We start from the raw sequence: 57,671 nt of genomic DNA, 5'->3' as shown, positions 1-57,671 counted from the left end.
TGATCAAACTCATGTATAAAAAAAGGCGCTTAATGCGCCTTTTTTTATACATGATTTTTATGATTAAGCATTGTGTTCAATATAACGCTGTAGCCCGCATAAGAGTAAATCTGCTTCTATAATTGGGTTATATTCTGCTAAAAATTTAGCAAAAAGCGGTGCATCGCCCCCCGTTAAAATCAGTTTTCTTGGGCTTTGCTCAAGCACATTTTTAATAATACTGACCAATCCTAATAAAATACCATGATGAACAGCATCTATGGTGTTTCTTCCAGGACTAAGCTCATCAAAAGCTCCATCTGGAATTTTAATGCCTTTGGTGTTTTGAATCAGTGAGTCACGTTGTAAATATAAGTTTGGCAGAATATAACCACCTAAATGATTTAATCCATCTGCTAAATCTATGGTTAATGCTGTGCCACAACTAATTACACAGTATTTTTCATTGGTGTTATTTGCAACGGCAAGAACTTGTAACCATCGGTCAATACCTAACTGGGTTGTATCATCATAACCACAACTTAAGCCTGCATATTCAGCATGAACTTTGGCACAAATGATAGGAACATTTAGTTGTTTTAAAATTTTACGAATACGTTCATTGCTTTGTTGATCTTGAACAGAAGATACACCGACTTGATGAATACCTAAGTTTTTAAAATGTTGAATAAGCCCTAATAGTAAATCGGCAGGAGATTGCAAATGCAATTCAGCTGCATGTTCAATGATTTGATTATTTTTAGTGACCCAGTATTTAAGGCGAGTATTACCAATATCTAACCATAAACTTTTCATTGTATTTACTCTTCACTTGACTGACTGAGGCGTAAGCGACCTTGATAAAAAACTTCTAAACCAGTTTTAGTTTGTATTTGAATAGAGCCATCGTCTTGAATACCCAAGAATAAACCCTTAATTTGCCCATTTTGATGTTCAAGAATAACCTGTTGGTTCATAAAAGCAGCATGATGATTAAAACGTGCGCCTAAATTATAACAATGATGATCGAACCATTGTCCTGCTTGTTGAATGGCGACATACAATTCCGCAATTAAAGAAATACGATCAATATGATGTAAGCCAATTTCTTCTAAAGATGTGGTGTTATGTTTAATTGCATCATCTTGTATTGGCGCAAGATTAATACCGATACCAACAACAGCTTGGGTCGCAGAAATGGGTTCTATTAGAATTCCACCTAATTTTTTATGATTAAAATATAAGTCATTTGGCCATTTTACGTTAAGATTCAACCTTTCTAAACTTGGCATTTGAGTAATATTCAGTGCAACTTCCAAAGCCAAACGTCCATCTATTGGTGTTTGAACATTAAGTAGTGTGCTTAGGTAGATATTACCTTCGGGCGAAACCCATGATCGTTGGTTTTGTCCACGACCTTGAGTTTGTTTTCGACTGCAAATTAAAATACTGCTAATTCCTTTTAAAGCAACCTCTCGAACATCATCATTGGTCGATGCTGTAATTGGTTTTAGGACTAAAACTTCAGGAAGTTGATTTACTTCTGTGAGTTTTTGTTGCAGTAGGCGAGTATCTAAATCCATCAGAATTTTTAAATATGGGAAAGTAAGACATGGAGTTAATCATATATTTGTTGATTGGTGCAATTGCAGGATTTACCGCAGGCTTGTTTGGCGTGGGTGGTGGATTAATTATTGTACCTATTCTCTATGTCGTATTTACGCATTTAAATTATGATCTGAATGTTGTGATGCATATGGCTGTAGGAACTTCACTTGCTACCATTATTGTGACTTCAATTAGTTCTGTATCTGCACATCATAAAAAAGGTGCAGTATTGTGGAATGTTGTTCGTAATTTGGCACCTGGTTTAGTTGTTGGAGCTTTTTTAGGTGCAGGAATTGCAGACTTACTTTCAGGGCAAGGGTTACAACTTTTGATTGGTTTTTTTGCACTTTGGGTTGCATTTAAAATGTTTAGAGGCGCCAATGCGGTGATTGATCCTTCTAAACAGTTACCATCGACAGGTATGCAGGTTTTAGCAGGCGGTGGTATTGGTGTTGCATCTGCAATATTTGGTATTGGGGGAGGAAGTTTAACTGTTCCATTTTTAAATAAATGTGGTGTGGTGATGCAAAAATCTGTTGCGACTTCCGCAGCATGTGGTTTACCTATCGCATTTGCTGGTGCTTTAGGATTTATGTGGTTTGGTCATGAAGCAGAAGTAGATGTGCCAAACACTATTGGCTATATCCATATTTATGCCTTTATTGGTATTAGTGTAATGAGTTTTATGACTGCAAAAATTGGGGCAAAAGTTGCACATTTACTTTCGCCAGCGATGCTAAAAAAATGCTTCGCAGGTTTGCTTACAACAGTTGGGCTATATTTTGTTGTGAAAGGCTTAACAAGTTTCTTTTGAGGAAAGTTTAAATTGGCTGTATAGACAAGAAATTGTCTAACAATGTCATAGTTAAAAGTTGTTTTTATCTTTAAATATAAATGAAGGGTAAATTAAAACGAGCGTTTGTATCCATATAAAAAATAGGAACAATATGCAACAACATGACACAGATAGCCTGTCGGAGCAGATTGCTCAGCATATTGCTGAGCAAATTATTAATGGTGAATTGGTTGAAGGTGAGCGTATTCAAGAAATCCGCTTTGCACAAGAACTAGATGTAAGCCGTGGTTCTATACGTGAAGCTTTACTTATATTGGAACGCACACATTTAATTGTAATTTATCCACGTCGTGGTGCTGTTGTGTCGGAAATGTCGGCGCAACAAGTCGCAGCTTTATTTGATATTACTGGATTACTGTTGGGGCAGGTTGTTCAGCGAATTACAGATGTATTTTTTACTCATGATGCTGAACATTTAAAATGTTTATTAGAACAATTAAGTGAAGAATGCCGTTTGGGGCATACAGAAAAATTTTACGATTTAATTTTTCAAGGTTTATGGAAGCATCAAGACAAGGTGAATAATCCGTATTTAATGAAATATTATAAAGAGCTGTTACCATCGTTACGTAGAAGTTATTTTTTAACTTTAAATACTTCAAAAAGAGAGCTACAAGAGTCGCTAGAATTGTTTAAACTTGTGGTAGCTGCAATAGTGAGTAGAAATTCGCAACAAGCAGCAATAAATATGGAAGATTTTTGTCGACACTTACGTGATTTAGTGTTGGAATCTCTAACACGAATGAAACAAATAGAACTTGCGTGGGCAAGACGCTCGCGCCGTTAATTAGGACATTATGCGTTTAAGCAGCTTAAAACTTTCCGGCTTTAAATCATTTGCCGATAGCACAACACTAAACTTTAAAGCGAATCGTACTGCAGTTGTGGGGCCTAATGGCTGTGGTAAATCGAATGTAATTGATGCCATTCGTTGGGTAATGGGAGAGTCTAGCGCTCGTCAATTACGTGGCGGTAGTATGCAAGACGTTATTTTTACAGGAACGGCAAAGCGTAAACCTGTTGGGGTGGCAAGTGTAGAGCTTCGTTTTGATAACACTTATGGAAAATTAGGTGGAACGTATAACGCATATAATGAACTTGCTGTGCGCCGTCAGGTGAACCGAGATGGTAAGTCTGAATATTTTATAAATGGCACAAAGTGTCGTCGTCGGGATATTACCGATATTTTCTTGGGAACAGGTTTAGGACCTCGTTCTTATGCAGTCATTGAACAGGGTATGATTAACCGTTTAATTGATGCAAAACCCGAAGAAATGCGGGTGTTTATTGAAGAAGCTGCTGGTGTTTCACGTTATCAAGCACGTCGTCGTGAAACGATGTTGCACTTAGAGCATACTACGCAAAATTTATCTCGTTTAGATGATATTGCTTCTGAACTTCGCTCACAATTAAAAACTTTAAAGCGTCAGTCTGAAGCAGCGGTTCAGTACAAAGAATTAGAAACGCAAATTCGGACCATTAAAATTGAGGTTTTATCTTTCCAATGCGAACACAGTACACGTTTGCAGGAAGAATATACGGTTCATTTAAATGGTTTGGGTGATACCTTTAAATTGGTGCGTTCTGAGTTAAATACGCTTGAACATGATTTAACAGCTACAAGTGAATTGTTCCAACGTCTTATTCAGCAATCGACACCATTACAAAATGAATGGCAACAGGCAGAAAAAAAACTGGCTGAGTTGAAAATGACTTTGGAGCAAAAGCAAAGTTTATTGCAACAAAATACATCGACTTTATCTCAATTAGAAGAACAAAAAGTTCAGACCAAAGAGCGCTTGCAGCTAATTGAATTGCAATTGGAAACATTGCAGGAGCAACAAGAAAGCCAAACTGAGCAATTGCAAGTACAAGAAGGTCAAAGTCAAAATCAATCGCAAGGTTTTAATGATTTAAAAGTACAGCAACAACAGGCTGTACAACAATTTGAGCAAGTGAAAGCGCAAGTCGAAAAGCAACAACAGCAAAAAATGCAGATGATTGCGCAAAGTGAACAGCTGACGAAAAATATTGCTCGAATTGAACAGCAAAAAGAGATATTGCAACAACAAGCTCAGCAAATTCAAAATCAATATCAGCAAGATGATGTTGATCAATTAGAAAAGGACAAAGCGCAATTTAGCCAAGAAATAGACGTTTTAGAGTTGGCGTTACAAAGCCAAAAAACTGAATTAGACACAGTACAAGAACTGTATTCACAGCAAAAAAATGCGGTTAATCAGTTGAAGTCTGAAGTTCAAGTTTTACAGTCAGAGCAAAAAAATTTAAATCAGCTCATGATTAAAAATAGCCCTAAGACAAATGTGCAGGGCGAGCAACTCATGCAGCGTTTAAAGCTGAATGAAGATGGTAAAGCGCAAGCCAATTTAGTTGAAAAATTCTTATCTAAATGGTTGTCTGCACAGGTTTTGGAAACATCAACGTCGTTCCAAGAAAGCATTGCACGTCAGTTAAAACCATCTTCTATACAAGGAAAAATTCAGTTAGATGATTTACCTTGTTTAGCGGATTGGATTGAAACACCTCAGAATTCATTGTGGCAACAGGTTGCTGTTTCAGAAAATTTAGAACAAGCCTTGAAGCTTCAATCTCAACTTTTAAATGGTCAAAGTATTTTGACTTTAGATGGTTATCATGTTGGTTTAGATTGGGTAATTGGTCTGTTTTATGATGATGCGTCTCAGGCAGGACAAGGCGCATTAAGTCATCGTATCCGTTTAGATGAAATTGAACAGATTTTGACTGAAAAAATAAATTTGCTTCAACAAGCAGAAGCTGCATTGCCTGAAATTTTACAGCAAGCTCAAGTTTTGCAAAAAAGTATTCAAGATCAGCAAGAACAGCTTAAGCAAGTACAAAAATCATTGCAAAATGCCGATTTGAGTTTGGTGAAAGTGCAAAGTGCTGCACAGGCATTTAGTATTCAAAAACAACAATTGCAAAGTCAGCTACAACAGCTCGATGAGCAGTTGGAAGAAGATGCAATGCAAAAAGATGATTTGGAAATCGATTTGCATTCATTGAATTTAAAGCTTGAACAGGTTTTACCAAATTATAAAACCATGCAGTTTCAAGTGGATGAATTAAGTGAAAGAGTTGAAAATTCGCAACAAAATTTACAACAATCTCAGCAAGAATTAGAGCTTGTACGCCGTCAATCTGTGCAAACGACACAACAAGTTGAGCTGTTAGAAAAAGATGCATCATTCTTAAAAGCTCAATATCAGCAAATTTTGGCGCAAATGGAACAAGCGAAAAAGTTTGTAGATCCTGTGCAGTTAGAACTTCCTGCGTTGCAAGATCAGTATGCAGAACAGCTCGAACAAACGGAGAAACTGCAAAAAACTTGGGGGGAGTGGCAGGTTGAACTCAATAATGTACAAGAAAAACAACAAAGTTTGACTGAGCAACGTCATCAGCATCAACAGCAAGATGAAAAGTTACGCACAGAATTAGAAGCAAAGCGCTTGGCTTGGCAATCTGCAAAATCTGATTTACAGCATTATTCAGATCAGTTAAAAGAGTTGAATAGTGAAGTAATAACAGGCTTAAATATCGACTTGGTTTCACATCAGCAGAAGCTTGAAAAAGCCCAACAGCAATTTGAAAAAATTGGTGCGGTGAATTTAGCTGCTTCTGAAGAATATGAAGAAGTTTCAGCGCGTTATGCAGAACTGAGTCATCAAATTGATGATTTGAATAAAACGGTCGATCAGTTACAAGCAGCAATGAAAAGTATTGATCAAGAAACGCGTAAATTATTTATGACCACTTTTGATCAAGTGAATGTGGAGCTTCAAAGTTTATTTCCAAAAGTATTTGATGGTGGGGAAGCGAGTTTAAGTTTAGAAGATGACTGGCAATCGGGTGTTAAATTGATGGCGCGCCCACCAGGTAAAAAGAACAGTTCGCTTGCCTTGCTTTCAGGTGGTGAAAAGGCGTTAACAGCACTTGCATTAGTTTTTGCAATTTTTAGATTAAATCCTGCGCCATTTTGCGTGCTAGATGAAGTAGATGCACCTTTAGATGATGCAAATGTAGGACGTTTTTGTAATCTTGTAAAAGAACTATCCGAACAGGTTCAGTTCATTTACATTACACATAATAAACTGGCAATGACCATGGCAACAGATTTACTCGGGGTAACCATGCCAGAGCCAGGAACATCAAAATTAGTGACCGTAAATTTAGAAGAAGCAGCTGAATACGGCTTAGTCGCGGAGGCATAGAATGGAAATTACAACACTTGTCGGAATTGCAATTGCCGTTGTTATTATGGCGTTCGGCTTAAAACTTATTTTTAAAAAACCAAGAGATACAGCGCCATCTTTAGAAAGTGAATTGCAATTTAACGAAGATTGTCAAAAGCCAATTATTCCAAGACATGTTCGCGATCAATTACAAACAATAGATTCAGAAGAAAAAGTTCGTGTTGAACCAACTTTAGATACTCAACAAGTTCAGGCAGAGTTCGAGTTCGATAAAGAAGAACCGAAACTCAATGAAGAACTGAGAAAAACACCTGAAACTATTGCTGATGAAATTACAACAGAAGCAAAAACAGTGGTTGACGTAGATGAAGAGTCATCTAAAAAAACTGAAAATAATGCAGATGTGACCATTACTGAAAATGCTCCTACAACGGAAGATGCCGTAAGTAACAATGCAAAATTAGAGCCTACATTTAGCTTAAATACCAATATTGAGAAAGCTGAAATTTCTGAATTTTCAGAAGAAAGTAGTATTTTAGATGCACATTTATATGAACAAAAAATGGTAGATGATGAATGTGCTTTAGTTACGGCAGAATCATTTATTGCATTAAATATTTTGGCAAAAGGTCGAGCTCTTTCGGGTGAAAAAACTTTAAAAGTATTGCTTAAATATGGTTTACGTTTTGGTGAAATGAAATGTTTCCACCGTTACAATGAAGATGGCACTAAGTTATTATTTTCTGCATTGAAAATTGTAGATTCTGACGCAAGTACAGAAGGTTTTGACTTGGAAACACTTTCTACAGAAGAAGTAAAAGGTTTAGCATTATTCCTTGCACTTCCGCATAGTGATGTACAAAATGCATTTGATACGATGGTGAGTACTGCAGGACTAATTGCTCGTGAAATTGAAGGTGTTGTTTGCGATCAAGACAATTTTGAACTCACACCTCAACTGAGAGAATACTGGCGTCATCAAGCTATTGATTACCGTTCAGGGCAGTCTGCAAAAGCTTAATTAAATTGAGTGAAGCAAATTCTTTGAAGTGAATTGAAAGCTAGATTTTAGCTTTCTATAATATGCATTATGCAAAAAATTTTAGGGCGGAATACCGCCCTTTTTTATGGTGAATATATGACACAAAATTCGGCTGTCGTTGCGCAAATGCGTCAATTGATTCAATTACTGGCTCAACACAATCATGCCTATTATGTAATGGATCAACCAAATATTGAAGACAGTGAATATGATCAGTTATTTCATCAACTTAAAGCTTTAGAACAACAGTATCCAGATTTAGTTCAGCTCGATTCACCTGTAAATAAAGTAGGTGGAAAGCCATTATCAAAATTTGAAAATATTACGCATGTTGTTCCAATGTTGTCCTTGGGAAATGTTTTTAATCAGGAAGATTTATTTGCTTTTGCTCGACGTGCAGAAGAGCGTTTACTAAATCAAAAAATTGAATACGATGTCGAGCTCAAGTTCGATGGCTTAGCTATTTCATTGTGGTATGAAAATGGTGTTTTGGTACGTGGTGTAACTCGTGGAGATGGCGAAACAGGCGAAGTTATTACGCAAAATGTAAAAACGATTCGTAATTTGCCAAAAGTATTAAGCTCTGAAAAGGGTGCGATTCCTGAACTGTTAGAAGTTCGTGGCGAAGTACTTATGCCGAAATCGGGTTTTGAAAAACTGAATGCTGAAAATGAAGCAAGAGGCGAAAAGACTTTTGCTAATCCGCGTAATGCAGCTGCGGGTAGTCTGCGTCAGCTTGATCCAAATATTGCGGCATCTCGTCCACTTGCATTTTATGCTTATGGTATTGCTCAGTGTGAACCGCACCATGGTCAAACAACTATGTCTGCAAGTTTGGAGTGGCTCACTCAATTTGGCTTTGCTGTAGGTGAACGTCATTTTGTATGTGAAAGTATTGAAGATGTTCAAAAAGCGTATGAACAAATCAATGAAGAACGTCCAAATCTAAGCGTTGAAATTGATGGTATGGTGATTAAAGTCAACGATCTTAAACAACAGCAACAATTGGGTTTTTTAAGTCGTGAACCACGTTGGGCAACAGCCTATAAATTTCCTGCTGTAGCGGCTTTAACTACAGTGGAGAATATTGATTGGCAAGTTGGACGTACAGGAACACTTACCCCTGTAGCACGTTTAAACCCTGTTGCTGTTGGTGGTGTGACGGTTTCAAATGTGACCTTACACAATATTGGTGAAATCCACCGTTTAGATGTGCGTGTGGGCGATACAGTCAGTGTTTACCGTAGTGGCGATGTAATTCCTAAGGTTGAAAAAGTTTGGCCTGAATTTCGTCCTTTAGCTACTGTGGAAGTTCATTTACCTGAAACTTGCCCTGTGTGTTCATCTCCTGTTGTCATGCCTGAAGGCGAAGCGCTCGCACGTTGTTCGGGTGGTTTATATTGTGCAGCGCAACGAATTGAAGCGATTCGTCACTTTGTTTCACGAAAAGCCATGGATATTGAAGGTTTGGGAGACCGTTGGGCGGAATCTTTACTACATTTAGATTTACTCAAAGATGTTGCCGATATTTACCATTTGCATGAGCATCGTGAAAAATTACTCACGATTGAAAAAATGGGTGAAAAATCGGTTCAAAACCTGATTGATTCAATTGAAAATAGTAAGAAAACGACATTTGCGAGTTTTATTTTTGCTTTAGGCATTCGTGGTGTGGGGGAAACAACAGCACGTATGCTTGCCAATACCTTCCAAACTTTAGAAGCGCTTCGAACAGCAGATTTAGATGCTTTAAAGAAAACGCCCGATGTTGGTGGTATTACGGCAGAGTGGATTATCGACTTTTTCCAAGCACCACATAATTTAGAAGTGGTTGACCGTTTAATTGCGGCAGGTATTCATTGGGATGCGCCTATTGCACCAACACGTCAGCCATTGAATGGTGAAAGCTGGGTGGTTACTGGTACACTGTCATCTATGGGGCGTGATGAAGCAACGCAGTTATTACAAAGCTTAGGTGCTCGCGTAAGTGGAAGCGTTTCAGCTAAAACAAAGTGTGTTGTTGCAGGTGAAAAAGCGGGTTCTAAATTAGACAAAGCTGAAAAACTTGGCGTGCCAGTCTTAAATGAAGAACAATTCATTGTGTTGATGAAAGAATATGGTCAAATAGAAGACTGATCTTTCTAGAAGATAATGTAAATAAAAAAGACACCGAGGATCATGAATCTTGAGGTGTCTTTTTTATTGCTACTTCAATGCTAGAGTTTTATGAGTGGGGTATAGGATAGACAAATAAAAAAAGAGGGATCGTTATTGTGAGTTGAATTCACGTACAATATCGATTCATTGGCAGATATAGATTCTGTCTTATTGATTTTGTTCTCCCGTTGATTATTGGCATCCACATGGCGCAAGCAAAGAAATCTTTTCCGCAACAAAAATCGGAATTACATGCACGAAATCTGCATCGCAGTCGTTATGATTTTCCTCAGTTAATCAAGAGCTGTCCGGAACTTGCACCCTTTGTCAGCCCCAATCAATATAACGATCTTTCAGTAAATTTTTCTGATCCAAACGCCGTGAAAATGCTTAATAAAGCATTGCTCAAGCATTTTTATAATATTCAATATTGGGATATTCCCCGAGATTATCTTTGTCCACCTATTCCAGGTAGAGCAGACTATATTCACTATTTGGCTGACTTGTTGAGTCTGAACAATAAGGGGCAGATTCCAACAGGACATGCCGTTCACGTATTAGATATTGGAGTGGGCGCGAACTGTATTTATCCGATCATTGGGCGTCAAAGCTATGGTTGGAAATTTGTCGGTTCAGATATTCATTCTGCATCGGTTAAAAGTGCTCAATTTATTGTGGAGGCAAATCCGAATCTAAGAAAAGGGATTCAAATTCGATTGCAGAAGACACAGAGTAATATTTTCAAAGGTGTGATTAAACCTACAGATCGTTTTGATTTAACCCTGTGTAATCCACCATTTCATGCTTCACAAGATGAAGCAAATGCCACCGCAACGCTAAAATTACGAAAACTTGGCAAGCCTGCTGATCGCACTAAGGTGATATTAAACTTTGGTGGGCAAAAGAACGAATTATGGTGTGACGGTGGTGAAGAGCGGTTCGTTTGTCAGATGGTACAAGAGAGCACACAATTTGCTGAACAATGTTTGTGGTTTAGTACACTTGTTTCCAAGAAAAAAACATTGCCTATGCTCCTAAATACCTTGCGTAAGAGCGGAGCAGTAGATGTGAAAACGATTAAAATGACGCAAGGGCAAAAAGAAAGTCGCTTTGTGGCTTGGACTTTTTTAGATTCAAAGCAACAGCAAGCATGGAAAAATGCACGTTGGACTTCAGCGTAGATATTTAGTCATGTTGAGCAACACTTAGCGTTTTTGATTTGTATCCGCTGTTTGAATATATGCATCATGATTTTGAATCTAGTTTCAGAAAACCATACGCATTGATAAAAATCTCTTGTATTGGGCTTCTTCGAGTATGTGTTATGAATATTACAAATTTTAACCAATCCTAAAATTAAGGATTTTTGTTGTTGAAATAAACATCATGATTTGCAACATGTTGTTTTATAAGCGGGTATTCATTAAACATAACTGCAAATGCAAGTACTTCTCATTTTAATTATATAAAAATCATATATTTACGGATAATTTAATTTTGCATATTGTTGTGTTTTTCTCCATAATAGAGTCATAAAGGTATGGAGTTTTAAAAATGCGTGGCAATCCAGAAGTCGTAGACTATCTAAACATGTTAATTGGTGGTGAACTGGCTGCTCGTGACCAATATCTTATTCATTCACGTATGTATGAAGATTGGGGCTTAACTAAAATCTTCGAACGTATTGATCATGAAATGCAAGAAGAAGCACAACATGCCGATGCAATTATCCGCCGTGTATTGTTCCTAGAAGGAACACCAAACATGAAGTGTGAAGAGATTGAAGTTGGTACAGATGTTGTTTCTTGCTTAAAAGCAGATTTAAAACTTGAGTATCATGTTCGTGAAAAATTAGCGCAAGGTGTGAAGCTGTGTGAAGAAAAAGGCGATTACATTACGCGTGATATGCTTCGTCAACAAATGGCAGACACAGAAGAAGATCATACTTATTGGTTGGAAAAGCAACTTCGCTTAATCGAACTTATTGGTTTACAGAATTATATTCAATCTCAAATGTAAAATTGAGATATAAAAAATCCCGCTAAGTGCGGGATTTTTTATGGGAGAGCTTTTACTTAATACCTAATGCATTTTTCATAATAAAGAACATATCCGTTTGATCAATTAATCCTGAAATATTTGCAGCATACGGACCATAAGCAGCGGTATGTACTTGAGCACCTGTATGTTCTTGGCTTTCTGTTGTAGACGTTGCATAGTTGATGGTCATTGGCGCATTGTCTTTTGTTAATAATTTGACTGTTTTACCAGGGCTTTTTGACTCATTTGGAATGATCTGACTTGTATGTGCATGATCACCTGTCACAATAATTAAGGTGTCAGGATTATTCTTTGCAAACTCAAGTGCAACTTGAACCGCTTCATCTAAAGCGACAGTTTCACCAATTTGACCGCAAGCATCGGCAATGTGGTTTGCTTTATCAATAGATCCACTTTCAACTTGTAAGAAAAATCCTTTATCATTTTGTTGAAGTAACTCAATTGCTTTAGTTGTCATTGCTTTTAAGCTAGGGGTGGATGCACTACGTTCTGGATTAATTTTACATTTCTCCGCAGCACGTAAGTTACCATTTAATTCTGCATTTGGTCCTACCCAAGATACAGGTAGATTTCCTTCTGCAAATAGACCTAAAACAGGCGTATTTTGATTTGCAGATTTCACAGAGTTTAAGCCATTTAAATCGGTGATGACTTGATAATTTAAAGCTTTTGCCTGATTTAACAGTGTTTGGTCTTTATATTTTCCTGCTTTTACTTTTTCTTGAAATGTTGTGAATCCGCCACCCAAAGTAACATCGGCACGTGCTTGTAGAAGCTGTTCTGTTACAGAGCCTAATCCACCATTTTCTAGTGCATTTGTAGGACATTTTTCAGAGGTTACTTTGGGGCCATAGCATTTGCGAGATGTAACATGTGCCACTAAGGCAGCAGGTGTTGCATCTTGAAGTTCTGTTGTTGTGACATTACCTGTTGCATAGCCTGCTTTTTTCGCTAAAGATAAAATAGACTCATGCGGTTTTGCAAAAATATCGATACCTAAAGCACCATTGTAGGTTTTAGTCCCCGTAGCCCAAGCAGAAGCAGAGGCAGCAGAATCTGTCACGTAGTTAATAGTTTTATCTTTATCAATTGAATAGTTAGTGTATGAACCTGTAAAAGGTAAAACATCTAAACCTTTGAAATAACCAGATGCACCTTCTGCATAATTACGTGCAGAGGTAAGTTCTGAATCGCTTGTACCATCGCTGATAAATAAAATGACATGTTTTGCAGGGCGATTATTAATAGATGCTTTTAATGCTTCTGTGCGATCTTCTTTTAAGCGGGTTGCACCACCAAAACTTGTTAAATCACCTTTTGTTGCTGGCTGAAGTAACTGCCCATTGGTTGTATTTGTAGGTGTTTTTACCGTAGTGCAAGCAGAGAAACTAGCGATTAAAACAGGAAGTAATAATAATTTGAATTTCATTTGTGCCATAAACTTAGTTGAATATTTTCAAATTAGGCTAAAAGCTTTATGTTTAAAAACGATTACAAGAGTGTTTATAATTTTTAATTAAATGAGCTTTTATGCTTTGCTGTTGTTTATATCTCTTGAGATAATCAATAGATAGAACAGTTTTAAATGAATGGAATTATTTTGAAAAAAAGTATTTTGCTAATTACGGGCTGGGGTGGTGGAACCAAACTTTTACAGCCGTTAAAACAACAACTTGAAGCAATAGATTTTCAGGTTAAATTGTTGAATATTTTTGATGTTTCAGATGCAGGAACTTTGCAGAAAAATATTAAAATCGCAAAAGAATATGATGTATTGATGGGGTGGTCTTTAGGTGGTCAACTTGCCACAATTTTGGCAGATGAAATTTCAAAACAATATCAACAAAATAAAATTCTTATCACTTTAGCTTCAAATCCGTGTTTTGTTGCTAATGAAACGTGGCACACTGCAATGGATCAACCGACATTTCAAGCCTTTAAACAATCATTTAAAACAGATGCAGTTGCAACCTTAAAGAAATTTGGATTTATGGTGTGTCAAGGTACAGATACAACCAAGCAAGATTTCTTAACTTTACAAAGTTTAATACAGCCACAAAATTTGGATGTACTCAATGCAGGATTAAACTGCTTGGAACAATTAAATAATGTAAGTATCTTAGAAAATTACACAGGGCATCAGCTACATATATTTGCAAAGCAAGATTTTTTAGTTAGTTACAAAGTTGCAAGAAATATTCAAAAATTGGCTGCAAAATTTTTAGAGGTCGAGTTGATTTCAGGATCACATGGCTTTCCATTATTTAATATGGAAGATGTAACTAGCAAAATCTCCCAATATTTAAATAAAAATAAACAAATCTGAACATAACTGACTTTTCTCGCAATTTATTTCTTCTTCATGCAGGTTTAAGATGCGAATAATGAAAGAAACATATCTGCATGGAGCATGGGATGACCGAATTAACAGATTTAGAGTTTGATCAGCAGCATCTGTGGCATCCCTACACATCTATGACTCAACCTTTGCCTTGTTTTAAGGTAAAACAAGCGTATGGTGCGACTATTGAACTCGAAGATGGGCGCACTTTAATAGATGGTATGTCATCTTGGTGGTGTGCAATTCATGGCTATAACTATCCTGAACTGAATAAAGCAGTGACAGAACAACTAGAAAAAATGTCACATATCATGTTTGGTGGTTTAACCCATGATCCTGCAATTCAATTGGGGCGTTTACTTCTAGAAATTACACCACCAAATTTAACTAAAATATTTTATGCAGATTCAGGTTCGGTTGCAGTAGAAGTAGCACTGAAAATGGCAGTGCAATATTGGTCGGCTCGAAAACAACCTAAAAAAACCAATTTTATAACAACACGTTCGGGTTATCACGGTGATACTTGGAATGCGATGTCTGTATGTGATCCTGTCACAGGTATGCATCAAATATTTGGTACAAGTTTACCGAATCGTATTTTTGTTTCTGCGCCTAAAACTCGTTTTGATGATGAGTGGAATGCGCAAGATATTGCAGAACTAGAACAAGCTTTCGAGCAACATCATCAAAATATTGCCGCTTTAATTATAGAGCCAATTGTACAAGGTGCAGGAGGTATGCGCTTTTATCATCCTGAATATTTACGCCAAGCTAAATTGCTATGTGAAAAATATAATGTGTTGATGGTTTTTGATGAAATTGCCACAGGTTTTGGGCGTACAGGCAAATTATTTGCTTGGGAACATGCTCAAGTTCAGCCAGACATTATGTGTATAGGCAAAGGCTTAACAGGTGGATATATGACACTTTCAGCAACATTAGCTTCTACTGAAGTTGCCGAAACGATTAGCCAAGGTGAGGCGGGTGTGTTTATGCATGGACCAACCTTTATGGCAAACCCGCTTGCATGTGCTGTTGCTTTAAAAAGTACGCAATTATTATTGTCACAAAATTGGCAGGAAAATATTCAAAGAATTGAGCGAAATCTCAAAGAAAAATTAGCATGTTTAGCATCACTGTCTTATGTTGAAAATGTTCGTGTTTTAGGTGCGATAGGTGTTGTAGAGCTGAAAACCTCAGTGGATATGAAAACACTACAAGCACAATTTGTTGAGCAGGGAGTTTGGGTCAGACCATTTGGGAAGTTGGTATATGTGATGCCGCCTTATGTTATTAGTGATAATGAATTAACAGCATTGTTAAAGGGAGTGGTTCATGTTGTACAAACTATGCAGGAGCAAGTGCAATGAGCTTGTTGAATCACTATGCCGAAGCGTTAGATATACTTAAGCAACAAGGTAATTTTCGACAGTTTAAACCGAATATTCAATGTGGTCGTTATATTGAAATAAATCAGAAAAATATGCTGAATTTATCTTCAAATGACTATTTAGGACTAGCTTCAAATACATTACTACGTGAACAGTTTTTTGATGAAACACCGAATGCTCAGCGTTTAATGAGTTCATCATCTTCAAGATTACTCACAGGTAATTTTCTTGAATATGAACAACTTGAACACAGTTTAAGTCAACTTTTTCATGGTCGATCTGCACTGCTATTTAATAGTGGTTATCACATGAATATTGGAATATTGCCTGCTATTTGTGACAGCAAAACTTTGGTTCTAGCCGATAAATTAGTGCATGCCAGTATTATTGATGGTATTCGTTTATCTTCTGCGAAATATGTACGCTATCGCCATAATGATTTAGCACATTTGAGCGTATTAATTGAAAAATACCAAGCGGATGAAAGTATTCAGCGCATTATTGTAGTGACAGAATCCATTTTTAGTATGGATGGTGATGAAACCGATTTACGTGCTTTGGTTGATATTAAGCATCAATATTCAAATATTATGCTTTATGTAGATGAGGCACACGCAATAGGCGTACGTGGGCAACAAGGTTTAGGTTGTACAGAACAGTATAATGTTATTGATGATATCGACTTCTTAGTTGGAACTTTTGGGAAGGCACTTGCGTCGGTTGGTGGTTATTTAATTTGCCATGACATTATTCGAGACTATTTAATTAATACTATGCGTCCACTTATTTTTAGTACAGCGCAGCCACCTATTTCAATGGCATGGACACAATTCATTCTAAAGCGCATGACTACTATGCAAGCAGAGCGAAAGCATTTGCAAAGTATGAGTAAGCAATTAATAGATCAAGTGAAACAGAAAGGGTTTAATTGCCCATCTACATCGCAAATTGTTCCTGTAATTATTGGTGATTCTCAAACTACGGTAGAAAAAGCACAGTACTTACAGCAAGCAGGTTTTTATATTATGCCTGTGCGTCCGCCAACGGTACCCAAAGGAAGTTCGCGATTACGTATTTGTTTAAACACAAATATTCAAGATGCAGATTTGGCGAAATTGGTTCACTTATTATGACCGTTATAAATCATGTAAAAGTTGCACAACACTTTGCACGTGCACATGAAAGTTATACAGAAAATGCAGTTGTACAAAAGCAAATTTGTGAACAGCTATTGGCATTTATTCAAGAACAAAAAATACGGAAACAACAAGATCGAATATTTGAAATTGGTTGTGGCACAGGAAATTTAACCCGTTTAATGTGGCAGTATTTTACTAGCCAAAAATACATTCTGAACGATTTATATGCCGAAGTTAGAACTCATTTTTTAGATGATTCACAGCAACATATAGAGTGGAAAATTGGTGATATTGAACAATTAGATTTCCCTCAAGAACTCAATGCAATTGTTTCTACGTCTGCGTTGCAATGGGTGAATGATTTAAATTTTGTTTTTGAGAAGTCTAAGCAGGCATTATTACCCGAAGGATATTTTATTTTTTCGACCTTTGGTGAAAAAAATCTACAGGAAATTAAGCAGCTAACGGGGCAAGGGTTAAGTTATTTATCCTCCCAAACTTTGCAGAAAAAATTGAATCAAGCAGGTTTTAATGTGCTTCTTATACAGGAAGAAACATTGCAAATTGGTTTTGATCATCCTAAAAGTGTTTTACAACATTTAAAAGCGACAGGCGTAACAGCAACGTCAAATCAGTTCCGTTGGACAAAGCAAAGTTTGACAGATTTTTGTAAAAATTATGAGCAATATAAGATGAATAATCAGCAATATGCACTGACTTATCATCCTATTTATTGCATTGCACGGAGTATGTAAGTGTCGAATGTTATTTTTGTGAGTGGGATTGATACAGGGATTGGTAAAACTTATAGCACTGGCTATTTAGCAAAATTGTGGAATTCAGAGGGTATTCGAACCATTACACAAAAGTTTGTGCAAACAGGTAATGTTGATATTTCGGAAGATATTGAAAAACATCGTGAAATTATGAATATGGGGTGGTTTTCTGAAGACGATAGCAAACTCACGATGCCTGAAATTTTTAGTTATCCTGCCTCTCCACATTTAGCGACACAAATAGATGGTCGTGAAATTGATTTTGCTAAAATTGAAGATGCGACTGTGCAATTAGCAAGTAAATATGATCGAGTTTTATTAGAAGGTGCTGGGGGCTTAATGGTGCCCTTGACGAAAGATATACTGAGCATTGACTATATTCAACAGCATCATTTACCCGTTATTTTAGTGAGTTCAGGGCGTTTAGGTAGTATTAATCATACTTTACTGAGCTTGGAAGCTTTAAAAGCGCGAGGTATAGAACTATATGCGCTAGCTTATAATCTTGCGCATGAATCTCAAGATGCTTTAATCTCAAAAGATACAGCAGAATATTTAAAAACTTATTTAACGCAGCATTTTCCATGTGCAAGATGGATTGATATCCCTGTCTTATAAACATGAAAAATATCCAATAAAAATGCCACTCAAAGGAGTGGCATTTTACTTTTTAAGTTCTATTTGAATTAGAACTTTTTAAAGCCTTTGTTCATTCCGTATGGTTTGCGCGGTGCATTTTCATCACGACGTTCACGGTTACCAAAGTTGTCATCGCGACGTTCGCGTTTAGCAGGAGCATTGTCACCACGACGGTCAAAGTTTGGCTTAGATTCAACTTCATCTGTATCACGACGTTGTTGACGTAAGTAACCACCACGACGTGCAGCCATTGGTTTATCTTGCATACGTTCGTTACGACGTTTAGCCATACCAAATAAGCCAGTACCTTGGCGTGGTTTAAGCTCTACAGACTTCGTTAAGTTATCGATATCTTGTTTATCGAGCTCCATCCAGCGACCTGTACGTAATTCACGTGGAAGAATGACTGTGCCATAACGTGTACGAAGTAAGCGACTTACTTTTAAACCTTGAGATTCAAAAATACGACGCACCTCACGATTACGACCTTCTTTTACAACCACTTGGAACCAACGGTTAATACCTTCACCGCCAATTTCAGAGAAAGATTCAAACTTTGCAGGGCCATCATCTAATACAACGCCAGTGGTCATATTTTTAATAATCGCAGGCGTTACTTCACCCATTACTCGAACAGCATATTCACGTTCAATTTCATTTGAAGGGTGCATTAAGCGGTTGGCAAGCTCACCATCATTCGTGAAAAGTAATAAACCAGTAGAGTTGATGTCTAAACGACCCACCATAACCCAACGATCACCCGGAATTTGAGGTAATTGTTCAAATACAGTAGGACGGTTTTCAGGGTCGTTACGAGAACAAATTTCACCTTCTGGTTTGTAGTAAATCAGAACACGACGACGAATTTCATCTTCAATTTGAAACTGCACTTTGCGCCCATCGATGCGAAGCTCATCTGTAGGTTCAATACGTTCACCCACTTGGGCTACTTGACCGTTGACACTTACACGACCCGCGGCAATGACTTCTTCCATATAACGGCGAGAACCCAAACCAACACGTGCAAGCACCTTTTGCAATTTTTCACTCATGACAGCATAACCTTAGAAATAATCATAACAGTTCACCTATTTACGACTTCGGTGCATTTGCATCGAGCGCCATAAAAGCTTCCTTGGCATCCTGTAAGGGAGGCAATTGACCAAGTGAAGACAGGCCAAATGCATTTAAAAATTGTGGCGTTGTGACTAACAACGCTGGTCTTCCAGGGAGTTCACGAAAACCAGATTCCTTAATCCAGTTCCAGTCAAATAATGTACGTAAAATTTGACTATTAACCGTAACTCCACGAATTTGTTCGATATCTGCACGCGTAACAGGTTGGTGGTACGCAATTACAGATAATGTTTCCAACATTGTTGGAGATAAGCGCACAGGGCGTTCAGGCCAAGTTTGAGCAATAAGATTTCTATACTTTGCTTTCACCTGGAAACGATAACCTTGTGCAGTTTCAATTAATTCAATAGATCGACCATGTTGCAACATCGCGAGCTGTTGTAAAAATTGACTTAATTGTTTCTTTGTAAATTGATCTTGAAACGCCTCTTTAAGTCTAGCTAAAGACACAGGAGATTCACTTGCAAAAATAATGGCTTCAAGCTGCATTAAAATTTCATGATGATTTTCACCTTCACTTAAAGGGCTAATCTGTTCATCATTCATATTTGTGCTCCTTGAATTGCAAGCGGTGCATCTATACCTGTTGCGACAATTGAAATTTTTTGTTGGCGAGTGAGTTCTAAAATTGCCATGAAAGTGACAACCATACCCATACGACCTTGGCTCGGTTTTAAAAGTTCTTCAAATTGTAAAACTTCACCACTTTGAATTTTATATTCGATATAGGCAATGCGTTCTTCAAGAACAACAGGTTCTTGTAAAATTTGATGAGTTGCAGGCTCTGGACGGTTAAATACACACAGTAATGCATCACGTAATTGATCTGCTGCATAACCCACGTTATTTACTGTAACTTGACCGAAACTCACATTGGTATCAAAAGTATCTCGATCAAGAACAGGCATTTGCCCTAAACGCTCAGCGGCTTGTTTAATACGTAAATATGTTTCTAGGCGATCAATTAATTCTTGTTTAGGGTCTTTTTCTATTGCAGATAACGACGGTGGCTTTGGTAGTAGTAAGCGAGATTTTAAATCTGCCAATAACGCTGCCATCACCATATAATCGGCTGTTAACTCAATGTTTAAAGTTTTCATTGCATCCATATAAGAAAGATATTGAGATGCAATAGGTGCGATATCCAGTTGTAATAAATCGAAGCCGCTTTTTTGAATCAGGTAAATTAGAAAATCGAGTGGTCCTTCGAAATGTTCTAAAAGAATTTCGAATGCAGCAGGGGGGATGTATAAATCCTCAGGAATCGTATCTTGCCACTCATCCATCACACGGATTTGTTGTGGTTGTTCCATTGGTTCATGGACAGTTTGATTCATTACAGTTGTGAGCCACGCGAATTTTCAAAGGCATGAAAGCTATTTACTCCGCTTGATGAGAGAGTGCCGAGAGAAATAGCGAAGAAATAAAACATGTGCAGTTTAATGGATTTTTGTTGTTAAATAAATCAAATTAGTCGAACATTTGTATAAAAAATGGAAATAAATACAGAATATTTATTTCCGTGATGATGTGCAGTTTGTATATTTTTACTGATTTTTTAATGGTTTAATTTAAGTGTTGCTATTCAAAAGCACTTACATCGCCCACACCACGACGAATAATTTCAGGATTGTTACCAGATAAGTCGATAATACTTGTGGTATTAAGTGTACCTAAGCCACCATCAATTAAAACATCTATACGTTTTGAAAGTTGAAGATCAATATCGTACGGATCATCAATTGGATCTATTTGCCCAGGAAGAATAAGCGTACTCGTAATTAAAGGCTCACCTAATTCTTTTAATAGCATCTGGCAAATAGGATTACTTGGAATACGTAAACCAATTGTTTTCTTTTTTGGGTGCATAAGTCGGCGAGGGACTTCACTTGTTGCAGGTAAAATAAATGTGGTTACTGCAGGGGTGTTGTTTTTGAGTAGTCGATACATAGCATTATCAACTTTGGCATAAGTTGAAATATCGGAAAGATCGGCACAAATAATAGCGTATTGATGTTTTGGCCCTAGACCGCGAATTTGTGAAATTCGCTCCATTGCACTTTTATTCCCAATTTGGCAACCAATGGCGTAGGCGGCATCGGTTGGGTAAACAATCACATCACCTGCCCGAATACGTTCAACGGCTTGACTAATTAGTCTTGCTTGAGGATCTTCAGGATGGATTCTTAAATGCAGCATCATTATTCTCCTCGTTTAAATCTTCTTTTACACATCATAGTGAAGTTAATGGTGTTTAAACACCACAATTTGTAATTTATCTATGTATTTAAAGTGGTTTTAGCAAATATAAGTGACATTAAAAAGTCAAAAAATGAATACTCTTGTCGGGAAGTAAAAAAGATTTACAAAATATTTTTAATCATATTGAGCTTATGCTTGATAAATAAGGATGCATATTAAAAATATGGACTAAATTTTTATAAAATTTAGATTAAGCCAAAGTAGTGGAGAGAACAGGCGATAAAAGTCAGTAATCATCGTTTTAAATAGAGGTTAAATATCAAATAAGAACTTTTAAAGCCTGCATTATCAATTGTTGATCTCTCTCAATCTAATTCTTCTCGAAGAAACTCTTTATTTTGTAACCTTTTGCCACCTCTAGTACAGGTACAAATGTATTCAATAAATAAGGCTGCATCACGTGGGAGTTTTGCCTCTCCTGAAAAATAATGCTGAACTTGAGAAAATACATTGTCTTTAAATGTTGAGCCATCGCCACCATCACCAGTGAGGTTGTCTAAAGACACACGAAACTTTCGCCCAAAAGATTTAGCAAATAACCACTCTATGGCTTGAGGTTTAATTTCTACTTGTTCAAATAAAGATTGCTGTTCGGCTGTACGACCGTCTGGTGCATACCAATAGCCTAAATCTGGAAGGAGACGACGTTTATCTCCAGCAATAGTCCAGTGACTAATTTCATGTAGTGCGCTATTAAAGAAACCATGTGCAAATTGAATGCGTGCAGGTGCATTTTGACTTGCAGGAAAGTATTCAGGTTCAAAATCACCTTTAACAAGCGTTACATTAAGGTGGGAAAACCAACAATTAAAGTGTAAGATGAGCCAATCAACCTGTTCTGCTTCTGATGATAAATTCACCCATGAAGAAAGTTGCACTTGCTCGAGTGAACTGTCAGAATCAGAGGTTGGAAGTGTGCTAACAAGTGATGAAATATTCACTTCTGTTTGCGGCTGCAACAGATGCATGACTGTGTTACCCAAAATTGGTCTGTCTAAATAAGTACAAAATTGTATCTTAATCTTTGACAGAGTACTTATGAATTTGTAGAATTGCCGCCTTAATTATGTCAGCAAATACCTTTCCGGCACAGATTGAGCCGTTTAAATGGGCCGAACAAGGCTTTGTGTGGGCAGGAACACTGCCACTATCACGCTTTGTTCGTATATCCCGTGAAGCTGTTGGATCAATTGATGATCAATTGATTAACATAGACTGTAAGCTATCAATGGATGCATATCATCGTATTGTATGGCTAAGTGGTCATGTTGAAACGAAAGTTTCAGTAGAATGTCAACGTTGTTTGAGTCCTGTTGAAATTGACCTCGTTTCAGATTTTCATTTAGCTCTTGTTGATGATGAGTCACTGATAGAGCGCTTGGATGAGGATGCTGATTTCATCGTACTAGGTGAAAGTGAAGCAACGACTAAAGGTAGCTTTGATGCGCCTGCAACCGCTGATTTACTTTCTCTCATAGAAGATGAGTTGTTATTGTTGATGCCGTTGTCTCCGAAACATGAGTTTTGTGAACATAAGCATCAACCTGCCGTAGAAGAGCTTACTGAAGAGAAACGAGATAATCCGTTTGATATTTTGGCAAGTTTGAAGGGTAAACTTAACTAATTTTTGTGTTATACTGAGAAGTATAAGACAACTGAATTTGTTCTGATCCATTTTTTCGATATTTGTAAGGAGCCATCATGGCCGTTCAGCAAAACCGTAAAAGTCGCTCTCGCCGTGACATGCGCCGTTCACATGACGCTTTAACTGAGAATGCATTAACTGTAGACCAAGCTACTGGTGAAACTCATCGTCGTCACCACGTATCTAAAGACGGTATCTACCGTGGTCGTCAATTATTCGCTAAAGCATCTGCTGAATAATTGAAGATGTATTAAGCGTCAAGCTTAATGAAAAAAAGGGAGCGAAAGCTCCCTTTTTTTGTTGCATTTGGCAATTACCAAAATAAAAATTAAGTGTTAAATTTCTTTCCGAAAATAGGCTTACATAAGAGTTTGTTGATTATTTAATCGGTTGTTAAGTAATAATGACTCTTCATTCAAGGATTTTTTATGTCTGCTAACCAACTAGAACAAGCAGCTCAAGCAACAAAAACTGCATTTGTGTTTCCTGGTCAAGGTTCACAAAAGGTAGGGATGCTCGCTGAAATTGCAGAACAATTTAGTAGTGTTCAAGAAACTTTTGCTGAAGCATCTAAAGCTGTTGGCTTCGATTTATGGCACATTGCGCAAACTGGTGAAGGTTTAGATCAGACAGAATTCACACAACCTGTGTTACTTACTGCAAGTATTGCATTGTGGCGTGTATGGTTAGAGTTAGGTGGTGTTGTACCTAAATATCTTGCAGGTCATTCCTTAGGTGAATACAGCGCATTGGTAGCGGCAGGCAGCTTAAGCTTAGGCGATGCGGTAAAGTTGGTAAACTTACGCGGTAAGTTAATGCAATCTGCGGTGCCTCAAGGTCAAGGTGCTATGGCTGCTATTCTTGGTTTAGAAGATGCTAAAGTTCTTGAACTTTGTGAACAAATTAATGTTCAGGGACGTGGTTCGGTAGAGGCTGCTAACTATAATGCCAATGGTCAAGTGGTTATTGCTGGTGATAAAACTTTAGTTGAGGCAGTTATGACTGCTGCTAAAGAAAATGGCGGAAAAGCAATTGGTTTGCCTGTTTCTGTGCCTTCACATTGTTCTTTAATGAAACCTGCTGCGGAACAATTTGCAGAGGCATTGGAACAAACAGCTATTGAGCTACCAAGTATCCCAGTTATACAAAATGTAAGTGCGGGAATTGCAACAGATGTTGCAGGATTGCGCCAAGCATTAACAGCACAATTATACCAATCTGTACAATGGACAAAAACACTACAATTTCTTCAAGATGACGGTGTTGAGTACATTGTAGAGTGTGGTCCAGGAAATGTATTAGCAAATTTAGCGAAACGTTTACCACAAATTGAGAAAGCATATCCACTCGATACTAAAGCTCGTTTGGAAGATGCACTAAATGCCATTTTAGTGGCTGAAGGAAAAATTGCATGACACAGGAACGCAAAGTCGCATTGGTGACGGGTGCAAGCCGCGGAATTGGCGCAGCTATTGCTCAACAACTTATCCAAGATGGTTATTTTGTTGTAGGTACTGCAACATCTGAAGCAGGTGCTGAAAAATTATCGAATACATTTGCTGAAAATGGCGTTGGTAAATTACTTGATGTACGTGATGGCGCTGCTATTGATGCTTTAGTAACAGATATTGAACAAAACTATGGTCCAGTCCTTGCTTTAATAAACAATGCAGGTATTACCAAAGACAATTTGTTGTTGCGCATGTCGGAAGATGATTGGGATGACATCCTGAATATTCATTTAAAAGCCGTTTATCGTTTATCTAAACGTGTTTTAAAAGGCATGACAAAGGCTCGATTTGGTCGCATCGTGAATATTAGTTCGGTTGTGGCGCATTTTGCAAATCCGGGTCAAGCGAATTATTCAGCTGCAAAAGCAGGTATTGAAGCATTTGGTCGTAGCCTTGCAAAAGAAATGGGTAGTCGTCAAATTACAGTAAATGCTGTGGCTCCTGGTTTTATTGCAACGGAAATGACAGAACAATTAAGCGAAGAAATTCGTAAAAAAATGAGTGATCAAGTGGCATTAAACCGTTTAGGTGATCCGCAAGATATCGCAAATGCAGTGAGTTTTCTTGCAAGTGAAAAGGCAAGTTACATCACTGGAACTGTTTTACATGTAAATGGTGGTTTATACATGAGCTAAGCTTGTGTATAAACTTTCAAATTTTTTTATATTCAATTAAACTAACGGCATTAAAAACGCCACAAGCAATGAGGAGAATTCCTGTGAGCGATATCGAACTACGTGTTAAGCAAGCAGTTGCAGAACAACTTGGTCTTAAAGCAGAAGAGATTAAAAACGAAGCATCTTTCATGGATGACTTAGGTGCAGACTCTCTTGATCTAGTAGAATTAGTAATGTCTTTCGAAAACGATTTCGATATTACTATTCCAGATGAAGATTCTAACGAAATCACAACTGTTCAATCTGCTATTGACTACGTTTCTAAGAAACTAGGTTAATTGCCGATTTCAGCTTTGCTGAATAAAAAAGCCACCATTTAGGTGGTTTTTTTATGTTTAAAATATTTTTTACATAAATTTACGTTTCTTTTTTTAATGTATGTATCCAATGTCATATTTAATGGTTATAAAAATAGAGTAATAAATATTCAAAATAATATAAGGAGAATAAAAATGGGTCTTTTTGATTTTGTAAAAGGCATTGGTAAGAAAAATACAGCAGCAGCTGAACCACAGGCTGCACCAGCGGCAGTAGAGCCAACAGCGCAAGAAGTTGCAAATAAATTGCTTGGGCATATTAAGAGTTTAGGTTTGCCTATTTCAGGTTTAAGTGTGTCATATAATGCGACTACCGACTTGGCTACGGTAGCAGGACAAGTTCAAAGTCAGGCAGATAAAGAAAAGATTATTCTTGCAGTAGGTAATATAGATCATGTTGCACAGGTAGATGACCAACTTACAGTTGTGACTCCAGAACCTGAAAGTAAATTTTATACTGTTAAATCGGGTGATAATTTATCTAAAATTTCAAAAGAATTTTATGGTGATGCTAATAAATACAATAAAATTTTTGAAGCAAATAGACCGTTGCTTAAAAATGCAGATGATATTTTTCCAGGGCAAGTGCTTCGTATTCCTGAATAAAATGAGTGATAAAAAAGGCGCATATAGCGCCTTTTTTTAGTGTTTTATACTTGTTCTTTAAAATTACGCCACACTTTATTTTCACCTGAAGCTTGAATAGTGAAGTTGAAGTTTGAGTCAGAAGATACGATAAGTGCCGATGGTGTTTGCATAAGAACTTTAAGAATTGTACCTTTTTCAAAAGTAATAGCTGGGCAGTCTTCTTTTGTAAGCACGATTTCTTCTAATAATTCTATAAGATATGTTTCCATAAATACCTCTAGATATTGGGTGGAGTTTTTAAAATATTTATATAGAATGAATTATATACTATTTATTTTTAAAATGTGAAATATGTCATACTTTTTATTAAGGTTTTAAAAAAATAATAAGGTAATTAAAAAGTGAAATGTAGGTTAAATATTGGGGTTAAGAAGTCAAATTAATCAAATATATACAAATCAAAATAATTCATTTCTATCGATTTTGTTTTTTGGCATTATGATGCATGAGTTCTATTCATGAATAATAAAGGTCTAGCCAAATAAATGTTTAAATCTTTCTTTCCAAATCCGAAATGGTTTTTTAGCTCGCTTGTGCTGTGGTTCATTATCAATATTACCTTGTGGTACACAGGAGGTAACACATGGGGGCAGTATGTTGGGTTCGCACAAGGATACTTTGAAACACCGCTAGCAATTAGTGTTGCACGTTTTTGGTCACCACAATTTTTATGGTTTTATTTGTGGTTCTTTGTGTCTACTGCCATTTTTGCAATATTTTGGAAGCTTAAATCGAACAATCCTTGGCAGGGTTGGTCTGTTTGGGGATCTGCATTTATTTTATTTAATATTTGGTTTTCAGTACAAACCAGTTTGGTGATTAATGCTTGGTACAACCCATTTTATGATCTTATTCAAAAAATGCTCAGCAGCGGTGGGGGAAATATTCAAGATCTTTATACAGGTACGCTGACTTTCTTATATATCGCTATGGTCTATGTCACTATTGCTGTGTTTAATCTATTTTTTGTAAGTCATTATATTTTCCGCTGGCGTACAGCAATGAATGACTTTTATACAACCCATTGGGAAAAGTTACGTCATATTGAGGGTGCATCACAACGTATTCAAGAAGATACGATGCGCTTTGCAAAAACAACAGAATCTTTGGGCGTTAGTTTTATTCAAGCTTTAATGACGTTACTTGCATTTTTACCTGTACTTTTTCAATTGTCTGAGCATGTAAAATCTTTACCTATTGTTGGTGAAATTCCACATGCACTTATGTGGGCGGCAGTAAGTTGGGCTATTTTTGGTACGGTTGTTCTAATGTTGGTGGGTATAAAACTACCAGGTTTGGAGTTTAATAACCAAAAAGTGGAAGCGGCTTACCGAAAAGAATTGGTTTATGGTGAAGATCATTTTGACCGTGCTGAGCCGCAAATATTAAAAGATTTATTTTCTAAGGTTCGTTTTAATTACTTCCGCTTATATTTCCATTACGCATATTTTAATATGGTGCGTATTTGGTATATGCAACTTGATAATTTATACGGTTTATTTGTGTTATTCCCAAGTATTGCTGCAGGTGCAATTACACTTGGTTTAATGATGCAGATTAGTAATGTATTTGGAAAAGTGCGTGAGTCATTCCAATATTTAATTGAGTCTTGGCCGACGATTATTGAATTACTTTCTATTTATAAGCGTTTACGAGCATTTGAATCTGTACTTGAAGATAAACAAAACTAAAAGAATTTGCCCGCATATTGCGGGCTTTTTGTTTTATATTGAATGTAGCTTTTAAGCATATTATTTTATTTTGGAATTAGAACAATGAATGGTTTTGGCTTTATGAATTTTACAAAAAAATGCACACATTTCGGTTCATCTTTATTGGTTGTTTCGGCTTTAATGGGTGCAACGCAAATGGCATCTGCAAGTGTTACGGTAGATAAGTTGAGTGATTGTTTGATTAAATCTACTACAGATGCAGACAAAAAAGTAGTTTTGCAATGGACGTTTGTGGCGTTGTCTGCACATCCTGATTTAACAGTATTTAGTCAGGTAACCACCGAACAGAAAGATGCATTGGATAAAAATTTAGCGCAAGTTTTACAACGTATTTTGGTAGATCAGTGTTCTGCTGAAACTAAAGCTGTTATTCAGGCTGATGGTATTCAAGCAGTGGGTGATAGCTTTCAAGAGTTAGGTCAGCAAACAGGTGAGCAAATTTTAAAAACGCCTGAAATTAAAGATCAGTATAAAGGTTTGGTTCGTTATTTAGATTTGAGTAAGTTGGTGACGACTTTTTTAACGCCTGAGTTGTTTAATAAGTTGGGTGTGATTCGAGGAAAGTGATTTCTCTTTTTAATTATTTTACCTCTCCCTTGCGAGCCTCCAAATATATTTTGAGGTTTTTCATCACTTGCGCTTCGTTTAAAGCAATGCTTTAAACTTGTTCAGGAGAGGGAACACCGCATATCAATTTGATTTTTTGAAAAATCTCCCTTTTAAAAGGGAGATTTAGAGGGATTAAATTAAATCAGGATAAAACTTTTCATATTCTTTATTCGCCGCTTCACCCCGCAATAAGTAGCCTTTTGGTTGAATATAACTATAAATTTCTCGTGCAGGTTGTTCATGCCAGCCAATATTAAAAGCACATAGTTTGGGGAAAAACTGTAGATGGCTATAATTTAGATTGTTATGAATCCAGTAGGCGAGCTGTTGCCAATTGGCTTGGTCTTTTTCATATAGTTCTAAAAATGATGGAATAACAATACACACTGTTGCGCCATAGCCTTTTGCATCGGGATAGTCCCAAATATGACTAGCAAAGTTTTTCTCATTGCTTGCACAGTTATGTCCTTTTTCATTGCCAAGTTGGTTTACGTTGGGTGAGCGATATGCTGAACGAATGGCGATACGTCCAAACTTTTCTTGTAATGGCTCAAGTAATTGTTGGCATAGTTCTGTACCTGTTCGAATGGCAATGTCGGGGTGGTCAGGGAAGTTGGATACACCATACCAATTAGCGATTTCGCTATAGAGGAAGTCACGCATAAAGAAAGACTTTGACAGTTGAACGCGACCTAAGTCTTCAAGTTTGGCAATGGATGATACTTTTTTGATGGTCATGTTGTTTTTAGTGTGAAGTGTTTACTTGATTTTATATTTAAAATTTTGAAAATTAAATAATAATCCTCTCCCTAGCCCGTATCGTTTCTTGCGCTTCGTTTTAAAGCAGTGCTTTAAAACTTGCTCAGGAGAGGGAACATCCATTATAAAATTTATGATGGCATTTGATACGCAATGAAAGCTCCTTCTCCCACTGGGAGAAGGCGGGGGATGAGGGTATTAGAACTCATGTATCAAGAAGGATTTTGAAAGATTAACAATTCTTAAATCTTTATTTTTTTGATTATAATTTTATGTCTAAGATAGGTGAAAAGTCTCTTCTTTTAACATAAAGAGGAGACTTTTAATTATATTGCTGCTTTGAGAAGTTTTTCTTTAATATATTAAGAAGAATTTTCCATGCTTGGATAAATTGTCCTGTTATTAATTTTGAGTAAATCTAGTTCATCTAGTATAGGTTTTTTCATTTCTTTTGGAATAGTTACTCTATGAATATTAAAAATCTCATTGCCATCTTCGAATGGTTCTGTATTTAGACCAAAGATTAGAAATGATCCTGATTGAGCAATAATCCTATCTTGATTTAGACGACCTTTCACACAAATAACACTTTTTAGATCATCTATATTAATTTTTGGTTGGAAATATGGTTTCTCTTGTTTGATGAAGTGAATGAATTGTGAATAAGAAGTAGATTTTTCAGCATGTTCCTCTTTTAATATTTTGACTGGAGGATCTTCTGCTTCACATTCTTGGATCAATTTAAGAAGATCGATTTTTTACGATTTTTTTAATTTTGCCAAATTAGTAAGGCAAGATGCTTTGTCAGAATCAAAGTAATTGATATGATCTTTTTTTATAGAGAATAAAATTACTTGACCATCTTTATCTTCATTTTCTGAGCAAGCGAAATATAGAGCAGTAAGTGGATTGCTAGAGATATCTAGAAGTCTAGTAGGTAGGGAGTAGTGTTGCATACGTGTCAAAATATCGAAGCAGGTAGCATCGCCTGTAAATGATTTAGGCTCAGTAGTTAATAAATCCCAAAATAGGCTATGTTCATTATCTTCAAATGGCTTTGCAGAATCGATAGTACGTAAAAGAGATGGTTCTAATTTATATTCAAGAGCATTACTATGTCCTCTAAAGAAAACTTCACGTTCTTTTTTAGCTTCTATTTCTTTATTGATTATTAGAACTTCTTCAATAAATTTTGCGATATAAGATTTGGGTTCGTTATTTAATCTGATTGTTTTCCCGAAAGATGAAGGCGATATACCTGAAGGGCTGATAATAGCTGTTATAATATTACTATCTAAGTCGGGGAAGTGTGATCTAAAATTTGAAAAATCTGATAAAAATGAATTTTTACATTTTTCAAATAAATCACCTTTTTTTATTGCCCAATGAAATCTAGTTTTTTCCAAGTTAGTGAAATTTAGAATATTTTGTATTGCATCTCTATTTTCTTTATGTTCTCGTAAAAGAGAACCTAAATCATGAATTTCTTTGTTGATTATTTCTGGTAGTGCTGGAGATGGAATAGATAAAAGTATTTCATATTTTGCAGTAATACTTCTGGTAGTGCTGGAGATGGAATAGATAAAAGTATTTCATATTTTGCAGTAATACTTCTGGCTGTATTATTTTTCTGTATTTCAATAATTTTTGCTAGGCTAATTTCTGCATCAAAATTTTCAATAGTAATTATTGATGGATAGCGTAATAAAAAATTTAATTGATTTTGATCCGTATCAAAATAATACTTTTTAATATCATCATCAGTATGTTCTAAAAATCTATCAAGTGGAAAAGTAATTGAGAGAATGTTCTTAGATTGAAAAATTTGTGATTTATCTGCTACTTGTAAGACGTGAAAAAAAGCCATTTTTATCTCTTATTAAAAAACCCCGCATTAAGCGAGGTTTTTATCTCATAAATTAACTTGATTAGTCAACTAATCAACCAATCAACTTCTTCATTAATTCATTCACTTGCGCAGGGTTGGCTTTACCTTTCGCTGCTTTCATCACTTGACCAACAAGACCGTTAAAGGCTTTCTCTTTACCAGATTTAAACTCTTCAACCATCTTCTCGTTGGCAGCAAGCACTTCCTTAATAATCGCTTCAATTGCGCCTGTATCAGTTTCCTGTTTCAAGCCTTTTTCCGCAATAATCTCGTCCGCAGTTTTGCCTTCTTCCCACATAAAGCCGAACACTTGTTTCGCAATCTTACCGTTAATCGTGTTATCCACAATACGAGCAATCATACCGCCAAGTTTTTCAGCTGTTACAGGAGAATCTGCCAACTCTAAGCCTGCTTTATTTAAAGCACCTGAGAATTCACCCATCACCCAGTTTGCAGACACTTTACCTTGTGCAGCACCGCCAGCAGCTTTTACAACTTCCTCATAAAACTCTGACATTTCACGAGTCAGCGTAAGAACGTGCGCATCGTATTCAGTCACACCAAAGTCAGCAACAAAACGTTCACGACGTGCAGCAGGAAGTTCAGGAAGGGCAGCACGTGCCGCTTCAATTTGTGCATCTGCAATGATTACAGGTAACAAGTCAGGGTCAGGGAAGTAGCGGTAATCGTTCGCTTCTTCTTTTGAGCGCATTGAACGTGTTTCCATCTTCACAGGGTCGAACAAACGAGTTTCTTGGTCGATTGTACCGTCCCATTCCAAGATTTCCATTTGACGTTCAATTTCAACATTGATCGCTTGTTCAATGAAACGGAATGAGTTGAGGTTTTTAAGCTCACAACGTGTACCAAACTCATTGCCCGGACGACGTAAAGACACGTTACAGTCCGCACGGAAAGAACCTTCCGCCATGTTACCGTCAGAAATACCTAACCAACGCACAAGCGTGTGAATTGCTTTAATGTAGGCAACGGCTTCTTCCACCGAGCGCATATCGGGTTCAGATACGATTTCAAGAAGTGGTGTACCTGCACGGTTTAAATCGATACCTGACATGCCTTCGAATTGGTCATGGATTGACTTACCTGCATCTTCCTCAAGGTGCGCACGTGTTACGCCAATGCGTTTAACTGTGCCATCTTCAAGTTGAATGTCGATATGACCCAAGCCTACAATTGGGTTGTCCATTTGGCTAATTTGATAGCCTTTTGGCGAGTCTGGGTAAAAGTAGTTTTTACGTGCAAATACAGATGCTTGGTCGATGTACGCATCGATACCCAAACCAAAGCGAATTGCTAAATCAACCACTTCTTTGTTTAAAACAGGCAACACGCCCGGCATTGCCAAATCTACAAGGCTCGCTTGTGTATTTGGATCATTACCGAATTCAGTAGAAGAACCTGAGAAAATTTTAGAATTTGTCGCAAGCTGAGTATGAATCTCGATACCAATGACAACTTCCCAACCATCAATCAAGTTTGATTTCGGTTTAGCGGCATTCTTAGACATTATGCATTCTCCTCAGCAATTGCAGCGCGTTTAGTGTGCCAATCAGTTGCTTGTTGGTATTGATGTACCACAGACAACAATTGAGATTCTGACCAGTAGTTACCAATAAGCTGTAAGCCAACAGGTAGGTTGTCTTTGTCAAAACCAACAGGCGCATTAATTGCAGGTAAGCCTGCCAAGTTTACTGCGATGGTGTAGATGTCACCTAAGTACATTTCTACAGGAGAAAGGTTTGCACCAATTTTATATGCAGTTGTAGGTGCAGCAGGAGCGGCAATAACATCTACAGATTCAAATGCTTTTAAGAAATCTTGTTGGATTAAACGACGTACTTTTTGTGCTTTCACATAGTACGCATCGTAGTAACCCGCAGAAAGTGCGTATGTACCAATTAAAATACGACGTTGAACCTCTGCGCCAAAACCTTCTGAACGCGAACGCTTGTACAAGTCCATTAAGTCCACTGGGTTTTCACAGCGGTAACCATAACGAACGCCATCAAAGCGCTGTAAGTTTGAAGATGCTTCAGCAGGCGCAATCAGGTAGTAAGTTGGAACATAGGCTTCAGTCATGTTGAGATCAATCTCAACAAGAATTGCGCCCATTTCTTCTAACTTTTTAAGAGACTCTTCAACACGTGCTTTAACGTCTGCATCTAAACCTGCAACATTGAAGTATTGCTTAGGAATACCAATGCGTAGACCTTTTACAGATGTGCCATTTAGGTTTGCAACGTAGTTATCAACGTCTTTTTCAACCGAAGTTGAATCTTTCGCATCATGACCTGCCATTACGTTCATAAGGTATGCACAGTCTTCCGCAGAACGTGCCATTGGACCACCTTGGTCCATAGAAGATGCATAAGCGATCATACCAAAACGAGATACACGACCGTATGTAGGCTTAAGACCCGTTAAACCACAGAAAGATGCAGGTTGACGAATTGAACCACCTGTATCTGTACCAGTTGCAAATGGTGCTAAATCGGCAGCGACAACAGCAGCAGAACCACCTGAAGAACCACCCGGAACGTGCTCTAAGTTCCACGGGTTTTTGGTCGAACCAAAATGTGGATTTTCTGAGGTAGAGCCCATGGCAAATTCATCCATGTTCACTTTACCCAAAGTCACTAAGCCCGCAGCTTTACCTTTCGCTACAACGGTTGCGTCGTAAGGAGAGATAAAATTGTCCAGCATTTTAGAACCAGCAGTGGTTTTAATGCCTTGGGTACAGAAAATATCTTTATGTGCAATAGGCACACCCGTAAGCGCAGTTGCATTACCCGCTTTAAGTGCTATATCTGCTGCATCTGCTTGAGCTAAAGCTTGTTCAGGTGTAACAGTAACGTATGACTGAACTTGCGCATCAATTTTTGCGATGCGTTTTAAATAATGTTCGGTAAGTTCTCGTGAAGAGAATTTGGCTTGTGCTAAACCCTCTGAAAGTTCACGAATCGATAAGCGATGTAAATCTGACATAAGAAATATTCTTTTACGTATGAGTTAAGTAAACGATAGGACTGAAAATTATTCGATCACACGAGGAACTAAGTACAAGCCATCCTGAACAGCAGGTGCTACAGCTTGATATTCTTCACGGTGATTATTTTCAGAAACTACGTCTTCACGTAATGGTTGAGGATTATCAAATGGGCTCTTTAATGGCTCTACACCGTCAGTGTTGATGCTCTTTAAAGTGTCCATCATTCCTAGAATTTTATTTAAACTTTCAGCGTATTCAGTAGATTGTGCATCGTTTAAAGAAAGACGTGCAAGGTGTGCAATCTGTGATACGGTTTGTGCATTTAAATCTTCAGAATGCTGTGCATCTGATGTAGACATAACATCACCTAAAATCAGTATTAAAAAAAAATCAAAATATCATGCGATATAATAAGCGATTGACTTGTTCAAATCATCACATTTAGTTAAAGTTGTCGCTTGCGCTCACATAACGATTAATAGAGAACGACTCCGTGATTCTAAAACGACTAATTGGCTTGTTTTCACCAGACTTGGCCATAGACCTAGGTACAGCTAATACACTTATTTATGCTCCAGGACGAGGCATTATATTAAATGAGCCCACAGTTGTGGCGATCCGTCATAGTGGTTCTCAAAAAATCGTTGCCGCTGTAGGTCTTGATGCAAAACAAATGCTCGGCCGTACGCCAGCGAATATTTCTGCAATTCGTCCAATGAAAGACGGTGTTATTGCAGACTTTGAAGTCACAGAAACTATGTTGAACCAATTTATTGGTAAAGTACATGAAAAACGTTTATTTCCACCAGCGCCGCGAGTGGTTGTATGTGTTCCATGTAAATCAACTTTAGTTGAACGTCGCGCAATTCGTGAAGCAGTATACAATGCTGGTGCGCGTGATGTGCGATTAATTGAAGAACCAATGGCAGCTGCTATTGGTGCAGGCATGCCAGTAGAGCAAGCTTGTGGTTCTATGGTTGTAGATGTTGGTGGCGGTACAACTGAAATTGCAATTATTTCTTTGCAAGGTTGTGTATACGCAGATTCACTTCGTATTGGTGGTGATGTATTTGATGAACAAATTATTAACTATGTACGTAAAGCACATGGTTGTGTAATTGGTGAAACAACTGCAGAAAACATTAAAAAAGAAGTGGGTATGGCATTGCCAGATGAAGGTGAAAAGCCACTAGAAATTGAAGTTCGTGGTCGTAACCTTGCAGAAGGTGTACCGCGTTCAATTACGGTGACTTCAGATGAAATTTCTCAAGCAATTTCAGATCCGTTACAAAGTATTATTCAAGCAGTAAAATCTGCACTTGAACAAACGCCTCCAGAGTTGTCTTCAGATATCGCAGAACGCGGTATTGTATTAACTGGCGGTGGTGCGTTACTTCGCAACCTAGATAAACTTCTTGCACAAGAAACTGGCTTGCCAGTAGTTGTTGCAGAAGAGCCTCTTACTTGTGTAACACGTGGTGGTGGTAAAGTATTAGAATTATTCGATAACCCGAACCATGACATGTTGTTTGTAGGCTAAAAAAGGAAAAGGCGGGTGCAAGCAAATCTGTTTTCTAGACAACCGCCATCTTTTCGCTCTTTTATTATTGCGGTCATAACGTGTTTGGTGGTGCTGTTTTTTAATTGGCGCATGCCACACATTGTTCAACCCGCAAGAGATGTCTTGTACACGGCATATAATCCTATTTATGCCGTTGCAAGTTATCCTGTATTGTCGCGAGAATGGCTAAGTCGACAAAGTAAGTCTGAGGCTCAATTGCGCCGTGAAAATACTGCGATGCAAGCTGAACTTTTACAGGCAAATGTACGTTTACAAAAACTTTCTGAACTTTCTGCTGAAAATACGCGTTTAAGAGGTTTGCTAGATACACCATTGATTATTGATGGTCGTATGGAAATCTCTGAAGTGATTGGTACAGATGCAGATCCTTTACGTCATATTATTGTGATTAACCGTGGCTCGAATAGTCAGCTCAAGGTTGGTCAAACTGTGCTTGATGATAAAGGGATTATGGGGCAAATTGTTTCAGTTTTGCCACGTAGTAGCCGTGTTATGTTGTTGTCAGATAAAGAACATTCATTGTCTGTGCGTTTAGAGCGTAGCGGTATGCGTGCAATCGTATCTGGTACTGGTGACCTAGGTATGCTGAAAATGGAATATGTACCAACAAGTGCAGATATTAAAGTAGGCGAAAAAGTCTATAGTTCTGGTTTGGGAGAGCATTTCCCTGCGGGCTATTTGGTAGGTACTGTGGCAAAAGTCAGTAGACATAATACGGGTGAGTTTGCACATATTGATATTGCACCAGCAGCTCAATTAGCAGGTGGTCATCATGTTGTGGTGTTGTTTTCAAATTCTTTAGCGAAGGAGCAACCAGATGCCGATCGCTAAGCTATCCATGAAAAAGCCATCAGATCCATTATTTCCCATTATATTTTCAGTCATTATTGCTTCTGTTTTAACGGTTTATCCGCTGTCTTATGATATTTCAGGATGGCGCCCTGCATTTATGTTTATGGTTATGCTGTTTTGGGTGATGTGTCAGCCAACATGGTGTGGGGTTTGGTTTGCATTTGGAACAGGTTTGTTTGCAGACTTATTGATGGATGCACCTTTAGGTTTAAATGCTTTAAGTTTTGTATGTATTACATTTATTGCACGTTATTTCACGCGTGAACGCAGAATTTTGACATTCGCAAACCTTTGGGTCATTGCGTTATTCGCTATTACGGCTCACATTGCATTTATATTCTTATTACAAATGTTATGGGGGATGGATTTCCCGCTTGCACGTCATTGGCAACCGTTACTAAGTACTGTTTTAGTGTGGCCATTTTTTTATTACATACTTAAAAAATGGCGAATATAATTTTGGCATCAAGTTCACCGCGTAGACGTGAACTTTTACAACAGTTAGGTCTGGACTTTGAAATTCATAGTCCAGATATTGATGAGTCAGTTTTAGCAGAAGAATCTGTTGAGCAATATGTTGAACGATTGGCTTGTGCAAAGGCAGAAGCTATTTTTCAGCAATATCCAAATACAATTATTATTGCCGCAGATACAACAGTCGCTGTAGATCAGCATATTTTAGGTAAGCCTGAATCTAAGCAGCATGCTTTTAAAATGTGGGAACTTATTTCGGGTCGTAAGCATCGTGTGCTGACCAGCGTGTGTGTACGTACAAAACAAGAAAAATTGAGTATAGTGGTATGTACAGAAGTCGAGTTTCAAGTGCTTAGTCTTAATGATATGGAATGTTATTGGGACACGCGTGAGCCAATGGGTAAAGCGGGTGGCTATGCAATTCAAGGGATTGCAGCTCGCTATATTCCAAATATTATTGGTAGTTATACCAATGTGGTTGGGCTACCATTACATGAAACCGCACAGTTATTACAGAGAGTTAAGGTACTAAATTAACTGCTGGAAAAAGAATTTTATAATGTTTTGAGTTTAGTTATGTCTGAAGAGTTGCTGATTAATGTAACCCCCATGGAATGTCGGGTTGCATTAATTCAAAATGGCACGGTCAATGAATTATTTGTTGAACGTGATGCTAAGCGTGGTTTGGTTGGTAATATTTATAAAGGCAAAGTTGTTCGTGTTTTACCGGGCATGCAAGCTGCATTTGTAGATATTGGCTTATCTCGCACTGCTTTTTTACATATTAACGATATGGTTTGGCCTAAAAATCAGCCAGCGCCGAATGTTTTTGATCTTTTGCATGTGGGACAAATATTAACTGTTCAAGTAATGAAAGACATGCTTGGGACGAAAGGGGCGCGTTTAAGTACAGACTTATCAATTCCTTCGCGTTATCTCGTTCTTATGCCGTATGGCAATCATATTGGTGTTTCGCAACGTATTGAATCAAGCGAAGAGCGTGATCGACTAAGAACAATGATTGAACATATTCAAGAGACGCATAAGCTTCCCGGTTCCGTGATTGTTCGAACAGCAGCAGATGGCGTTGAAGAAGAAGCAATTGCACAAGATATGGCTTATCTTGCAAAGCTTTGGGAATACATTCAACGTAAACAGAAAAGCCTTTCCGTACCCTCTTTGATTTTTGAAGAGTTACCACTTCCACAGCGTGTTATACGCGATTTAGCAAATGAAAATACGTCAAAAATTTATGTAGATTCGCGTGAAGTTTTCTCCAAACTTAAAGAGTTTGTTGAAGAATTTGTGCCGAGTATGAGTGATTGTTTACTTCATTATCCGGGTGAGCGACCAATATTCGACTTATACAATGTTGAAGAAGATATTCAAAAAGCCTTACAAACACGCGTCGCATTGAAGTCGGGTGGTTATTTAATGATTGACCAAACTGAGGCAATGACCACAATTGATGTTAATACGGGGTCTTATGTCGGTGGTCGTTCGTTAGAAGACACAGTATTTAAAACCAATATGGAAGCGACACAAGTTATTGTGCGTCAACTACGCCTAAGAAATTTAGGTGGTATTATTATTATTGACTTCATTGATATGCAAGAAGCGCATCATCGTGAAGAGGTATTGGCTCAGTTTGAGAAGATGCTTGAGCGTGATCATGCAAAAACTAAAATAACGCAAGTTTCTGAACTTGGTTTGGTTGAAATGACACGTAAGCGCACACGTGAATCATTGGAACATTTGCTTTGTGAGTCGTGTCCAACCTGTCAAGGTCGTGGATATGTGAAAACAGCAGAGTCAATTTGTTACGAAATATTTCGAGAGATTATGAGATATGCTCGTGCGTTCGAATCTCAGAGTGGCTTTACTGTTGTTGCTCATCCATCTGTAATTGATCGGCTTTTAACGGCAGAAGCGACAGCTGTCGCAGATTTAGAGCATTTTGTGAATCGTGTAATAAAATTTCAAGTTGAGAATTTATATACGCAAGAGCAATATGATATCATTTTAAGTTAAAATTGTAACAGAATATCGCTAAACAGTTGTTACATATCCAATTTTACTTTTATTTGTGAATTTACAATACTTACCCCATGTAATAGCCAAAGCTATTTCATTTATTCGAAATAGCTTGAGCAAGCGAGGTTAAAAATGAGTATGAGTAAAGCAATCGTAAAAAAAAGCTTAAAAGTTTTAGATTCGACAAAAAAAGATCATTCGTATTTAGTCGATTCTGATGGTAAAGAAGTACAAATTACTTCAACTATGGTGGTTAATGTGTGCCATCAATTACTAAATCAATGTCGTAAAATTAATAAATAAAAAAGGGACTTTATAGTCCCTTTTTTATTTATGTGATTAAGGCTTACCCTACATTTTTTAATGGTTCATCATTTTGAATAATAGATTCAAAACGTTGAATTTCATCTTCTAAGTGTGTGAGTAGGTTTTGCATTTTAGGTAAAGCATTTCGGCATGCAGTTAAACCTACTTCTAATTTATCTAAATAACTCGTCATGGTGATATTTAGTGCCTGACCATCTAAAACAATGGAAGCAGGATACAAAGCATCTAACTTAGCACCATTCCAATATAGTGGTTCGGATGGTCCAGGGACATTTGAAATGACAAGGTTAAATGCTTGGCGTTTTGGCATTAGTCCAGAAGCAATATTTAAACCAGCAGCACTATAAACAAAAGCACTGTAACTTAGAATCTGACTAGAGCTCATGCGTTTAAATTTTTTCTTCGCATTTAACATACTACGACGAATAATTTGCAACCGTTCTAAAGGTTCTTCTTTGTGAGTTCCTAGGTTTGTCAAAATCATTGTAATACGGTTAGAAACTTCAGAATTATCATCACGTACAGATGCTGGAACCATTGCGATAAGTGGTTTTTTAGGTAAAGCATTTTGTGTAATTAAGTATTCTCTTAAAGCACCTGAGCAAACTGCAAGTACGACATCATTAATGGTGACATTTAGCGCTTTTGCGATAGTGGTTAAGCGTGAGAATTCATAAGACTGAGCAGCAAAGCGACGAGATGAACTTACGCGTTGATTTAAAATACTGCTTGGTGCTTGGAAGCTAGAGACATAGTCAGGATTGCGACCAATATCTTTAGTAATAGTTTGAGATAGCTCGTAAAGAACTCCCGGTGTTGATTCTAGTTGGTTTTTTACAGTAGAAAGTAAACCTTTAATTTTATTTGCCTTAGGTTGTTTTAAGCGTTTAGCACGTGGTCCTTCAACACACCATGGTGGAACAATGCTTTTAGCATTCGGATCGTGTGATAAAGATTTTTCTACTAAGCGCATACCCGCAATACCATCGACCATTGCATGATGTATTTTGAAATACATGGCAAATCGATTGCCTTCAATACCTTCAATGATATTGCAAGTCCATAAGGGTTTAGCTCGATCAAGCAAAGCACTATGTTCTTGAGAAATATAGGTAAGTAGCTCGCGAATACGACCAGGTTTTGGTAATGCAATGTGCCTAAAGTGATGGTCTAAATCGAATTCTTGATCTTCATCCCAAAATAATCCATTCAGTTTGTTGTTGAATGGGGGGATTGGGATAGATTTTGATGTGCGAATGTCGGCAACTAAATCTTGAATAAAAGAACTTGGCGCATTATCTGGAATTTGAAATAAAAAAAGACCGCCTACATGCATAGGTTGTTGACGTTTTTCTAGAGAAAGAAAAATAAAATCAATTGGGTGTAATGGACGCATATTGCTGGTTGCCTCACTGCAATGCTAACGCTACTCCTATATGAGCGGCCTTATAAGTATTCTTAAAATAGAAATAAAGTATAGCTGTTATTTGATAAAAAAGAATGAATTAATATGTATTTGTAAGTCTAAAAAAACCACGATAAACGTGGTTTTTTAGATACTTTTTTAGCTGTTATTTTTTGAGATTACCTGAATGTAGACCGCATTCTTTATGCGTTGCTTCTTCCCACCACCAACGACCTTCACGCTCATGTTGATTTGGTAGTACAGCACGTGTACATGGTTCACAGCCAATTGAAGTAAAACCACGTTCATGTAGTGGATTGTATGGAATTTCCATCATACGGATATAGTTCCAAACATCGGCACTTGTCCAATTCGCTAGAGGGTTGTACTTAATAAGCTGTTTTCCATCTCCTGAAAAACCAATATCATGCTGAATAACAGGAATTTCTGTACGTGTCCCTGGGCTTTGATCTTTACGCTGACCTGTAATCCAGCCATCTAAAGTTGCAAGCTTTTTACGCAAAGGTTGAACTTTACGAATACCACAACATTCTTTGTGATCATCTTGATAAAAACTGAAAAAGCCTTTAGTTGTGACTAAGTTTTGAATAGCTTCTGCTTCAGGAAAACAAATTTCAATATCAATTTTATAGTGTTTGCGAACTTGATCAATAAATTGATAAGTTTCTGCATGTAGGCGACCTGTATCTAAGCTAAATACACGAAAAGGCTTCCCTAAGTGAGATGCCATATCAATTAATACAACATCTTCAGCACCTGAAAATGAAATTGCAATTTCACCTTCTTGGTTTAGTGCAAGTTCTAAAATTTCGTTAGGAGATTTATCTGCATATTCTAATGCTAGCGCATCGATAATATTGATTGTGGGAATAGTTGTCATGAGTATCCTGGCTATAGGCTTGGTACATCTAAACCTATATTAATTTATTTCGCAGGTATTTTAATAGAAATGAATTTGTAGACTTATCACTAAAAAATAAATACTTATGAAGAAAATAGATTTAAAAATCATCACCGTATTTACATGCATTCGGCTATGATAGTGAAAATTTTTAAACAGATAAGAGGGGAATACCATGGAAGTTGTTTGTCTTGATTTAGAAGGAGTTTTAGTTCCAGAAATTTGGATTAATTTTGCAAAGAAAACTGGAATTAAAGAATTAGAGGCAACAACGCGTGATATTCCAGATTATGATGTGTTAATGACGCAGCGCTTGAATATTTTAAAAGAGCATGGTTTAGGCATAAATGATATTCAAGACGTGATTGCAGAAATGGGACCTTTTGAAGGTGCGAAAGAATTTGTAGAGTGGGTGCGTACACATTTTCAGCTGATTATTTTGTCCGATACTTTTTATGAGTTTGCTCATCCATTAATGAAGCAATTGGGTTGGCCTACAATTTTCTGTCATAAATTAGAAACCAATGAAAGTGGCGTTATTACAAATTATAAGCTTCGCCAGCCAGATCAAAAACGTAAGGCAGTTCAAGCATTACATGGTCTAAATTTCCGTGTAATTGCAGCAGGTGATTCTTATAATGATACGACTATGCTTGGTGAAGCAGATGCGGGTTTCTTATTTGATGCACCTGAAAATGTAATAGCGGAATTTCCTCAATTTCCACCAATAAATGGTTATGCCGCATTGAAAGAAGCCATTCGTAATGCATCAAACCGTGATATTCCTGCTTAATTTATAAAAATAAAGCAATAAAAAAGGCGCATTAAGCGCCTTTTTTATATTGAAAATTAGAAACGGTAACCAATTTTCATACCGTAACCAATAGCATGGTTATTGGTAAATTCACCAACGTTTGTTGTACCTGTACGTGCAGTTGCATCACCTAACCAGAAGTATTTAACACCAGCTTGAATAAAATAATTTTCAGCAGGGCTGTATTGACCACCTAAACCAACACTCCAATAGCCTTCAGTTGGGCCAAGTGTGGTTACAGGGTTGCCTGCACCAGAGTCATATCCAACAGCAGCAGTTGCAGCCCATTTGCTGTTAAATTTGTGTGATGCACCAACTGTTGCAGAGTATTGATCATCTGAATAGGAAATTAAGTCTTGACCAAGTTTACCTAAGTGACTTGGAGATACAACAAATTGATCCCAGTGTACCCAACGTAAATTAGTAAAAACTAAAGTATTTTGAGAAACACCAGTTTGTAAATCAATATTAACAGACTGAGGTGTTACTGCTTGGATATCATTAACGAGAATGATTCCTTGAGTGTACGCTGAGCTTTCATGGGAAGTGGCATTATGTTTAACTTCGGATCGATAAGTCACAGCTGCTTTTAATGCAATTTCTGGTTTTGAATATGCAAAGCCTGCAGCCCAACCATAGGCTTCTTTTTGGTCTACTTTGATATTGTAATTAGAATTGCTATAGGCATTACCACGTAAAGAAATATCAGCTTTTACGGTTTGCCATACTGGACCAGCATAGAAATTCCAGTTCTCAGTTGGTTGGTAGCCAACTAAAGCTGTAATGTTATTTGTACGAACTTTTACACTAGTTCCTTCAGTACCATTGTTGAAAATTGAGCCATCTACAGCATATTGAGCATCTGCACCAAAAGGTTGGTCGTATAATAGACCAAAAGAAATTTTATCTGTTGCTTGAACTTTTACAGCAGCAGAAGCAAAAACATAGTCATCACCCATGTCACTTACTTTATTTTTATTTGGGCTGTTATCAGTGCCTTTTACAGTTGGGTCTAATACAGAAAGACCCGCTTCAGCATAATTTCCTGGTTGTAAAAATGCAGAAATAGATTGACCTGAACGGTCTAAACCTGCAGCCATTGTGCATGGTGGGAGTGTTATTAATGTAAGTGCAATATAAATTTTGTTGAGCTTCATGGTCTTCCCTGATGCTGTTTGTAACTAAATGTGGTGGAAAAGTAACATAAATAAAAAAAGAGTAAATACTCGGTTTGCTAAAAGACATTGACTTAAGAGATCAAAATTTAGCTCAACTAGAGTAAAAGACCTAAAAAATAAAGCTATGTTTATGATTATTCGATGAAATTATATGATTATTGAATTTGTTTATTATTAAGTTTATTTGATTGAAAAATCAACAATTAAAATATGGCTGTATAGGTATTAAAATTTAAGCAATAAAAAAGACCATTCAAGTGAATGGTCTTTTAAAATTGGTAACTAAAAATTTTATTTCTTAGAATTTGTAGCCGAATTTCAAACCATAACCAATTGCATGGTTATCTTTGAATGTTCCTTCATAAGCAGAACTTGCTGTTAAAGCATCAGCATTTCCTAGCCAGAAATATTTAATACCAGCTTGTACGAAATAGTTTTCAGCTGGACTATATTGACCACCTACACCAAGACTCCAATAGCCCTTAGTTGGTCCAAGAGTTGTTACAGGGTCACCAGCACCAGAGTCCCACCCTACAGATGCAGTAGCAGACCATTTGTCACTAAATTTACGACCTACACCAGCATTAATTGTCCATTGATCTTTGTTATATTCGACTAAATTAGCACCTTTGAGGTCTGCCTTTCCTGTAGCATTTGCTAGTTTATCTATTGCTTGACCAAAAGAGGTCGGACGAATAGCAAACCCATCCCAATTTACCCAACGGACATTTATAAATCCTATTGTATTTTGAGCAATGCCTGATTGGAAGTCAAGATTGACAGACTGAGGTGTTTTGACGTTTGTTGTACCCTCGCTAATTGTTCCTATGGCTGCTACAGCATTAGATGCTGGGACACCTAATTGGATCAGCGTTCCGATCATTTGATTTTGAACGCTAGTGGAACCAAAGCCTTCACTTGAGTCCAAGTCATGTTTAATTTTAGAACGATAAGTTAATGATGCCTTTAATGCGATTTCAGGAATTTGGTATGCCATACCCGCAGCCCAGCCCCATGCATCATCATTTTTCATATTAGCATCATAACCTTTAAATGCTGAGTATGCAGTACCACGTAAATGAACATTGCCTTTTGCTTGTTGCCAAACTGGTCCAGCATAGAAATTCCAATTTGCATTTGGTTGATAGCCAACGAGTAAAGTGAGGTTTTCAGTTGTTACTTCTGCAGAGGTACCTTCACCATTAGACGAAAAATTTGGGCTTGATAAACCATAGTCAGCTTTTGCACCAAATGGTTGATCAAATAATAAACCTACTGAAATGTTGTCTGTTGCTTGAATTTTTAAAGCAGCAGAAGCTGAATGGTAGCTCGAAGCCATATCACCAGTATTTACGCCATTTTTATCTTTACCTGATACATTAGCATCTAAAACTGAAAGACCTGCTTCTACATAGTTTCCTGGTTGTAAAAAAGCTGAAATAGATTGACCTGTACGATCCATTGCTGCTGCAAAAGCACCAGTCATTGGTACAGTTGCAAGAATCATCGCTGTGCTAAGAGTTTTTAATTTCATTGTTCATTATCCCTTGAATGTAATACTCATCACTTTGTTGTTTAGTTTGTGGTGATTGGAGATAACGGCTTTTACAAACCGTAATCAAAAGTTACTCCATGCGACAAAAATATCACAATTAAAATAAGAGTAAATACTCTATAAAAATTTTATTGGGTGTTTTGTGTGCATATTAGAGTTTAAGTTCTATTTATTTTGTATATTTTGTATCTTAATTATTGAATTTTAATAGTTTATTTTTTGAACTACATGGTCGCAAAAAAAGAAAAAAAATATTAAAATTGTTGTAAATGTATTTTTAAGGTGCGTTTAAATGATGTATATGTCACATTTTGATGCGAGGTTTCAAGAAAGAGATAATTTTTATGTGAAATATTATTTATTAAAATAAATTAATGATGGTGCGCTCTGCGGGACTCGAACCCACGTCGGTCGCTTAGGAGGCAACTGCTCTATCCAGTTAAGCTAAGGGCGCAATAATAAAGATTTTATAAAAGAAATAAAAAAGTTACCACCGAGGTGATAACTTTTATAAAAATTAAGCTTTTCTATATAAGAGTTTAAATAGAATAAACATAATCATAATCCAAACTGGAATCATGATTACTGCACCCATAAGACCTTGTGTCCACATGATGTATAACACCACGCCAATGAATGCTAAAACAAGGTAATTACTTGCAGGAGACCAAAGAGCAGGGAATTTAGAAACCGTAGCTTCTTTGTTCATTGCTTGTTTGAACTTTAAGTGTGTTAAGCAGATCATTGCCCAGTTTAAAACTAGCGCACCAACAACAATATAAATTAAGTTGCTTAATGCTTCTTCTGGAGCGAAATAGTTAAGTAATACACAACCAAAAATAAGGAGCGCAGAGAATAAGACAGCAGGAACAGGAACACCTTGTTTACTTACTTTTGCAAAAATTTGAGGAGCATTCCCTTGTTTTGCTAAGCCAAAAAGCATACGACTGTTTGCATACATACCACTGTTATAAACAGAAAGAGCTGCTGTTAAAATAATAAAGTTAAGTAGGTGAGCTGCCCAACCAATTCCTAGTTGACTAAAAATCATCACAAATGGGCTTTTATCTAAACCACCAAGTTCTAAATGATTCCATGGCACAAGAGATAAAAGAATAGTTAGTGAGCCGACATAGAATACAAGAATACGGAGCACAACTTGGTTAATTGCTTTAGGAATGGTTTTTTCTGGGTTTTCAGCTTCTGCTGCAGCCATACCAATTAGCTCAATACCACCAAAAGCAAACATCAAGAAAGCCAGCATATAGAATAAGCCTTCAAAGCCATGCGGGAAGAAACCGCCCTGGGTCCAAAGGTTGCTAAATGATGCAGTTGAGTCTGGTCCTGCGGTAAAGATTAGGTATAAACCAAAGATGATCATAGCTACAACGGCAGTGACTTTAATAATAGAAAGCCAGAACTCAGATTCACCGTAGAACTTTACATTGCCTAAGTTAACAAGTGTAATCACGATAAAAAAGAATAAAACCGAAGCCCATGCAGGAATATGAGGCCACCAGTAATTAATATATTTTGCGACAGCGGTTAATTCGGTCATTGCCACAAGAATGTAAAGAATCCAGTAGTTCCAACCAGCAAGGAAACCAGGGAATTTACCCCAATATTTATAAGCAAAGTGACTAAACGAGCCTGCAACAGGTTCATGGACAATCATTTCGCCTAAATGACGCATAATTAAAAACGCGATTAAGCCACCAATCGCATAACCCAAAATAATTGATGGACCAGCGGATTGAATGACGTGAGCGGAGCCTAAGAATAAGCCCGTACCAATTGCACCACCCATGGCAATTAATTGGATATGACGGTTCTTTAAGCCACGCTGAAGTTCAGTAGTATTTTTATTCAAGTTTTTCAGCCCGACGATGAATAAGTGTTGAGATTGTAATAGATCGATTGCGTTTAGCCTAGTACAACGCTAAAAGTGAACTAAAGTTATGATATTGATGAAAAATATTTATAAATAAAGTGTTTAAAAAATACAATATAATCAATTAAATAAATTTAACCATGGGTTTAAATCACTAAAAAAGTGGTCAAATTTTTTTTTGAGGATGTTGTTTTTTTATACTTAAGTACTGTATGCATACAACAAAATTAAAAACACGATATGCTTGTTCTGAAAAAAGGAAAAATTGTAATTATAAAGTTCTAAAGGATATTAAAATGAGTTTTGCAGCACAAATCAAAATTCCAGCAACTTACATGCGTGGCGGTACAAGTAAAGGGGTGTTTTTTAAATTAGATGATTTACCTACAGAAGCTCAAATTGCGGGAAAGTTAAGAGATCAAGTTTTACTACGTGTTATTGGTAGTCCAGATCCGTATGGAAAACAAATAGATGGCATGGGTGGGGCATCATCAAGTACAAGTAAAACGGTTATTTTATCAAAAAGTACGCAACCCCATCATGATGTTGATTATTTGTTTGGTCAGGTTGCTATAGATAAGCCCTTTGTTGATTGGAGTGGTAATTGCGGTAACTTAACTGCGGCAGTGGGTGCTTTTGCTATTAGCAATGGTTTGGTTGATTTGAGTAAAATTCCAGAAAATGGTATTTGTACTGTACATATTTGGCAAAAGAATATTGAAAAAACCATTATAGCTCATATACCAATAACTAATGGGCAGGTTCAAGAAACGGGTGACTTTGAGTTAGATGGAGTGACGTTCCCAGCTGCAGAAGTGCAAATTGAATTTTTAGATCCCGCCGATGATGGTGAAGATGGGGGGGCAATGTTTCCGACAGGAAATCTTGTTGATACATTAGATGTTCCAAATATTGGGATCTATCAAGCGACCTTTATTAATGCAGGTATTCCTACAATATTTTTAAATGCAACAGAACTTGGTTTTGATGGAACAGAATTACAAGATGTGATTAATAGTGATGGGAAATTATTAGAAAAATTAGAAACCATTCGTGCTTATGGTGCAAAACACATGGGTTTAATTCAAGATGTTTCTGAAGCAGTAACTCGTCAACATACACCTAAGATAGCATTTGTATCACCTCCAAAAACGTATACATCTTCAAGTGCTAAGGTTGTTGAGGCTCAAGATGTAGATTTACTTGTGCGTGCTCTGTCTATGGGGAAACTTCATCACGCGATGATGGGAACTGCTGCTGTTGCAATAGGTACTGCTGCTGCAATACCTGGGACATTAGTAAATTTAGCTGCAGGTGGTGGTGTAAGAGAAGCTGTACGATTTGGTCATCCATCTGGGACATTGCGTGTTGGAGCGCAGGCATTGCAAGAAAATGGTCAATGGATTGTTAAAAAAGCAGTCATGAGTCGAAGTGCTCGAGTTTTAATGGAAGGTTGGGTTCGAATTCCTGCTGATAGTTTGAAATAAGTAGTTGTTTAGAAAATACAAACACCTCTTAAATAGGGGTGTTTTTATTTACCAAGTTTAAAATAAAAAGTGAGTAGATAAGTCCATGGTGAATGTCGCAAAAAAAGGGTAAGAAGATCTATTTATATGTACAATAGCCAGCAGTTAAGTTGACTATATTGAAAGTAGTTAATTTACATCTGGATTTATAAAACGATAGAGGCTCACGTGTCATCATCAACAGATATACAGAATAATGTACTTTCCGCAGCACAGCAGCGCATTCAGCAAGATTTATTAACAGCTTTGGATGCATTTGCGATTCCTGAACCTCTCAAAGGGGCTGTGCATCATGCTGTTATGTTGGGTGGTAAGCGTGTTAGGCCTGCTTTGGTGTATGCAACAGCAGCGATAAAGCCAAACTCAAATTATGCGGCAGTGCGTCGTGCTGCTGTGGCTGTAGAACTTATTCACTGTTATTCATTAGCGCATGATGACCTACCTTGTATGGATAATGATTTATTGCGTCGTGGTCAGCCAACGTGTCATGTTGCTTATGGTGAAGATACTGCTTTGCTTGCAGGTGATATTTTACAATCTATGGCATTTGAGATTTTAGGTAGTCGTTTGTTTGATCAAGGACCTGCTGTAGATGCATCAATTGTTTTGAAGCAAATGCAAATTTTGGCAACAGCATCTTCTAAAATGGTATGTGGTCAGGTTTTAGATATACAAGCAGAAGGGAAGCGTGTAGATCAGAATGCTTTGGAAAATATTCATCGCAATAAAACTGGTGCACTTATTTCAGCAGCAGTCATGATGTCTGCTGTGACTATTTTTGAAGGAGTGGATGTTGCACTTCCGAAGTTGCGTGAATATGCGCAATCAATTGGTTTAGCTTTTCAGGTTCAAGATGATATTTTAGATATTACTGCTGAAACGGAAGTGCTTGGTAAAACCGCAGGTAAAGATGAATTGGTGGAAAAATCAACTTATCCTGCACTTATGGGCTTAGATCAAGCTATTAAATATGCGAAACAATTACATGATCAGGCTTTTACAACACTAGAATATTTTGGTGATTCTGCTGAAGAATTGGTATCAATTTCAAAATTTTTATTAGATCGCAAAAGCTAAATTTTAAAAGCGAATGGTATTTTTGAAATAAAAAAGCGTGCTATAGAAGCACGCTTTTTTTATTTCACTATTTATTCTGTAATTGTTGCGTCAGGAACAATGATTTTTTTACCATCTTTAATTGCCTGAAGTGCATCGGGGTCAAAATCGATGAGTAGTGAGTTGTCGGAGATATTAATAGCATATTTGCTAATGAGTTTTTTATCACCATTTAGCGTTTCAACTTTATATTCATCAGCAATATTTAGAATGCCATCTAAGTTGGTGGTAGATGATGCTTTATCATGACGGAACAATTCATAAATATCACGTAAATCAAAAATTGCATTTTCTGCATCTGGATGCTTGCTAATGTAGTTTTCAACATGGCGAATAATTAGCTGCGCGTATAAAAAATAGTTTGGTTTATAAGAAATATCTAACTTCATGTATTTTCGCCCTTATTGTTTGATTATTAATTGATTGATATAGAAATAGCACATTTATACTTAAGATTTAAACTGTTTCATTGCGGTTTTTCAAAATATTACAAAAAATAAAATAATATTAATTATTATTTAATGAGAATAATTATTAATTAATTTAAAGATAACCACCTTTTTGTTGGTTTTAAAATCATTATTTAATAATATTGCTTAAAAAATACAAATTTTAACGTGGTGAAAATTAATTTACATATTATTTTTTTTAGGAATAGAAATGATTCAAAGCCTTATAACTGTGCTTAATTTTCTAAAAATATGGAAAATGATGAAAAAATCATCCAAAAGACTAAGCGTTATAAGCTAGCAAGTGAAATCATAAATCAGGTACAATTGGCGGGATTAATTTTGTGTTTGGTGTATTTGAAGGCCAATACATACATTCTTTGTTAATAAATAGGCCTGCCAGGAGTTATCCCCGCATGAGTGCCATTACTCCATACGAATGGGCAATTATTGCCTTCGTGATCGGCGTTACATTTTTATGCGTTTTTATGCTCACTGTCCCGTTACTCCTTGGGGGTAAGTCATGGGGGCGAGCTAAGCAAGAACAATTCGAGTCGGGTGTTGTAGGTGCCGGTGGTGCACGTATTCGCTTGTCTGCTAAATTCTATTTAGTCGCGATTTTCTTTGTTGTTTTCGACTTAGAGGCGCTTTATCTCTACGCATGGTCTACTTCAGTCCGTGAAGTAGGGTGGGTTGGTTTTGCTACAGCAGCTGTATTTATTTTAGTTTTACTTATCGGTTTGATTTACGAATTTTCAACTGGCGCACTTAACTGGGCACCATCTGATAAACGTAAAGCAGCAGGAATTAAAGCTAAAATTGGTTCCCCTAATATGGATATAGCTGAAATTACACGCTTTAATTCAATTGAAGAGTTGGTAGTAGACCCTACAGGTCAAATTCCAGCGCAATCTTCTGGTCGTGTGAAATCTAAAACACCGACTGCATCATCTGACAAGGAGTAATACGGGATGAAATACACCTTAACCCGTGCGAATCCGGATGCTGATCAATATCCACTTCAAGAGCGTCAAATCGTTACAGATCCGCTTGAAGAAGAAGTGAATAAAAATGTGTTCATGACTCGCTTAGAGGATTTGGCACATACAGCAGTAAACTGGGGACGTAAGAACTCAGTTTGGCCGTTCAACTTTGGTACATCTTGTTGCTACGTAGAGTATGCAACGACGTTAACAGGCGTGCACGATTTGTCACGTTTTGGTGCCGAAGTAATCCGTGCTTCACCACGTCAAGCCGATTTGATGATTGTTGCAGGTACTTGCTTTGTTAAGATGGCGCCAGTAATTCAGCGTTTATATGAACAAATGCTTGAACCAAAATGGGTTATTTCAATGGGTGCTTGTGCAAACTCGGGTGGTATGTACGATATCTACTCAGTTGTGCAAGGCGTAGATAAAATTATTCCAGTTGATGTCTATGTACCTGGTTGCCCACCACGCCCTGAAGCATTAATCCAAGCATTAATGTTGTTACAAGACCAAATTCAACTCGAGCGCCGCCCACTTTCAGCGGTGATTGGTGATGATCTTAAGCCAGTGTATAAGCCAAAGATGATGCCAGAACGTGATCGTAAGAATGCACAACGTATTGCTGTGAAAAACTTACGCTCGATGGATGAAATTAAATAATTTAAGTGACAAATTATTGATGCACCCGTACGGGTGTAATTGTCGTTTAAGTTGACTGAATTTGTATTAAATAGGAAGCCAAGCCAATGGCTGAAACTGACATTGCTATGCCAGAATCAACTCCAGTTGATTCACGCCCTGCATTTGCAATTGTAGAAGAGCTCAAAACCAAATTTGGTGAGAACTTCTATGTGCAAACGACTTTTGAAGATTTTCCAACGGTCTGGGTTGAGCGCGCACGTGTACAAGACGTTTTAATGTTCTTGCGCAAAGTCGAACGTCCTTATGTGATGTTATTTGACTTATCTGCGGTAGATGAACGTTTACGTACGCATCGTGACGGTTTACCTGCATCTGACTTTACAGTGTTCTATCACTTGTTATCATTAGAACGAAATAGTGATATTCGTATTAAAGTTGCGTTAAGTGAGAATGATGTAAATCTTCCTACTGCAACGAACATTTGGCCAAATGCCAACTGGTACGAGCGTGAAGCTTACGATATGTTTGGTATTAATTTCGAAGGGCATCCAATGCTCCGTCGTATTTTGTTACCTACATATTGGGAAGGTCACCCACTTCGTAAAGAATATTCTGCACGTGCGACTGAATATACACCGTACATGCAAAACCAAGCGAAACAAGATTTCGAACAAGAACATTTACGTTTTGTACCCGAAGATTGGGGTCTAAAACGTGGAAATGACGATGAAGATTTCATGTTCTTGAACTTGGGTCCTAACCATCCATCTGCGCACGGTGCATTCCGTATTGTCTTGCAGTTAGATGGCGAAGAAGTAAAAGACTGTGTGCCTGATATTGGTTATCACCACCGTGGTGTGGAAAAGATGGCTGAGCGTCAAACTTGGCATTCATTTATTCCGTATACAGACCGTGTCGACTACCTAGGTGGTTGTGCTCAAAACATGCCTTATGTAATGGGTGTGGAGCAAATGGCAGGAATTACTGTTCCTGACCGTGCGCAATGTATCCGTGTAATGATGTCTGAATTGTTCCGTATTAATAACCACTTATTGTTTATTGGTACAGCAATTCAAGATGCTGGTGGTATGACACCAGTATTCTATATGTTCGCTGACCGTCAAAAAATCTATGATGCGATTGAAGCGATTACTGGTTACCGTATGCACCCAGCTTGGTTCCGTATTGGCGGTACTGCACACGATCTTCCAAACAACTGGCAGCATCTCATTCGCGAAATCCTAGATTGGATGCCAAAGCGTATGAACGAATACTACACAGCAGCATTGAAAAACTCAGTGTTCATTGGTCGTACTCGTAACGTTGCTCAGTACGATGCAAAATCTGCATTGGCTTGGGGTGTAACTGGTACAGGCTTACGCGCTACTGGTATCGATTTCGACGTTCGTAAATATCGCCCGTATAGCGGTTACGAAAACTACGACTTCGATGTGCCATTAGAGTACGAGGGTGATGCTTATGCACGTGTGATGGTTCATTTCCGTGAAATTGAAGAATCACTAAAAATCATTAAGCAATGTTTAGATAACATGCCTTCTGGTGCATATAAAGCAGATCATCCACTGGCTGTTCCACCACCAAAAGATAAGACATTACAAGATATTGAAACTCTAATTACGCACTTCTTGAGCGTATCTTGGGGTCCTGTAATGCCTGCAGGTGAAGCATCTGTAATGGCTGAAGTGGTAAAAGGTGCGTCTAACTACTACTTGACTTCTGATAAGTCAACAATGAGTTACCGTACTCGTATTCGTACACCAACTTTCACGCATTTACAGCAAATGCCTTCTGTGATTAACGGCAGCTTAATGTCTGACTTAATCATTTATTTAGCGACAATTGACGTCGTAATGGCTGACGTGGATCGCTAAGGGGTAAACGCATTATGATGATTTTGACAGATAAAAAACCACGTGTGACGGTTGAAGGAATTTTAACTTCGGAAGAAATTCATGACATCGAACACCACATTGGTCACTATCCGTACCCACGTGCTGCATGTTTAGATGCATTGAAGTGTGTACAACGCCGTAATGGTTGGGTAGATGATGCGCAAATGAATGCAATTGCTCAAATGTTAAGTATGACAGTTGCCGATTTAGAGGGTGTTGCTACTTTCTATAACCGCATTTATCGCCAACCTGTAGGTCGCAACGTAATTTTATTATGTGATTCAATTGCATGCTTCTTAATGGGCGCGGAAACTTTAGCAGAAGCTTTTCAACGCGAATTAGGTATTTCATTTGGTCAAACAACCGCTGATGGTCGTTTCACTATTTTACCAATTTGTTGTTTAGGTAACTGTGACAAAGGTCCAACCTTAATGATTAATGAAGATACCCACGGTTTAGTGGAAGTTTCTTCAGTTAAACAGTTATTGGAGAAGTATGTATGAATACTGAACCAAAACCAATTTATGGCGACGGCAACCCAGAAACTCACCCATTAACATGGCGCTTGAGTAAACAGGAAGCAGTACGCAGTGCAGACGATTACGAAGCTTTAGAAGGTTATGCAGGCTTTAAAAAAGCATTAGGCATGAAACCTGCTGAAGTACTAGATGTAATTAAAGCTGCAACTGTAAAAGGTCGTGGTGGTGCAGGTTTCCCAGCGGGGATTAAATGGTCATTGATGGCGCCAAATGATGGTGGTCCTCGTTACCTAATCTGTAATGCCGATGAAATGGAACCAGGTACTTTTAAAGACCGTTTGTTGATGGAAAAGCTTCCACATCAATTGATCGAAGGTATGTTGATTGCAGGTTATACGCTTGAAGCAACACAAGGTTATATCTTCATTCGTGGTGAATACATCGAAGCTGCTGCTTATTTAAATGAAGCATTAGAGCAAATTCGTGCAAAAGGTTACTTAGGTGAAAACATCCTAGGTACTGGTTGGAACTTTGATTTACACGTACATACTGGTGCGGGTCGTTATATTTGTGGTGAAGAAACTGCATTAATTAACTCGCTTGAAGGTCGTCGTGCAAACCCTCGTACTAAACCACCATTCCCACAAGTTGCTGGTGCTTGGGGTCGTCCTACTATCGTAAACAACGTAGAGACGTACAACAACTTACCTGCAATTATGCTTCGTGGTCCTGAATGGTACATCGGTTTATCTGAAGGTAAGTCGAAAGATCCAGGTACGAAAATTTACGGTGCATCAGGTAAAGTTAAATTCCCAGGTTTATGGGAACTTCCATTTGGTACAACTGCGCGCGAAGTGATTGAAGATCATGCCGGTGGTATGCGTGATGGTTTAACGCTTAAAGCATGGTTACCAGGTGGTGCTTCGACTGACTTCTTGGCTGCTGAACATATCGATTTACCAATGGATGCGGAAACAATCATGAAAGCGGGTTCTCGTTTAGGAACTTGTTTGTTGATGGTTGTTGACCAAACTCAATGTATGGTTTCGGCAACACGTAACTTAGAAGAATTCTTTGCACGTGAATCTTGTGGTTTCTGTACACCATGTCGTGATGGTTTACCTTGGGCTGTTAAAGCGCTTAAAGCACTTGAAGATGGCACAGGTAAGAAAGAAGATATCGATCACTTACAAGAACTAACTCGTAAGCTTTGGATTGGTAAAACTTTCTGTGCTCACGCACCAGGTGCGATGGAACCGCTTATGGGCGCACTCAAACATTTCCGTGGCGAATTTGAAGCAAAAGTAGTGAATGCTGCTGCTCAAATTAGCAACGTAGAACAAGCTTAAGGAATTCGACTATGGCTACAATTCATGTCGATGGCAAATCGTATGAAGTCGATGGTTCAGAGAACTTGCTACAAGCATGTTTGTCTTTGGGTATTGATATTCCATACTTTTGTTGGCATCCATCCTTAGGTTCTGTCGGTTCTTGCCGTCAATGTGCTGTGACCCAATATGCGAACCCGGAAGATACACGTGGTCGCTTGGTTATGTCATGTATGACGCCTGCGTCTGACAATACCTATATTTCGATTGAAGACAAAGAAGCAAAAGATTTCCGTGCTTCTATTGTTGAATTTTTAATGACAAACCACCCACACGACTGTCCAGTATGTGAAGAAGGTGGTCATTGTCATTTACAAGATATGACTGTGATGACACAGCATGATCGTCGTCGCTACCGTTTCACAAAACGTACGCATTACAACCAAGAGCTAGGCTCATTCATTTCTCATGAAATGAACCGTTGTATCGCATGTTACCGTTGTGTTCGTTACTACAAAGATTATGCTGGTGGTACAGACTTTGGCGTGTATGCAAATGCTTCACGTGTTTACTTTGGTCGTCCAGAGTCAGGTACTTTAGAATCTGAATTCTCTGGTAACTTGACTGAAGTATGCCCAACAGGTGTATTCACAGATAAAACTCATTCTGAACGCTATAACCGTAAATGGGACATGCAGTATGCGCCAAGCGTATGCCAAGGCTGTTCTTCAGGTTGTAACATTTCACCGGGTGAGCGTTATGGCGAATTACGTCGTGTAGAAAACCGTTTCAACGGTGAAGTAAACCAATACTTCCTATGCGATAAAGGTCGTTTCGGTACAGGTTATGTGAATAATGCTGATCGTCCTCGTCAACCACAATTCCGTAATGGCGATAATGTAACTACAGTTTCTGTAGATCAAGCGCTTGATACGGTAATTGAAAATATCCAAGGCAAAAAAGTATTGGGTATTGGTTCACCACGTGCATCTCTTGAATCGAACTTCGCACTTCGTGAATTAGTAGGTCAAGAAAACTATTCAACAGGTATGTCTCAAAAAGAACAAAGCCTTGTTGAATTAGCTGCTTCAATTATGCAAACAGAGGGTGTTTATAACCCTGGTATGCGTGAAATTGAAAGCTATGATGCTGTGCTAATTCTGGGTGAAGACTTAACGCAAACTGCGCCACGTATGGCTTTATCTGTTCGCCAAGCTGCGAAAAATAAAGGCAAAGAAATGGCTGCGGAACGTCGCACGCAAGAATGGTTGGCAGAGCCTGTACAACGTATTGCTCAAGATGCTAAATCTCCTATTTACATTTTAGCTGCAACGCAAACACGTTTAGCTGATGTTGCTGCAGGTGAAGTTGTTGCTTCTCCTAACGATATCGCACGTTTAGGTTTTGCTATTGCTGCTGGCGTGAAAGGTGAGGCGATTCTTGGTCTTGATGAAGATACGAAAGCATTTGCTCAAACCATTGCTGACACATTAAAAGCTGCGAAAAAACCATTGATTATCTCTGGTACAAGCTTACAAGATGCTGCAATTATGGAAGCTGCTGCACAAGTTGCACAGAACCTTGGTAATGCAGGTCTTACATTGACTGTTCCTGAAGTGAACTCAATGGGCTTAGCAATTTTAGGTGGTAACAGCTTAGAGCAAGCATTTGCACAAGATTATGATGCAATTATTGTTGTTGAAAATGACCTTTACCGTCGTTTACCAGCGAAACAAGTAGATGCAGCTTTAGCAAAAGCGAAAGATGTTATTGTGCTT

57 protein-coding genes and 1 tRNA gene (1 of these 58 only partly in view) are annotated in these 57,671 nt (G+C 37.6%); 35 read left to right on the top strand and 23 right to left on the bottom strand.

The genetic code is table 11. From position 1 onward, the window contains the following. Window positions 1-63: 63 nt before the first annotated feature. Together AC5YDH_RS01860 and AC5YDH_RS01855 are read right to left on the bottom strand one after the other, a co-directional pair. Complete coding sequence (locus tag AC5YDH_RS01860; RefSeq protein WP_496116581.1) at window positions 64-795, bottom strand: type III pantothenate kinase; 732 nt, start codon at window positions 793-795, stop codon at window positions 64-66. Window positions 796-800: 5 nt separating this feature from the next. After that, a complete protein-coding gene (locus AC5YDH_RS01855; protein ID WP_496116580.1) occupies window positions 801-1,562 on the bottom strand; it encodes a biotin--[acetyl-CoA-carboxylase] ligase in 762 nt (253 codons plus the stop codon). Window positions 1,563-1,591: 29 nt separating this feature from the next. On the opposite strand from AC5YDH_RS01855, the gene AC5YDH_RS01850 reads away from it, so the two are divergent. The 7 genes from AC5YDH_RS01850 to ftn all read left to right on the top strand — a co-directional run bounded on the left by AC5YDH_RS01850 (window position 1,592) and on the right by ftn (window position 11,893). Further along, window positions 1,592-2,401: a sulfite exporter TauE/SafE family protein gene (locus AC5YDH_RS01850; RefSeq protein ID WP_496116579.1), complete on the top strand. Its 810-nt coding sequence runs from the start codon at window positions 1,592-1,594 to the stop codon at window positions 2,399-2,401. Between the two features lie 133 nt (window positions 2,402-2,534). Then, on the top strand, window positions 2,535-3,230 hold the full coding sequence (locus AC5YDH_RS01845) for a GntR family transcriptional regulator (protein WP_496116578.1): 696 nt from the start codon (window positions 2,535-2,537) through the stop codon (window positions 3,228-3,230). A gap of 10 nt (window positions 3,231-3,240) precedes the next feature. Next, window positions 3,241-6,693: a chromosome segregation protein SMC gene (smc, locus tag AC5YDH_RS01840; protein ID WP_496116577.1), complete on the top strand. Its 3,453-nt coding sequence runs from the start codon at window positions 3,241-3,243 to the stop codon at window positions 6,691-6,693. 1 nt (window position 6,694) lies between these two features. Continuing rightward, the gene (locus tag AC5YDH_RS01835; protein WP_496116576.1) at window positions 6,695-7,696 is read left to right on the top strand and encodes a cell division protein ZipA C-terminal FtsZ-binding domain-containing protein; all 1,002 of its coding nucleotides are present in this window, start codon (window positions 6,695-6,697) and stop codon (window positions 7,694-7,696) included. Between the two features lie 117 nt (window positions 7,697-7,813). Next, window positions 7,814-9,853 carry an NAD-dependent DNA ligase LigA gene (gene ligA, locus AC5YDH_RS01830; RefSeq protein ID WP_496116575.1) on the top strand — a complete coding sequence of 680 codons (2,040 nt, stop codon included), beginning with the start codon at window positions 7,814-7,816 and terminating at the stop codon, window positions 9,851-9,853. A 227-nt stretch (window positions 9,854-10,080) separates the two neighbouring features. Next, window positions 10,081-11,055: a 23S rRNA (adenine(1618)-N(6))-methyltransferase RlmF gene (rlmF, locus tag AC5YDH_RS01825; protein ID WP_496116574.1), complete on the top strand. Its 975-nt coding sequence runs from the start codon at window positions 10,081-10,083 to the stop codon at window positions 11,053-11,055. 373 nt (window positions 11,056-11,428) lie between these two features. Continuing rightward, window positions 11,429-11,893, top strand: coding sequence for a heteropolymeric bacterioferritin subunit Ftn (ftn, locus tag AC5YDH_RS01820; RefSeq protein ID WP_496116572.1), 465 nt, complete (start codon window positions 11,429-11,431; stop codon window positions 11,891-11,893). A 52-nt stretch (window positions 11,894-11,945) separates the two neighbouring features. On the opposite strand, the gene phoA is transcribed toward ftn, so the two are convergent. Beyond that, window positions 11,946-13,364: an alkaline phosphatase gene (gene phoA / locus AC5YDH_RS01815; RefSeq protein ID WP_496116570.1), complete on the bottom strand. Its 1,419-nt coding sequence runs from the start codon at window positions 13,362-13,364 to the stop codon at window positions 11,946-11,948. A 171-nt stretch (window positions 13,365-13,535) separates the two neighbouring features. Here phoA and AC5YDH_RS01810 point away from each other — a divergent pair, with 171 nt between their 5' ends. The 5 genes from AC5YDH_RS01810 to bioD all read left to right on the top strand — a co-directional run bounded on the left by AC5YDH_RS01810 (window position 13,536) and on the right by bioD (window position 18,200). Beyond that, entirely contained in the window at window positions 13,536-14,261 is a 726-nt protein-coding gene (locus AC5YDH_RS01810; protein WP_496116569.1) for a YqiA/YcfP family alpha/beta fold hydrolase, read from the top strand. Between the two features lie 89 nt (window positions 14,262-14,350). Further along, window positions 14,351-15,646, top strand: coding sequence for an adenosylmethionine--8-amino-7-oxononanoate transaminase (gene bioA / locus AC5YDH_RS01805; RefSeq protein ID WP_496116568.1), 1,296 nt, complete (start codon window positions 14,351-14,353; stop codon window positions 15,644-15,646). Further along, complete coding sequence (locus AC5YDH_RS01800; protein ID WP_496116567.1) at window positions 15,643-16,800, top strand: 8-amino-7-oxononanoate synthase; 1,158 nt, start codon at window positions 15,643-15,645, stop codon at window positions 16,798-16,800. The genes bioA and AC5YDH_RS01800 overlap by 4 nt, the downstream gene beginning before the upstream one ends. Further along, window positions 16,797-17,561: a malonyl-ACP O-methyltransferase BioC gene (bioC, locus tag AC5YDH_RS01795; RefSeq protein ID WP_496116566.1), complete on the top strand. Its 765-nt coding sequence runs from the start codon at window positions 16,797-16,799 to the stop codon at window positions 17,559-17,561. Before AC5YDH_RS01800 ends, bioC begins: the two co-directional genes overlap by 4 nt. Continuing rightward, window positions 17,562-18,200 carry a dethiobiotin synthase gene (bioD, locus tag AC5YDH_RS01790; protein WP_496116565.1) on the top strand — a complete coding sequence of 213 codons (639 nt, stop codon included), beginning with the start codon at window positions 17,562-17,564 and terminating at the stop codon, window positions 18,198-18,200. Window positions 18,201-18,268: 68 nt separating this feature from the next. Here bioD and rluB read toward each other — a convergent pair whose 3' ends face one another. The 5 genes from rluB to AC5YDH_RS01765 all read right to left on the bottom strand — a co-directional run bounded on the left by rluB (window position 18,269) and on the right by AC5YDH_RS01765 (window position 22,588). Beyond that, a complete protein-coding gene (gene rluB, locus AC5YDH_RS01785; RefSeq protein WP_496116564.1) occupies window positions 18,269-19,273 on the bottom strand; it encodes a 23S rRNA pseudouridine(2605) synthase RluB in 1,005 nt (334 codons plus the stop codon). A 40-nt stretch (window positions 19,274-19,313) separates the two neighbouring features. Continuing rightward, complete coding sequence (gene scpB, locus AC5YDH_RS01780; RefSeq protein ID WP_496116563.1) at window positions 19,314-19,904, bottom strand: SMC-Scp complex subunit ScpB; 591 nt, start codon at window positions 19,902-19,904, stop codon at window positions 19,314-19,316. After that, window positions 19,901-20,695 carry a segregation and condensation protein A gene (locus AC5YDH_RS01775; RefSeq protein ID WP_496116561.1) on the bottom strand — a complete coding sequence of 265 codons (795 nt, stop codon included), beginning with the start codon at window positions 20,693-20,695 and terminating at the stop codon, window positions 19,901-19,903. The genes scpB and AC5YDH_RS01775 overlap by 4 nt, the downstream gene beginning before the upstream one ends. 244 nt (window positions 20,696-20,939) lie before the next feature. Continuing rightward, complete coding sequence (locus tag AC5YDH_RS01770) at window positions 20,940-21,557, bottom strand: L-threonylcarbamoyladenylate synthase (RefSeq protein WP_496116560.1); 618 nt, start codon at window positions 21,555-21,557, stop codon at window positions 20,940-20,942. A gap of 368 nt (window positions 21,558-21,925) precedes the next feature. After that, the gene (locus tag AC5YDH_RS01765; protein WP_496116559.1) at window positions 21,926-22,588 is read right to left on the bottom strand and encodes an elongation factor P hydroxylase; all 663 of its coding nucleotides are present in this window, start codon (window positions 22,586-22,588) and stop codon (window positions 21,926-21,928) included. Window positions 22,589-22,686: 98 nt separating this feature from the next. Here AC5YDH_RS01765 and AC5YDH_RS01760 point away from each other — a divergent pair, with 98 nt between their 5' ends. The 6 genes from AC5YDH_RS01760 to lysM all read left to right on the top strand — a co-directional run bounded on the left by AC5YDH_RS01760 (window position 22,687) and on the right by lysM (window position 26,376). Beyond that, window positions 22,687-23,244 (top strand): YceD family protein, encoded by a 558-nt coding sequence (locus tag AC5YDH_RS01760; RefSeq protein ID WP_496116558.1) that lies wholly within the window; start codon window positions 22,687-22,689, stop codon window positions 23,242-23,244. Window positions 23,245-23,321: 77 nt separating this feature from the next. Beyond that, window positions 23,322-23,504 carry a 50S ribosomal protein L32 gene (gene rpmF / locus AC5YDH_RS01755; protein ID WP_004279227.1) on the top strand — a complete coding sequence of 61 codons (183 nt, stop codon included), beginning with the start codon at window positions 23,322-23,324 and terminating at the stop codon, window positions 23,502-23,504. Window positions 23,505-23,693: 189 nt separating this feature from the next. Beyond that, a complete protein-coding gene (fabD, locus tag AC5YDH_RS01750; protein WP_496116557.1) occupies window positions 23,694-24,680 on the top strand; it encodes an ACP S-malonyltransferase in 987 nt (328 codons plus the stop codon). Next, window positions 24,677-25,411, top strand: coding sequence for a 3-oxoacyl-ACP reductase FabG (fabG, locus tag AC5YDH_RS01745; protein ID WP_496116556.1), 735 nt, complete (start codon window positions 24,677-24,679; stop codon window positions 25,409-25,411). The genes fabD and fabG overlap by 4 nt, the downstream gene beginning before the upstream one ends. 83 nt (window positions 25,412-25,494) lie before the next feature. Continuing rightward, the gene (gene acpP / locus AC5YDH_RS01740) at window positions 25,495-25,731 is read left to right on the top strand and encodes an acyl carrier protein (protein WP_171501244.1); all 237 of its coding nucleotides are present in this window, start codon (window positions 25,495-25,497) and stop codon (window positions 25,729-25,731) included. 174 nt (window positions 25,732-25,905) lie between these two features. Next, entirely contained in the window at window positions 25,906-26,376 is a 471-nt protein-coding gene (gene lysM, locus AC5YDH_RS01735) for a peptidoglycan-binding protein LysM (RefSeq protein WP_496116555.1), read from the top strand. Between the two features lie 44 nt (window positions 26,377-26,420). On the opposite strand, the gene AC5YDH_RS01730 is transcribed toward lysM, so the two are convergent. Next, window positions 26,421-26,627 carry a hypothetical protein gene (locus tag AC5YDH_RS01730; RefSeq protein ID WP_496116553.1) on the bottom strand — a complete coding sequence of 69 codons (207 nt, stop codon included), beginning with the start codon at window positions 26,625-26,627 and terminating at the stop codon, window positions 26,421-26,423. Between the two features lie 276 nt (window positions 26,628-26,903). On the opposite strand from AC5YDH_RS01730, the gene sbmA reads away from it, so the two are divergent. Both sbmA and AC5YDH_RS01720 read left to right on the top strand, forming a co-directional pair. Next, window positions 26,904-28,109: a peptide antibiotic transporter SbmA gene (gene sbmA / locus AC5YDH_RS01725; RefSeq protein ID WP_496116551.1), complete on the top strand. Its 1,206-nt coding sequence runs from the start codon at window positions 26,904-26,906 to the stop codon at window positions 28,107-28,109. A gap of 102 nt (window positions 28,110-28,211) precedes the next feature. Then, window positions 28,212-28,718 carry a hypothetical protein gene (locus AC5YDH_RS01720; protein ID WP_496116550.1) on the top strand — a complete coding sequence of 169 codons (507 nt, stop codon included), beginning with the start codon at window positions 28,212-28,214 and terminating at the stop codon, window positions 28,716-28,718. A gap of 174 nt (window positions 28,719-28,892) precedes the next feature. Here AC5YDH_RS01720 and AC5YDH_RS01715 read toward each other — a convergent pair whose 3' ends face one another. From AC5YDH_RS01715 to gatC, 7 genes are all read right to left on the bottom strand, one after another. Further along, window positions 28,893-29,498: a hypothetical protein gene (locus AC5YDH_RS01715; RefSeq protein WP_496116549.1), complete on the bottom strand. Its 606-nt coding sequence runs from the start codon at window positions 29,496-29,498 to the stop codon at window positions 28,893-28,895. A 383-nt stretch (window positions 29,499-29,881) separates the two neighbouring features. After that, window positions 29,882-30,259 carry a hypothetical protein gene (locus AC5YDH_RS01710; protein ID WP_496116548.1) on the bottom strand — a complete coding sequence of 126 codons (378 nt, stop codon included), beginning with the start codon at window positions 30,257-30,259 and terminating at the stop codon, window positions 29,882-29,884. 18 nt (window positions 30,260-30,277) lie between these two features. Then, window positions 30,278-30,925, bottom strand: a complete 648-nt coding sequence (locus AC5YDH_RS01705) for an FRG domain-containing protein (RefSeq protein ID WP_496116547.1) — start codon at window positions 30,923-30,925, stop codon at window positions 30,278-30,280. Between the two features lie 89 nt (window positions 30,926-31,014). Next, on the bottom strand, window positions 31,015-31,386 hold the full coding sequence (locus AC5YDH_RS01700) for a hypothetical protein (protein ID WP_496116545.1): 372 nt from the start codon (window positions 31,384-31,386) through the stop codon (window positions 31,015-31,017). Between the two features lie 73 nt (window positions 31,387-31,459). After that, window positions 31,460-32,935, bottom strand: a complete 1,476-nt coding sequence (gatB, locus tag AC5YDH_RS01695) for an Asp-tRNA(Asn)/Glu-tRNA(Gln) amidotransferase subunit GatB (RefSeq protein ID WP_496116544.1) — start codon at window positions 32,933-32,935, stop codon at window positions 31,460-31,462. Then, window positions 32,935-34,413, bottom strand: coding sequence for an Asp-tRNA(Asn)/Glu-tRNA(Gln) amidotransferase subunit GatA (gatA, locus tag AC5YDH_RS01690; protein ID WP_496116543.1), 1,479 nt, complete (start codon window positions 34,411-34,413; stop codon window positions 32,935-32,937). Before gatA ends, gatB begins: the two co-directional genes overlap by 1 nt. A 48-nt stretch (window positions 34,414-34,461) precedes the next feature. Beyond that, window positions 34,462-34,776, bottom strand: a complete 315-nt coding sequence (gatC, locus tag AC5YDH_RS01685) for an Asp-tRNA(Asn)/Glu-tRNA(Gln) amidotransferase subunit GatC (protein ID WP_496116542.1) — start codon at window positions 34,774-34,776, stop codon at window positions 34,462-34,464. A 134-nt stretch (window positions 34,777-34,910) separates the two neighbouring features. On the opposite strand from gatC, the gene AC5YDH_RS01680 reads away from it, so the two are divergent. From AC5YDH_RS01680 to AC5YDH_RS01655, 6 genes are all read left to right on the top strand, one after another. After that, on the top strand, window positions 34,911-35,957 hold the full coding sequence (locus tag AC5YDH_RS01680; protein ID WP_496116540.1) for a rod shape-determining protein: 1,047 nt from the start codon (window positions 34,911-34,913) through the stop codon (window positions 35,955-35,957). Between the two features lie 15 nt (window positions 35,958-35,972). Continuing rightward, on the top strand, window positions 35,973-36,830 hold the full coding sequence (mreC, locus tag AC5YDH_RS01675) for a rod shape-determining protein MreC (protein ID WP_496116538.1): 858 nt from the start codon (window positions 35,973-35,975) through the stop codon (window positions 36,828-36,830). Continuing rightward, window positions 36,817-37,308, top strand: a complete 492-nt coding sequence (gene mreD / locus AC5YDH_RS01670; protein WP_496116537.1) for a rod shape-determining protein MreD — start codon at window positions 36,817-36,819, stop codon at window positions 37,306-37,308. Before mreC ends, mreD begins: the two co-directional genes overlap by 14 nt. After that, window positions 37,296-37,862, top strand: coding sequence for a Maf family nucleotide pyrophosphatase (locus tag AC5YDH_RS01665; RefSeq protein WP_496116536.1), 567 nt, complete (start codon window positions 37,296-37,298; stop codon window positions 37,860-37,862). Before mreD ends, AC5YDH_RS01665 begins: the two co-directional genes overlap by 13 nt. Window positions 37,863-37,901: 39 nt before the next feature. Then, the gene (rng, locus tag AC5YDH_RS01660) at window positions 37,902-39,356 is read left to right on the top strand and encodes a ribonuclease G (protein ID WP_496116535.1); all 1,455 of its coding nucleotides are present in this window, start codon (window positions 37,902-37,904) and stop codon (window positions 39,354-39,356) included. Window positions 39,357-39,497: 141 nt separating this feature from the next. Beyond that, a complete protein-coding gene (locus AC5YDH_RS01655) occupies window positions 39,498-39,662 on the top strand; it encodes a PA1571 family protein (RefSeq protein ID WP_496116534.1) in 165 nt (54 codons plus the stop codon). Between the two features lie 43 nt (window positions 39,663-39,705). On the opposite strand, the gene AC5YDH_RS01650 is transcribed toward AC5YDH_RS01655, so the two are convergent. Next, complete coding sequence (locus tag AC5YDH_RS01650; protein ID WP_496116533.1) at window positions 39,706-41,082, bottom strand: WS/DGAT/MGAT family O-acyltransferase; 1,377 nt, start codon at window positions 41,080-41,082, stop codon at window positions 39,706-39,708. A gap of 175 nt (window positions 41,083-41,257) precedes the next feature. After that, window positions 41,258-41,992 carry a phosphoadenylyl-sulfate reductase gene (locus AC5YDH_RS01645; RefSeq protein ID WP_496116531.1) on the bottom strand — a complete coding sequence of 245 codons (735 nt, stop codon included), beginning with the start codon at window positions 41,990-41,992 and terminating at the stop codon, window positions 41,258-41,260. Window positions 41,993-42,188: 196 nt separating this feature from the next. On the opposite strand from AC5YDH_RS01645, the gene thrH reads away from it, so the two are divergent. Further along, on the top strand, window positions 42,189-42,806 hold the full coding sequence (thrH, locus tag AC5YDH_RS01640; protein ID WP_496116530.1) for a bifunctional phosphoserine phosphatase/homoserine phosphotransferase ThrH: 618 nt from the start codon (window positions 42,189-42,191) through the stop codon (window positions 42,804-42,806). 56 nt (window positions 42,807-42,862) lie between these two features. On the opposite strand, the gene AC5YDH_RS01635 is transcribed toward thrH, so the two are convergent. The 4 genes from AC5YDH_RS01635 to AC5YDH_RS01620 form a co-directional block, all read right to left on the bottom strand. Beyond that, window positions 42,863-43,984, bottom strand: a complete 1,122-nt coding sequence (locus tag AC5YDH_RS01635; RefSeq protein WP_496116529.1) for an OmpP1/FadL family transporter — start codon at window positions 43,982-43,984, stop codon at window positions 42,863-42,865. 319 nt (window positions 43,985-44,303) lie between these two features. Then, window positions 44,304-45,539 carry an OmpP1/FadL family transporter gene (locus AC5YDH_RS01630; protein WP_496116527.1) on the bottom strand — a complete coding sequence of 412 codons (1,236 nt, stop codon included), beginning with the start codon at window positions 45,537-45,539 and terminating at the stop codon, window positions 44,304-44,306. Window positions 45,540-45,938: 399 nt separating this feature from the next. Continuing rightward, window positions 45,939-46,014 (bottom strand) — tRNA-Arg (locus AC5YDH_RS01625). Between the two features lie 63 nt (window positions 46,015-46,077). Then, complete coding sequence (locus tag AC5YDH_RS01620; protein ID WP_496116526.1) at window positions 46,078-47,430, bottom strand: amino acid permease; 1,353 nt, start codon at window positions 47,428-47,430, stop codon at window positions 46,078-46,080. A 317-nt stretch (window positions 47,431-47,747) separates the two neighbouring features. Between AC5YDH_RS01620 and prpF the strand changes: the two genes are divergently transcribed. Both prpF and AC5YDH_RS01610 read left to right on the top strand, forming a co-directional pair. Next, window positions 47,748-48,938, top strand: a complete 1,191-nt coding sequence (gene prpF, locus AC5YDH_RS01615; protein ID WP_496116524.1) for a 2-methylaconitate cis-trans isomerase PrpF — start codon at window positions 47,748-47,750, stop codon at window positions 48,936-48,938. Window positions 48,939-49,145: 207 nt separating this feature from the next. Further along, the gene (locus AC5YDH_RS01610; protein ID WP_496116522.1) at window positions 49,146-50,054 is read left to right on the top strand and encodes a polyprenyl synthetase family protein; all 909 of its coding nucleotides are present in this window, start codon (window positions 49,146-49,148) and stop codon (window positions 50,052-50,054) included. Between the two features lie 71 nt (window positions 50,055-50,125). Here AC5YDH_RS01610 and AC5YDH_RS01605 read toward each other — a convergent pair whose 3' ends face one another. Further along, window positions 50,126-50,482 (bottom strand): hypothetical protein, encoded by a 357-nt coding sequence (locus AC5YDH_RS01605; protein ID WP_496116521.1) that lies wholly within the window; start codon window positions 50,480-50,482, stop codon window positions 50,126-50,128. Window positions 50,483-50,958: 476 nt separating this feature from the next. Between AC5YDH_RS01605 and ndhC the strand changes: the two genes are divergently transcribed. From ndhC to nuoG, 6 genes are all read left to right on the top strand, one after another. Next, on the top strand, window positions 50,959-51,507 hold the full coding sequence (gene ndhC, locus AC5YDH_RS01600) for an NADH-quinone oxidoreductase subunit A (protein WP_496116520.1): 549 nt from the start codon (window positions 50,959-50,961) through the stop codon (window positions 51,505-51,507). 6 nt (window positions 51,508-51,513) lie between these two features. Continuing rightward, entirely contained in the window at window positions 51,514-52,191 is a 678-nt protein-coding gene (locus AC5YDH_RS01595; protein WP_496116519.1) for a NuoB/complex I 20 kDa subunit family protein, read from the top strand. 86 nt (window positions 52,192-52,277) lie between these two features. Further along, the gene (gene nuoC / locus AC5YDH_RS01590; RefSeq protein ID WP_496116518.1) at window positions 52,278-54,065 is read left to right on the top strand and encodes an NADH-quinone oxidoreductase subunit C/D; all 1,788 of its coding nucleotides are present in this window, start codon (window positions 52,278-52,280) and stop codon (window positions 54,063-54,065) included. A gap of 14 nt (window positions 54,066-54,079) precedes the next feature. Then, window positions 54,080-54,589: an NADH-quinone oxidoreductase subunit NuoE gene (gene nuoE, locus AC5YDH_RS01585; protein ID WP_496116517.1), complete on the top strand. Its 510-nt coding sequence runs from the start codon at window positions 54,080-54,082 to the stop codon at window positions 54,587-54,589. Continuing rightward, window positions 54,586-55,914: an NADH-quinone oxidoreductase subunit NuoF gene (gene nuoF, locus AC5YDH_RS01580; RefSeq protein WP_496116515.1), complete on the top strand. Its 1,329-nt coding sequence runs from the start codon at window positions 54,586-54,588 to the stop codon at window positions 55,912-55,914. The genes nuoE and nuoF overlap by 4 nt, the downstream gene beginning before the upstream one ends. Window positions 55,915-55,925: 11 nt before the next feature. Beyond that, a protein-coding gene (nuoG, locus tag AC5YDH_RS01575) for an NADH-quinone oxidoreductase subunit NuoG (protein WP_496116514.1) crosses the window boundary here: on the top strand, window positions 55,926-57,671 show its 5' portion. It continues 936 nt past the right edge of the window; the window shows 1,746 of its 2,682 coding nt (coding positions 1-1,746); the start codon lies at window positions 55,926-55,928; its stop codon lies beyond the right edge, outside the window.

Source organism: Acinetobacter sp. FY683, assembly GCF_059515885.1.
The sequence above is the reverse complement of the archived record's forward strand: the minus strand, read 5'-3'. Positions and strand labels throughout refer to the sequence as shown.

What these genes read in the sequence shown, in the direction of transcription:
- smc (WP_496116577.1), top strand. Translation starts at nt 3,241, where the DNA reads ATGCGTTTAAGCAGCTTAAAACTTTCCGGCTTTAAATCATTTGCCGAT.
- AC5YDH_RS01845 (WP_496116578.1), top strand. Translation starts at nt 2,535, where the DNA reads ATGCAACAACATGACACAGATAGCCTGTCGGAGCAGATTGCTCAGCAT.
- rlmF (WP_496116574.1), top strand. Translation starts at nt 10,081, where the DNA reads ATGGCGCAAGCAAAGAAATCTTTTCCGCAACAAAAATCGGAATTACAT.
- AC5YDH_RS01730 (WP_496116553.1), bottom strand. Translation starts at nt 26,627, where the DNA reads ATGGAAACATATCTTATAGAATTATTAGAAGAAATCGTGCTTACAAAA.
- fabD (WP_496116557.1), top strand. Translation starts at nt 23,694, where the DNA reads ATGTCTGCTAACCAACTAGAACAAGCAGCTCAAGCAACAAAAACTGCA.
- AC5YDH_RS01665 (WP_496116536.1), top strand. Translation starts at nt 37,296, where the DNA reads ATGGCGAATATAATTTTGGCATCAAGTTCACCGCGTAGACGTGAACTT.
- rpmF (WP_004279227.1), top strand. Translation starts at nt 23,322, where the DNA reads ATGGCCGTTCAGCAAAACCGTAAAAGTCGCTCTCGCCGTGACATGCGC.
- phoA (WP_496116570.1), bottom strand. Translation starts at nt 13,364, where the DNA reads ATGAAATTCAAATTATTATTACTTCCTGTTTTAATCGCTAGTTTCTCT.
- thrH (WP_496116530.1), top strand. Translation starts at nt 42,189, where the DNA reads ATGGAAGTTGTTTGTCTTGATTTAGAAGGAGTTTTAGTTCCAGAAATT.
- AC5YDH_RS01645 (WP_496116531.1), bottom strand. Translation starts at nt 41,992, where the DNA reads ATGACAACTATTCCCACAATCAATATTATCGATGCGCTAGCATTAGAA.
- AC5YDH_RS01775 (WP_496116561.1), bottom strand. Translation starts at nt 20,695, where the DNA reads ATGAATCAAACTGTCCATGAACCAATGGAACAACCACAACAAATCCGT.
- AC5YDH_RS01650 (WP_496116533.1), bottom strand. Translation starts at nt 41,082, where the DNA reads ATGCGTCCATTACACCCAATTGATTTTATTTTTCTTTCTCTAGAAAAA.
- prpF (WP_496116524.1), top strand. Translation starts at nt 47,748, where the DNA reads ATGAGTTTTGCAGCACAAATCAAAATTCCAGCAACTTACATGCGTGGC.
- mreD (WP_496116537.1), top strand. Translation starts at nt 36,817, where the DNA reads ATGCCGATCGCTAAGCTATCCATGAAAAAGCCATCAGATCCATTATTT.
- ligA (WP_496116575.1), top strand. Translation starts at nt 7,814, where the DNA reads ATGACACAAAATTCGGCTGTCGTTGCGCAAATGCGTCAATTGATTCAA.
- nuoC (WP_496116518.1), top strand. Translation starts at nt 52,278, where the DNA reads ATGGCTGAAACTGACATTGCTATGCCAGAATCAACTCCAGTTGATTCA.
- nuoF (WP_496116515.1), top strand. Translation starts at nt 54,586, where the DNA reads ATGAATACTGAACCAAAACCAATTTATGGCGACGGCAACCCAGAAACT.
- bioC (WP_496116566.1), top strand. Translation starts at nt 16,797, where the DNA reads ATGACCGTTATAAATCATGTAAAAGTTGCACAACACTTTGCACGTGCA.
- rng (WP_496116535.1), top strand. Translation starts at nt 37,902, where the DNA reads ATGTCTGAAGAGTTGCTGATTAATGTAACCCCCATGGAATGTCGGGTT.
- AC5YDH_RS01850 (WP_496116579.1), top strand. Translation starts at nt 1,592, where the DNA reads ATGGAGTTAATCATATATTTGTTGATTGGTGCAATTGCAGGATTTACC.
- AC5YDH_RS01605 (WP_496116521.1), bottom strand. Translation starts at nt 50,482, where the DNA reads ATGAAGTTAGATATTTCTTATAAACCAAACTATTTTTTATACGCGCAG.
- bioA (WP_496116568.1), top strand. Translation starts at nt 14,351, where the DNA reads ATGACCGAATTAACAGATTTAGAGTTTGATCAGCAGCATCTGTGGCAT.
- AC5YDH_RS01595 (WP_496116519.1), top strand. Translation starts at nt 51,514, where the DNA reads ATGAAATACACCTTAACCCGTGCGAATCCGGATGCTGATCAATATCCA.
- AC5YDH_RS01800 (WP_496116567.1), top strand. Translation starts at nt 15,643, where the DNA reads ATGAGCTTGTTGAATCACTATGCCGAAGCGTTAGATATACTTAAGCAA.
- scpB (WP_496116563.1), bottom strand. Translation starts at nt 19,904, where the DNA reads ATGAATGATGAACAGATTAGCCCTTTAAGTGAAGGTGAAAATCATCAT.
- AC5YDH_RS01765 (WP_496116559.1), bottom strand. Translation starts at nt 22,588, where the DNA reads ATGCATCTGTTGCAGCCGCAAACAGAAGTGAATATTTCATCACTTGTT.
- fabG (WP_496116556.1), top strand. Translation starts at nt 24,677, where the DNA reads ATGACACAGGAACGCAAAGTCGCATTGGTGACGGGTGCAAGCCGCGGA.
- AC5YDH_RS01720 (WP_496116550.1), top strand. Translation starts at nt 28,212, where the DNA reads ATGAATTTTACAAAAAAATGCACACATTTCGGTTCATCTTTATTGGTT.
- nuoE (WP_496116517.1), top strand. Translation starts at nt 54,080, where the DNA reads ATGATGATTTTGACAGATAAAAAACCACGTGTGACGGTTGAAGGAATT.
- sbmA (WP_496116551.1), top strand. Translation starts at nt 26,904, where the DNA reads ATGTTTAAATCTTTCTTTCCAAATCCGAAATGGTTTTTTAGCTCGCTT.
- gatA (WP_496116543.1), bottom strand. Translation starts at nt 34,413, where the DNA reads ATGTCAGATTTACATCGCTTATCGATTCGTGAACTTTCAGAGGGTTTA.
- rluB (WP_496116564.1), bottom strand. Translation starts at nt 19,273, where the DNA reads ATGAGTGAAAAATTGCAAAAGGTGCTTGCACGTGTTGGTTTGGGTTCT.
- AC5YDH_RS01855 (WP_496116580.1), bottom strand. Translation starts at nt 1,562, where the DNA reads ATGGATTTAGATACTCGCCTACTGCAACAAAAACTCACAGAAGTAAAT.
- ndhC (WP_496116520.1), top strand. Translation starts at nt 50,959, where the DNA reads ATGAGTGCCATTACTCCATACGAATGGGCAATTATTGCCTTCGTGATC.
- AC5YDH_RS01655 (WP_496116534.1), top strand. Translation starts at nt 39,498, where the DNA reads ATGAGTAAAGCAATCGTAAAAAAAAGCTTAAAAGTTTTAGATTCGACA.
- AC5YDH_RS01715 (WP_496116549.1), bottom strand. Translation starts at nt 29,498, where the DNA reads ATGACCATCAAAAAAGTATCATCCATTGCCAAACTTGAAGACTTAGGT.
- lysM (WP_496116555.1), top strand. Translation starts at nt 25,906, where the DNA reads ATGGGTCTTTTTGATTTTGTAAAAGGCATTGGTAAGAAAAATACAGCA.
- ftn (WP_496116572.1), top strand. Translation starts at nt 11,429, where the DNA reads ATGCGTGGCAATCCAGAAGTCGTAGACTATCTAAACATGTTAATTGGT.
- gatC (WP_496116542.1), bottom strand. Translation starts at nt 34,776, where the DNA reads ATGTCTACATCAGATGCACAGCATTCTGAAGATTTAAATGCACAAACC.
- AC5YDH_RS01760 (WP_496116558.1), top strand. Translation starts at nt 22,687, where the DNA reads ATGTCAGCAAATACCTTTCCGGCACAGATTGAGCCGTTTAAATGGGCC.
- gatB (WP_496116544.1), bottom strand. Translation starts at nt 32,935, where the DNA reads ATGTCTAAGAATGCCGCTAAACCGAAATCAAACTTGATTGATGGTTGG.
- AC5YDH_RS01700 (WP_496116545.1), bottom strand. Translation starts at nt 31,386, where the DNA reads ATGGCTTTTTTTCACGTCTTACAAGTAGCAGATAAATCACAAATTTTT.
- AC5YDH_RS01770 (WP_496116560.1), bottom strand. Translation starts at nt 21,557, where the DNA reads ATGCTGCATTTAAGAATCCATCCTGAAGATCCTCAAGCAAGACTAATT.
- AC5YDH_RS01835 (WP_496116576.1), top strand. Translation starts at nt 6,695, where the DNA reads ATGGAAATTACAACACTTGTCGGAATTGCAATTGCCGTTGTTATTATG.
- AC5YDH_RS01635 (WP_496116529.1), bottom strand. Translation starts at nt 43,984, where the DNA reads ATGAAGCTCAACAAAATTTATATTGCACTTACATTAATAACACTCCCA.
- AC5YDH_RS01860 (WP_496116581.1), bottom strand. Translation starts at nt 795, where the DNA reads ATGAAAAGTTTATGGTTAGATATTGGTAATACTCGCCTTAAATACTGG.
- AC5YDH_RS01630 (WP_496116527.1), bottom strand. Translation starts at nt 45,539, where the DNA reads ATGAAATTAAAAACTCTTAGCACAGCGATGATTCTTGCAACTGTACCA.